At 69.7% G+C, this 55304-nt stretch carries 61 protein-coding genes (2 of these 61 cut by a window edge); 13 read left to right on the top strand and 48 right to left on the bottom strand.

Going from position 1 to position 55304, the window contains the following annotated elements:
* Window positions 1–1035: the 5' portion of a transcriptional regulator, XRE family protein gene (locus LNW73_RS35215; protein WP_250993261.1), read on the bottom strand. It extends 483 nt beyond the left edge of the window; the window shows 1035 of its 1518 coding nt (coding positions 1–1035); it begins with the start codon at window positions 1033–1035; its stop codon lies off the left edge, out of view.
* Window positions 1036–1293: 258 nt separating this feature from the next.
* On the opposite strand from LNW73_RS35215, the gene LNW73_RS35210 reads away from it, so the two are divergent.
* The 3 genes from LNW73_RS35210 (at window position 1294) to LNW73_RS35200 (ending at window position 3770) form a co-directional block, all read left to right on the top strand.
* The gene (locus tag LNW73_RS35210) at window positions 1294–2172 is read left to right on the top strand and encodes a helix-turn-helix domain-containing protein (RefSeq protein WP_250993260.1); all 879 of its coding nucleotides are present in this window, start codon (window positions 1294–1296) and stop codon (window positions 2170–2172) included.
* Entirely contained in the window at window positions 2169–2429 is a 261-nt protein-coding gene (locus LNW73_RS35205; RefSeq protein WP_250993259.1) for a DUF397 domain-containing protein, read from the top strand. The genes LNW73_RS35210 and LNW73_RS35205 overlap by 4 nt, the downstream gene beginning before the upstream one ends.
* Window positions 2430–3074: 645 nt before the next feature.
* Window positions 3075–3770 carry a hypothetical protein gene (locus LNW73_RS35200; RefSeq protein ID WP_250993258.1) on the top strand — a complete coding sequence of 232 codons (696 nt, stop codon included), beginning with the start codon at window positions 3075–3077 and terminating at the stop codon, window positions 3768–3770.
* A gap of 87 nt (window positions 3771–3857) precedes the next feature.
* On the opposite strand, the gene LNW73_RS35195 is transcribed toward LNW73_RS35200, so the two are convergent.
* The 7 genes from LNW73_RS35195 to LNW73_RS35165 form a co-directional block, all read right to left on the bottom strand.
* Entirely contained in the window at window positions 3858–4493 is a 636-nt protein-coding gene (locus LNW73_RS35195; protein ID WP_250993257.1) for a hypothetical protein, read from the bottom strand.
* A 261-nt stretch (window positions 4494–4754) separates the two neighbouring features.
* Window positions 4755–5318, bottom strand: coding sequence for a hypothetical protein (locus LNW73_RS35190; RefSeq protein WP_250993256.1), 564 nt, complete (start codon window positions 5316–5318; stop codon window positions 4755–4757).
* A 43-nt stretch (window positions 5319–5361) separates the two neighbouring features.
* Window positions 5362–6237 carry a hypothetical protein gene (locus LNW73_RS35185; RefSeq protein ID WP_250993255.1) on the bottom strand — a complete coding sequence of 292 codons (876 nt, stop codon included), beginning with the start codon at window positions 6235–6237 and terminating at the stop codon, window positions 5362–5364.
* 106 nt (window positions 6238–6343) lie between these two features.
* On the bottom strand, window positions 6344–6556 hold the full coding sequence (locus tag LNW73_RS35180) for a hypothetical protein (RefSeq protein WP_250993254.1): 213 nt from the start codon (window positions 6554–6556) through the stop codon (window positions 6344–6346).
* Between the two features lie 27 nt (window positions 6557–6583).
* Window positions 6584–7042 carry a hypothetical protein gene (locus LNW73_RS35175; protein WP_250993253.1) on the bottom strand — a complete coding sequence of 153 codons (459 nt, stop codon included), beginning with the start codon at window positions 7040–7042 and terminating at the stop codon, window positions 6584–6586.
* A gap of 71 nt (window positions 7043–7113) precedes the next feature.
* Window positions 7114–7536, bottom strand: coding sequence for a hypothetical protein (locus LNW73_RS35170; protein ID WP_250993252.1), 423 nt, complete (start codon window positions 7534–7536; stop codon window positions 7114–7116).
* Window positions 7537–7604: 68 nt separating this feature from the next.
* Window positions 7605–7820 (bottom strand): hypothetical protein, encoded by a 216-nt coding sequence (locus LNW73_RS35165; protein ID WP_250993251.1) that lies wholly within the window; start codon window positions 7818–7820, stop codon window positions 7605–7607.
* Window positions 7821–8327: 507 nt separating this feature from the next.
* Here LNW73_RS35165 and LNW73_RS35160 point away from each other — a divergent pair.
* The 3 genes from LNW73_RS35160 to LNW73_RS35150 all read left to right on the top strand — a co-directional run bounded on the left by LNW73_RS35160 (window position 8328) and on the right by LNW73_RS35150 (window position 11513).
* Window positions 8328–8852, top strand: coding sequence for a hypothetical protein (locus tag LNW73_RS35160; RefSeq protein WP_250993250.1), 525 nt, complete (start codon window positions 8328–8330; stop codon window positions 8850–8852).
* A 49-nt stretch (window positions 8853–8901) separates the two neighbouring features.
* Window positions 8902–10392 (top strand): hypothetical protein, encoded by a 1491-nt coding sequence (locus LNW73_RS35155; protein WP_250993249.1) that lies wholly within the window; start codon window positions 8902–8904, stop codon window positions 10390–10392.
* A 218-nt stretch (window positions 10393–10610) separates the two neighbouring features.
* Window positions 10611–11513: a hypothetical protein gene (locus tag LNW73_RS35150; RefSeq protein WP_250993248.1), complete on the top strand. Its 903-nt coding sequence runs from the start codon at window positions 10611–10613 to the stop codon at window positions 11511–11513.
* A gap of 226 nt (window positions 11514–11739) precedes the next feature.
* Here the strand turns inward: LNW73_RS35150 and LNW73_RS35145 are convergent, their stop codons facing one another.
* A complete protein-coding gene (locus tag LNW73_RS35145; protein WP_250993247.1) occupies window positions 11740–12054 on the bottom strand; it encodes a hypothetical protein in 315 nt (104 codons plus the stop codon).
* A gap of 497 nt (window positions 12055–12551) precedes the next feature.
* Between LNW73_RS35145 and LNW73_RS35140 the strand changes: the two genes are divergently transcribed.
* The gene (locus tag LNW73_RS35140) at window positions 12552–13199 is read left to right on the top strand and encodes a hypothetical protein (protein WP_250993246.1); all 648 of its coding nucleotides are present in this window, start codon (window positions 12552–12554) and stop codon (window positions 13197–13199) included.
* Here the strand turns inward: LNW73_RS35140 and LNW73_RS35135 are convergent.
* The 5 genes from LNW73_RS35135 to LNW73_RS35115 form a co-directional block, all read right to left on the bottom strand.
* A complete protein-coding gene (locus LNW73_RS35135) occupies window positions 13159–14538 on the bottom strand; it encodes a hypothetical protein (protein WP_250993245.1) in 1380 nt (459 codons plus the stop codon). The genes LNW73_RS35140 and LNW73_RS35135 overlap by 41 nt on opposite strands.
* Window positions 14535–15194: a hypothetical protein gene (locus LNW73_RS35130; RefSeq protein WP_250993244.1), complete on the bottom strand. Its 660-nt coding sequence runs from the start codon at window positions 15192–15194 to the stop codon at window positions 14535–14537. The genes LNW73_RS35135 and LNW73_RS35130 overlap by 4 nt, the downstream gene beginning before the upstream one ends.
* A 180-nt stretch (window positions 15195–15374) precedes the next feature.
* Window positions 15375–15962, bottom strand: a complete 588-nt coding sequence (locus tag LNW73_RS35125; protein ID WP_250993243.1) for a hypothetical protein — start codon at window positions 15960–15962, stop codon at window positions 15375–15377.
* Between the two features lie 147 nt (window positions 15963–16109).
* Window positions 16110–16766 (bottom strand): hypothetical protein, encoded by a 657-nt coding sequence (locus tag LNW73_RS35120; RefSeq protein ID WP_250993242.1) that lies wholly within the window; start codon window positions 16764–16766, stop codon window positions 16110–16112.
* Between the two features lie 136 nt (window positions 16767–16902).
* Window positions 16903–17451: a hypothetical protein gene (locus LNW73_RS35115; protein WP_250993241.1), complete on the bottom strand. Its 549-nt coding sequence runs from the start codon at window positions 17449–17451 to the stop codon at window positions 16903–16905.
* 342 nt (window positions 17452–17793) lie between these two features.
* Here LNW73_RS35115 and LNW73_RS35110 point away from each other — a divergent pair, with 342 nt between their 5' ends.
* From LNW73_RS35110 to LNW73_RS35085, 6 genes are all read left to right on the top strand, one after another.
* Window positions 17794–18528 (top strand): hypothetical protein, encoded by a 735-nt coding sequence (locus LNW73_RS35110; RefSeq protein ID WP_250993240.1) that lies wholly within the window; start codon window positions 17794–17796, stop codon window positions 18526–18528.
* A 29-nt stretch (window positions 18529–18557) separates the two neighbouring features.
* Window positions 18558–19259: a GNAT family N-acetyltransferase gene (locus tag LNW73_RS35105; protein ID WP_250993239.1), complete on the top strand. Its 702-nt coding sequence runs from the start codon at window positions 18558–18560 to the stop codon at window positions 19257–19259.
* 507 nt (window positions 19260–19766) lie between these two features.
* The gene (gene tap / locus LNW73_RS35100) at window positions 19767–22238 is read left to right on the top strand and encodes a telomere-associated protein Tap (RefSeq protein WP_250993238.1); all 2472 of its coding nucleotides are present in this window, start codon (window positions 19767–19769) and stop codon (window positions 22236–22238) included.
* An 8-nt stretch (window positions 22239–22246) separates the two neighbouring features.
* On the top strand, window positions 22247–22819 hold the full coding sequence (gene tpg, locus LNW73_RS35095; RefSeq protein ID WP_250993237.1) for a telomere-protecting terminal protein Tpg: 573 nt from the start codon (window positions 22247–22249) through the stop codon (window positions 22817–22819).
* Between the two features lie 40 nt (window positions 22820–22859).
* Complete coding sequence (locus LNW73_RS36550; RefSeq protein ID WP_250993236.1) at window positions 22860–23666, top strand: DEAD/DEAH box helicase family protein; 807 nt, start codon at window positions 22860–22862, stop codon at window positions 23664–23666.
* Window positions 23558–25228 carry a helicase associated domain-containing protein gene (locus tag LNW73_RS35085; RefSeq protein ID WP_308407824.1) on the top strand — a complete coding sequence of 557 codons (1671 nt, stop codon included), beginning with the start codon at window positions 23558–23560 and terminating at the stop codon, window positions 25226–25228. Before LNW73_RS36550 ends, LNW73_RS35085 begins: the two co-directional genes overlap by 109 nt.
* A 17-nt stretch (window positions 25229–25245) precedes the next feature.
* Here the strand turns inward: LNW73_RS35085 and LNW73_RS35080 are convergent, their stop codons facing one another.
* The 34 genes from LNW73_RS35080 to LNW73_RS34915 form a co-directional block, all read right to left on the bottom strand.
* On the bottom strand, window positions 25246–25824 hold the full coding sequence (locus tag LNW73_RS35080; RefSeq protein ID WP_250993235.1) for a hypothetical protein: 579 nt from the start codon (window positions 25822–25824) through the stop codon (window positions 25246–25248).
* A 310-nt stretch (window positions 25825–26134) separates the two neighbouring features.
* Window positions 26135–26548 (bottom strand): hypothetical protein, encoded by a 414-nt coding sequence (locus LNW73_RS35075; protein ID WP_250993234.1) that lies wholly within the window; start codon window positions 26546–26548, stop codon window positions 26135–26137.
* A gap of 370 nt (window positions 26549–26918) precedes the next feature.
* Window positions 26919–27608, bottom strand: coding sequence for a hypothetical protein (locus LNW73_RS35070; protein ID WP_250993233.1), 690 nt, complete (start codon window positions 27606–27608; stop codon window positions 26919–26921).
* Between the two features lie 155 nt (window positions 27609–27763).
* Window positions 27764–28522 carry an SGNH/GDSL hydrolase family protein gene (locus LNW73_RS35065; protein ID WP_250993232.1) on the bottom strand — a complete coding sequence of 253 codons (759 nt, stop codon included), beginning with the start codon at window positions 28520–28522 and terminating at the stop codon, window positions 27764–27766.
* A 190-nt stretch (window positions 28523–28712) separates the two neighbouring features.
* Entirely contained in the window at window positions 28713–32447 is a 3735-nt protein-coding gene (locus LNW73_RS35060; protein WP_250993231.1) for a LysM peptidoglycan-binding domain-containing protein, read from the bottom strand.
* A gap of 8 nt (window positions 32448–32455) precedes the next feature.
* Window positions 32456–32908: a TadE/TadG family type IV pilus assembly protein gene (locus LNW73_RS35055; protein ID WP_308407818.1), complete on the bottom strand. Its 453-nt coding sequence runs from the start codon at window positions 32906–32908 to the stop codon at window positions 32456–32458.
* A gap of 2 nt (window positions 32909–32910) precedes the next feature.
* Window positions 32911–33360 carry a TadE family protein gene (locus LNW73_RS35050; protein WP_250993229.1) on the bottom strand — a complete coding sequence of 150 codons (450 nt, stop codon included), beginning with the start codon at window positions 33358–33360 and terminating at the stop codon, window positions 32911–32913.
* Window positions 33357–33764 (bottom strand): TadE/TadG family type IV pilus assembly protein, encoded by a 408-nt coding sequence (locus LNW73_RS35045; protein ID WP_250993228.1) that lies wholly within the window; start codon window positions 33762–33764, stop codon window positions 33357–33359. Before LNW73_RS35045 ends, LNW73_RS35050 begins: the two co-directional genes overlap by 4 nt.
* 3 nt (window positions 33765–33767) lie before the next feature.
* On the bottom strand, window positions 33768–33998 hold the full coding sequence (locus LNW73_RS35040) for a hypothetical protein (RefSeq protein WP_250993227.1): 231 nt from the start codon (window positions 33996–33998) through the stop codon (window positions 33768–33770).
* Window positions 33999–34024: 26 nt separating this feature from the next.
* Entirely contained in the window at window positions 34025–34921 is an 897-nt protein-coding gene (locus LNW73_RS35035; protein WP_250993226.1) for a type II secretion system F family protein, read from the bottom strand.
* Window positions 34918–35811: a type II secretion system F family protein gene (locus LNW73_RS35030; RefSeq protein WP_250993225.1), complete on the bottom strand. Its 894-nt coding sequence runs from the start codon at window positions 35809–35811 to the stop codon at window positions 34918–34920. Before LNW73_RS35030 ends, LNW73_RS35035 begins: the two co-directional genes overlap by 4 nt.
* On the bottom strand, window positions 35811–37250 hold the full coding sequence (locus LNW73_RS35025; protein ID WP_250993224.1) for a CpaF family protein: 1440 nt from the start codon (window positions 37248–37250) through the stop codon (window positions 35811–35813). Before LNW73_RS35025 ends, LNW73_RS35030 begins: the two co-directional genes overlap by 1 nt.
* 79 nt (window positions 37251–37329) lie before the next feature.
* Entirely contained in the window at window positions 37330–38190 is an 861-nt protein-coding gene (locus LNW73_RS35020) for a hypothetical protein (protein WP_250993223.1), read from the bottom strand.
* 1 nt (window position 38191) lies between these two features.
* On the bottom strand, window positions 38192–38878 hold the full coding sequence (locus LNW73_RS35015; RefSeq protein ID WP_250993222.1) for an SAF domain-containing protein: 687 nt from the start codon (window positions 38876–38878) through the stop codon (window positions 38192–38194).
* Window positions 38879–38906: 28 nt separating this feature from the next.
* Window positions 38907–39920, bottom strand: coding sequence for a hypothetical protein (locus LNW73_RS35010; protein WP_250993356.1), 1014 nt, complete (start codon window positions 39918–39920; stop codon window positions 38907–38909).
* The gene (locus LNW73_RS35005; RefSeq protein WP_250993221.1) at window positions 39914–40450 is read right to left on the bottom strand and encodes a hypothetical protein; all 537 of its coding nucleotides are present in this window, start codon (window positions 40448–40450) and stop codon (window positions 39914–39916) included. The genes LNW73_RS35010 and LNW73_RS35005 overlap by 7 nt, the downstream gene beginning before the upstream one ends.
* 192 nt (window positions 40451–40642) lie before the next feature.
* Window positions 40643–41104 carry a helix-turn-helix domain-containing protein gene (locus tag LNW73_RS35000; RefSeq protein WP_250993220.1) on the bottom strand — a complete coding sequence of 154 codons (462 nt, stop codon included), beginning with the start codon at window positions 41102–41104 and terminating at the stop codon, window positions 40643–40645.
* 585 nt (window positions 41105–41689) lie between these two features.
* The gene (locus LNW73_RS34995) at window positions 41690–42046 is read right to left on the bottom strand and encodes a hypothetical protein (protein ID WP_250993219.1); all 357 of its coding nucleotides are present in this window, start codon (window positions 42044–42046) and stop codon (window positions 41690–41692) included.
* Window positions 42033–43088: a hypothetical protein gene (locus tag LNW73_RS34990; RefSeq protein ID WP_250993218.1), complete on the bottom strand. Its 1056-nt coding sequence runs from the start codon at window positions 43086–43088 to the stop codon at window positions 42033–42035. Before LNW73_RS34990 ends, LNW73_RS34995 begins: the two co-directional genes overlap by 14 nt.
* The gene (locus LNW73_RS34985; protein WP_250993217.1) at window positions 43085–43807 is read right to left on the bottom strand and encodes an HNH endonuclease family protein; all 723 of its coding nucleotides are present in this window, start codon (window positions 43805–43807) and stop codon (window positions 43085–43087) included. The genes LNW73_RS34990 and LNW73_RS34985 overlap by 4 nt, the downstream gene beginning before the upstream one ends.
* Window positions 43808–44005: 198 nt before the next feature.
* Complete coding sequence (locus LNW73_RS34980) at window positions 44006–44635, bottom strand: hypothetical protein (RefSeq protein ID WP_250993216.1); 630 nt, start codon at window positions 44633–44635, stop codon at window positions 44006–44008.
* 100 nt (window positions 44636–44735) lie between these two features.
* On the bottom strand, window positions 44736–45725 hold the full coding sequence (locus LNW73_RS34975) for a hypothetical protein (protein ID WP_250993215.1): 990 nt from the start codon (window positions 45723–45725) through the stop codon (window positions 44736–44738).
* Between the two features lie 98 nt (window positions 45726–45823).
* Window positions 45824–46339 (bottom strand): hypothetical protein, encoded by a 516-nt coding sequence (locus LNW73_RS34970; RefSeq protein ID WP_250993214.1) that lies wholly within the window; start codon window positions 46337–46339, stop codon window positions 45824–45826.
* Window positions 46336–47091 (bottom strand): hypothetical protein, encoded by a 756-nt coding sequence (locus LNW73_RS34965; RefSeq protein WP_250993213.1) that lies wholly within the window; start codon window positions 47089–47091, stop codon window positions 46336–46338. The genes LNW73_RS34970 and LNW73_RS34965 overlap by 4 nt, the downstream gene beginning before the upstream one ends.
* Window positions 47092–47180: 89 nt before the next feature.
* Window positions 47181–48317 (bottom strand): hypothetical protein, encoded by a 1137-nt coding sequence (locus LNW73_RS34960; RefSeq protein ID WP_250993212.1) that lies wholly within the window; start codon window positions 48315–48317, stop codon window positions 47181–47183.
* Window positions 48318–48495: 178 nt separating this feature from the next.
* Window positions 48496–48873 (bottom strand): hypothetical protein, encoded by a 378-nt coding sequence (locus LNW73_RS34955; RefSeq protein ID WP_250993211.1) that lies wholly within the window; start codon window positions 48871–48873, stop codon window positions 48496–48498.
* A gap of 87 nt (window positions 48874–48960) precedes the next feature.
* Window positions 48961–51027 (bottom strand): NAD-dependent DNA ligase LigA, encoded by a 2067-nt coding sequence (gene ligA, locus LNW73_RS34950; RefSeq protein ID WP_250993210.1) that lies wholly within the window; start codon window positions 51025–51027, stop codon window positions 48961–48963.
* 166 nt (window positions 51028–51193) lie between these two features.
* The gene (locus LNW73_RS34945) at window positions 51194–51499 is read right to left on the bottom strand and encodes a hypothetical protein (protein WP_250993209.1); all 306 of its coding nucleotides are present in this window, start codon (window positions 51497–51499) and stop codon (window positions 51194–51196) included.
* A gap of 169 nt (window positions 51500–51668) precedes the next feature.
* Window positions 51669–52280 carry a TetR family transcriptional regulator gene (locus LNW73_RS34940; protein ID WP_250993208.1) on the bottom strand — a complete coding sequence of 204 codons (612 nt, stop codon included), beginning with the start codon at window positions 52278–52280 and terminating at the stop codon, window positions 51669–51671.
* A gap of 48 nt (window positions 52281–52328) precedes the next feature.
* Window positions 52329–52748 carry a hypothetical protein gene (locus tag LNW73_RS34935; RefSeq protein WP_250993207.1) on the bottom strand — a complete coding sequence of 140 codons (420 nt, stop codon included), beginning with the start codon at window positions 52746–52748 and terminating at the stop codon, window positions 52329–52331.
* Window positions 52749–52837: 89 nt separating this feature from the next.
* Entirely contained in the window at window positions 52838–53605 is a 768-nt protein-coding gene (locus LNW73_RS34930) for a DUF262 domain-containing protein (RefSeq protein ID WP_250993206.1), read from the bottom strand.
* Entirely contained in the window at window positions 53602–54027 is a 426-nt protein-coding gene (locus tag LNW73_RS34925) for a hypothetical protein (RefSeq protein WP_250993205.1), read from the bottom strand. Before LNW73_RS34925 ends, LNW73_RS34930 begins: the two co-directional genes overlap by 4 nt.
* Window positions 54028–54091: 64 nt before the next feature.
* The gene (locus LNW73_RS34920; protein ID WP_250993204.1) at window positions 54092–54289 is read right to left on the bottom strand and encodes a hypothetical protein; all 198 of its coding nucleotides are present in this window, start codon (window positions 54287–54289) and stop codon (window positions 54092–54094) included.
* A 145-nt stretch (window positions 54290–54434) separates the two neighbouring features.
* On the bottom strand, window positions 54435–55304 hold the 3' portion of the coding sequence (locus LNW73_RS34915) for a Mom family adenine methylcarbamoylation protein (protein ID WP_250993203.1). Its footprint extends 48 nt past the window's final position; only the last 870 of its 918 coding nucleotides appear in the window; the start codon falls outside the window, past its right edge — the gene reads right to left on this strand; it ends in the stop codon at window positions 54435–54437.

Below are 55304 nucleotides of genomic sequence, written 5' to 3'. Positions count from 1 at the left end.
GACCTCCCGGCCCGGCTGGATTGCGAAGCGGTCTTCGATCTCACGCAGGTACCGCTGCTTGTGGGCCCAGAGAAGCCACCCCACTGAGGACTCGCCGTACTGCTCGCGTGTCCAGAAGACGGGGAGCTCCGAGGCATCGGCAAGGTGGCGGGTGATGTGCCGGTAGCAGAAGTAGGAGCCGATCCAGGCAGCGCCGACCGAGGTCAGACCCGGGATCGAAGAGCGGCTTGGTGCTGTCCGCGGCAGTTCGAGGTAGGCGTTAAGCGCGCCGTGCTCGGCGTGGAGCAGCTGGTCGTCGGCCAGGAGGGCGTCGTCGATGTTCGCGATGGCCCAGATGATCCCGTACGTCAGATCGTCGAGCTGATGAGCGTCGGGGATGACCAAAGTGAACTCGGCCCCGAGACCGACTCGGATCTGGTTTCGGGCAGTTAGAGCGTCGAGCACGAACACTTGGTGTCCTGCGTCGGCGGTCCGGGTACCTAAGACGAGTCCGCGCCGCACAGGGCGGAGGAACTCCTTGAGCTGGTCGGGCTCCGTGACTGGCAGCCGGACCGCGTTGTCGAGGGAGTCCGCGGCCTGGAGGTGGACTGCCAGCGAGGTCCCGTCGAACACGCGTCGCCCGTCGAGCTCCCAAGTGTCCCAGCCACTGCCGCCGGCCGTGGTGAGCGACAGACGGGACGTGGCCCACCGGGTCTCGATGCTCTGGGCCGCCCTGATTTGTTCCGGGCCTGCTGGCGTTGCCGCAGGGCGCAGAACGACTGGGGCGGGCCGGAAGAGGTCCTCTGCCGGAAAGCCGAAGAGATGCTCGAGCACGTAGCACGTGTCGGCGCGGGGGAGCCCGCGCCATGTTCCGGTGAACCAGCGGTCGAACGTACGCCGTGCAACAGTGACCGGCTTGGGCTTCCTCGACGGCTGGGCCCTTACGACGGAAGCTGCCGCCTTGTCGAAGTGGATCGCGAAGATCTCCCAAGTGGTCCACCGTCGCTGCTGGGCCAGAACGCGAAACAAGGTCGGGGCGGCCGTGCGTGCTGTCATGATGGCCTCCGTCCCTGTCCGTGAGGGTCAACTGGGCTTACTGCAACGGGTACTGTGGCTGATTCCACGACGGCAACCCTTCGAGGACCCCTCTCCCGCAGTGCTCGGGCATGCGCATATGCCACGCGGCGCCACGGGGGTACCACGCATTGTGACGCTCGCTAAGCATGCCGCTCTGCGAGGTCGGTGGCAATGTGACTGGTCAAATTGACTGAACAAAGCTTGTTCAGCGGGCCGACAGCCGCCACACTGGCGGCCATGGCGCAGTCGAAGAGCACAGTGCCCGCATCCGTGGCACGCCGAGAACTTGCGCAACTTCTGAAGGAGTTGCGAGCCGCATCGGGCCGCACCCTGGTCGAGGTCGCCTCGGTCGCTGGCGTGGACCGTGGCCACCTCAGCCGTGTCGAGCGGGCTACCCGCGGTGTCTCCGAGGAACTGCTCACCAGGCTTCTCGATGACTGCTACGCGACTCTCGTGTCGGGTTCCGAACGCGAGAAGATGTTCGATCTTCTGCACGCGGACTCCGCCGAAGAGGACCCGTACAGAAGGCATAGCGGCCTACTCAACCCCACGCAGTACGGCGGCTATCTCAAGTTCGAGGCCGGAGCCACGGGCCTTCGGGCCTACGAACTCGCCCTCCTTCCCGGCTTGGTGCAGACCGAGGAGTACGCCGAGGCGGTCATCCGGGCCATGCGACCTGATCTCACGGCGCGCGAGGTCAAGACATTGGTGACCATCCGAATGGAGCGCCAAGCGCGGCTGCTCGGTGCCGGCAAAGTCTTTCAGGCCGTCGTCGACGAGGCGGCCCTGAGGCGCCCGGTTGGGCCTCCCGCTCTGATGAAGCGGCAACTGGAGCGGCTGCTGGAAGTAGCCGAATTCAGCACCGTATCGCTGAGGCTTCTACCGCTGGAGACCGGGTGTCACGCAGGTCTGTACGGCCCGTTCATGATCATGGACTTTCCCGTGCCCAACCCGAGCGTGGTCTGGGTGGAGGGGCTGGCAGAGTCTTCGTACTTCTCGAAACGAGAGCATGTGGAAACCTATTGCGAGGCATTCAACAGCCTCTGGCAGCGGGCCATTCCGCTGGCAACCGCTCTCGACCGAGTCGAGAAAGTGATCAAGGAGCTACATCAGTGACCAGCACCACCCCGGCCGAGTCCACGCACTCCGAGAAGCCGATCGCGGCCGAGCTTGACCTCTCCTCCGTCGAGTGGAGGCGTACGTCCTTCACCGGCGGGAACAACAACTGCGCCGAGTTCGGCCGGGCAGGCGAGTTCATCGTCTGGCGCGACTCCAAGCGGCCGACGCAGGAGCCCTTGGTGTACACCAAGGCCGAGGTCGCGGCCCTTATCGACGGTGCACGGGCAGGCGAGCTCGACTACCTGCTTGCCTGACCTTGAACCAGACGGGAGCTGGCCCCATGGCAACTGGGGCCAGCTCCCGTGCTCTTTCTTCCCCTGCTAACGATCTCGGCACACGTCCAGCTCGACTGGGCTATGGGAGGTGGTGAGTCCCCAGACATCGCCGCAGGATCCGGGAGCCCGAGCTGGACATTGTGGCAGATTTCCGTGCCTTCGTCGTGAGAGGAAGGTACTTTGACCCCAGGGCCCCGGCTTCCGCGTTACCCCCGTACGCGGCGGTCGGGGCTGCTCCATGTCCCGGTCAGGGTGCCGAAGAACGGCCCAGTCCGCAAGGAGGACGTCCGGAGAGACGAGGCGATGGGTGCAGTCCCGCCGCCGGCCGCGGGGTGATGACCTGGCCGAGACGCTGTGATCTCGCCGTCGGCGGGTGCACGTACTCTCGGGCCCTTGTCCGCCCATCCAGCGGTTCTCCCTCGTCGACCGGTGGGTTCAATTGGGATGACGACACCGCCAGCCCCTGCCCGCCCAGGGGCGAAGCGGGCTCCCATCAGTCAAATCACGCAGCGCGAGGTCACACCACGACGGGTTCTGGCACCTCTATTCGGGATAGCCCACCTCTCGCTCGCAAGGAGTGATCTCCCGATGACCGCGTACTTTCCCCCTGCGGATACTTGCCCAATGGATCCGCATGTCACGGTCCTGGTGCTGCCGAGCGGCGCGGTTGATGTCGCCGGTCTGCCGTTGGACAGCCCCCGGGGTGGGCTCGACGACACGTGGGATGCAGTGAAGCGCAACGCGGCGCGTCTCCGCATGCCGGTGCGGGTCAGCGTGGCGCAGCCCGATGGGCTGGTGGAGGCCCATGCTGTTGCCCCCGATGGCACCGCGGTGATCGTCGACCGCCACCCGCTGAAGCGGCCGACCGACCCGGTCGATCCGCAGTGGATGGACGGGATGCCTGATCGTCATGAACTGCTGGCGCTGGTGCGTGCCGCTGACCGGGCGGCCCAGTGGCGGGGTGCCCGGGTGGCTGCGGAGCGGTTGGCTGCCCAGGTCCGCAACGAACTCGGAGACCGGCATCCGCACACCGTCCTGGCCGTCGAGCTGCAGGGCCACTTCGCTCTTCGTGCCCGAGACTGGGTCGGCGCAGCCAGGCTGTACACCTGGGCGGCCGGGGCGCGGTATCTGCTGGGAGCGCCGGCGTCCGACACTAGGACGGCGATGGACAACGCCGTCTCGTGCTGGACGCGTTCGCGGAGATACGACGGTGCCTTCACGGCCGGTCTGGATCTGGCCCATGTGCTGGTCCGCGCCGCGCCGGAGCCGCGTGGCCGGTTGGCTGCTGTCCTCAAGGGGCTGGACGGGGCGGCACGCTGAGAAGCTCGGCGTCGGCGTCCTCGACGCGAACCGCCCTCGGGCCGGACAACCATGGTTGTCCGGCCCGAGGGCGGTTCGCGTGTGTGTTCAGAAGAGGGAGCGGCCTTCGCGGAGCGCGTGGACGATCCGGTTGAGGGCGTCCGGGATGCGTCCCGATCCCGAGGCCGGGCGGTCCGAGCCGGGCACGGCGCTGGAGTACACGCGGGCCTTCTCCCCTCGGGTGCGGAAGACGTGGATCTGCTGCTGGTTGATGTCGACGCCGTAGACGCAGCGTGATTCGATGCGGTCCGGCGCGAGGTGGTTGACCCTCATGCCCATCTCGCCCGCACGCCGCTCGTACTCAGTGGCCTCGCGGTCGCCGGGGCGTCCCCAGCCCTCGAACATGAGCGCTGCGCCAGCCACGGGGGAGTCGGCGTACTCGCGGCGGTGAAGGTCGGCGGGGACTTGCGGCAGGTTCCTGGCGACGCTGGTGAGTGCGTCGGCGGGGTTGATGTCCCGGCTGTTCCATGCCCGAGCGGGGATCACGCGCAGTTCGATCGAGCGCGAAGAGTGATCTGCCAGGTGCACGGTGAACAGGCGGGCGGGCCGATCCCATCCTCGCCGTTCTCCCTCCCGCGCCTCGATGGCGTACAGCGCGGTGGCCATGGCGTCGGCCAGCTTGTCCTCGCACAGGCCCAGCGGCTTGTGCGGCATGAGGACGGTGCGCTTCTCCCAGATCTGCATGATGGCTCTCTTCCGTCGGCCCGAGACAGCGGGCGGGTGCGGCAGGCGTGGGCCGGGCTCTTACGCGATAGGTAGGGGCCCGACTTCCGCACTGGGGAGGGCCGGTTGATCACGGCCTCATCGTGATCTCAATCTACACTTAACTCATAGAGTTAAGCAATTCATTTGGAGGGTTGATCTGCTGTTCCGTGCGGCATCGGGGTGCGCTCTGCCGGGTCAGGGGTCGGTCCCTGGCCGGGCTCGACGGAGTGGGTCGGTTGCTCACGGCTGGTTGCGGAACCAGGCGAGAAAGCGCTCGGCGCGGGCCTGGTCGAGGAGCACGGTCAGCGCGCCGTCGTCGTCCAGGTCCTGGTTGACGCCCCCGGCCGGGGGCGTGGTCGTGGAGCCGGGCCAGCGGGCGATCAGGGAGAGCAGGGCCCCGGCGGCCGGCCCTGCGGCGGTGAGCTTGAGGATGATGGTCAGGGTCTCGTCGTCGATGTCGAGGTCGATGTCGATCGGGCCGTCGGGGACGGTGGAGCGCAGCCGGGCGAAGAGGTCCTGCTGGTCGGGGACCGCCGCGCCGAAGGCGTCGGCGTTCGCCTGGGCCTGCGCGGTGCGCTGGTAGAAGGTGTCGATCAGCTTCTGGGCGCTGGCGCGGAGAGCGTCCTCGGGGATCTCCTCCAGCGCGGAGACGGTGCGGTCTGCCGTGCCGGGCGGAGTGAGGGGGTGGAAGCCGATCTGGCGCTGTGCCCCTTCGCTGTCGAGGAGGGTGAGGATGGTCAAGTTGGCCACCGGGTGGAGGTAGATCGTCCACTGGTCGGGCAGGGCATTGGGGGGTGTGCTCATCGGATCCTCCGGGGTTGGGTGACGGGTGGGCGCGTGACGGCGGTCATAGGTCGGCGCGAAGGACCAGGCGCAGTGCGGACTGGATGGAGGCACGCTGTTCTGCGGTGACATGGCTGGCGAAGGCGAGGTGGACACGGACGGCGGCGGCATCGTCCTGCCAACGCGTCAGGGGCTCGGGCTCGGGCAGCAGCTGCTCCGCGGCCATGTCGACGGCCCACCGGGACAAATCCGGGGCTGCGCCGAGAAGTTGCCGCATCACGTCGTAGATCTGGCTGGCCTCGTCGTCGCCGAGGGATTGCCAGGTGCGACTGGCGGTGGTGCCCTCGGTGCTGGGGATGGTGTGGTCGCCGATGCCTTCGCCTACTCCGGACTGCGGGTCGAGGGCGTCGAGCAGCATTCCGTAGACGGTCGCGGCGGCGGTGCGCAGATCGGCCGAGCTGTACGCAGGGGCGGTCGTGTCCGGGGTGGCCGGGAGGGACCGGGGCGTGGGGGAGGCCGGTACGGCCGGGCTGATGGACTCGCTGGTGTCCTCGTCGAGCTCCTTGGCGTAGGCGCGGTCGGCGCAGTTGCCGCACAGGCCCTGCCAGCCTTCGCCGTCCTCGGTGGATTCCTCGCAGTCCTGTGCCGAGCAGAAGTAGTCGGCGTACGCGTCGGCCGGGATGAACCGCATGGCTGCGGTCGCGGTCGTCAGGGTGAGGATGCCGTGCTCCCCGATGAGGGCCTGCGCTGCGTAGGAGCGGCGGGCGCGGCGGACGGCGTGCCAGACGTCCAGGCCGGGCAGTTGTCCGTGCTCGGCGTCGACGGGCCGGGACCAGGTCTCGCTGGTGCGGGTTTGGACGATGTACTCGATGTCGATGTCGATCGCGGCGCGGAGATTGAGGGCGGGCGCGGCGCTGGGTGCGGGGGTGCTCGTGGGCATGGCGAAGCAGCTCTCTGCTGATCGGCTCGGGGCCGGAAGGAAGGGGGAAGCGGCGGTGCTGCGACTGCCGGGCGAAGCGGGAGCGCCACGCTCGCCCGGCGGCGGGTCAGATCAGTTCGATGCGGTCGCCGCCGTCGGTGAGGGTGAGCATCAGGCGGCGGTGGTGGTGCGGGGCGTCCCAGTCGATGGTGAGCTGGCGGACCTGCGGGTGAGGGTTCCAGCGGGTCACGGTGCCGGTGGTCCCGGCGGGCACCGGGTCGTGCTCGTCGGTGCAGACGATGACGGTGATGCGGTCACCTGGGGTGAACTCGGCTTCCACGGTGGCTCCTTCGGCCGGAGGGGCGGACTAGCGGTGTTCGGACTCGCCGTCGTTGTCGACCTCGACCAGGAGGAGGCGAGGCCGGTCGGCCTGGTGCTCGATGTGCACATAGGGGACGGACGGCTGGCCCTCCCAGTCCGCGCGCACTCTCACCAGGACACTGACGCCGAAGACGCGCAGTTCGTAGGTGTCGCTGGGCGCTGCGCCGGCGGGGTCCGGGTCCGCGTCGACCACCGTGACGACGGCGTCCCGGATGGTGTGTTCGGCGGTGCTCGAACGGCGGCTGCGTCCGGCCGGCATGGTGGCGACGAATGTGGCGACTGCCGCCAGGGCGAGCGCGGTTGCTATGGCCCCCTGAGTGGTGGTGCGGGGCTGGTAGAGCCAGGCGCTGGCCAGAGCGACGGCGGCGCTGGGGAAGCCATAGCGGGCAGTCCAGCGCCGCCACCGGGCAGAGGCCGGGCGGTCGGGCGGGCGAAGACGGTGCACGGGGAATCTCCGGTGGGTCTTGCCCTCGCGGGGTGGCGGGGGACGGGTGGTCGCGGCGCGGCTGCTGGGGGTCAGCGGAGTTTGAGGTGGGTGGCGAAGTGCCGGCCGACGTAGCCGTCGCGGAACCGGGCTCCGCCTCGCCAGGCGTCGGTGAGGAGGTTGTTCAGTGTCCGATCGCCGTCGTCGGCGTGGAGGCCGAGGTGCGGCCGGGTGACGCGCTTGGGAAGTCGGGCGAGGGGCCAGTTGCCGACCAGGTGTGGTGGGAAGCGCGGGCGGCCACGGCGGACCGGACCCCCATGCCGGCTGCCGTCGGCCAGGTACACGTCCCCGATGCTGGCGAAGCCGCCGCGCACATGGACGGTGACGTACGTCGCCTCGTCGTAGAGACAGGCGAGGACGGCCGCGATCGAGCCGACCGCCTCGCGGGCGCTCTCCTTGAGGGCGGCGCGCGCGTCGTCCATGGCGGTGACCGCGTCAGGGATGACCGTCTCCACGGCTTGACTCCTCGTTCTCGGTTTCGCGCGTCGGGACGGCCACTGACGCGGCCGGGGGTGCTGCGGTCCTACCGGTCGGCCAGGCGCTCCAGGGTCTTGTCCGCGTAGTCCCGAAGGTGGATCAGCGCGGCTTCGGGGGCGGGGTGCCGGGCGGCCAGGTCGTGCAGCTGGGAGCCGTACTGAGCGAGGTAGGCGACGTACTCGGCGAAGTCGAGCGAGACCGCGTGCTCCATGTCCTTCTCGATCACAACGTGGTCACTGGCGTACTGGTCGGCGGCGGGCATGCGGGCGCTCCAGGTTCTGGGGATGGTGGGGAACAGGTGCGGACCAGAGGCTGACTGCCCGGTCCGACATTCATAACCCTACACATAGTCATGGAGTTAAGCAATATCCTAAATTCACCGCACCTCGCCCCCATGCGTTGATTCGCGGCCCCGTCGGCGACCACGTCGTGCCGCACCCCAACGGTGCCGCCGCCAAGTCGCGCGACGCACCGCTGGGCCCAGCCGGCGGCACGTTGTGCGGCCTATCTCCCGTTTGGCCAGTGGCGCTGCGCTCGGTCGGTCGCGGCGGGCGCGCGCGGGCGCTGCGGTCGCAGTGTCCGGCCCGGCGCTGGCCGCCGACGTCGCTTCCCGGCGCGCAGGGCGGTCGTCGAGAGCAAGGGCGGAGCCGGGACATCGCGCATATTGCTTAACTCTATGAGTTCGCTTATGTTTGGGGAGGAGCAGCTCCCGAGTTGCACGCGCTCCTCCTGGCAATCACGCACTCACCACCCATGAGGTAGATCCGTCATGCCCGATGTACCCGAGTACACGCCCTACAGCATCTACGTGCTGGAGCCACACGCTGATTATGCGACCGCCGAGAACGGCTACATCCCGATCGGAGCCATTGCCGAGCGCGTCTACAGCAAGCCGTACAGCTCGCTGCGCGGATGTCAGCGGGACGACGAGCACATCCGCAATGACAGCGAGAAGCTGTACGAACTCACCTCCGACGAGGACTACCTGGAGGCGCTCGGAGGCCTCGACGACACCGAGCTGTATCTGGGCTGGGACTCCCGTACCCGCGAGAGCGTCGTCAAGACCGGCATGACTGAGCTGGACTACTGGCTGAGCATCCGCGTCGCTGACGAGAACACGCCAGCCACTGTCGAGGCGAACCCGCCTGAAACGCAAGACCTTGAGAACGCCGTGTTCGAGGACCGATTCTTCGCCGATCGCGCTTTCTCTCCGTCGCTGAAACTGGTCCTGGCCGATCTCATCCGTCGCGGCGATATCCCACGCGGCGACTTCCTGTTCCGGCACTGGTGGTGACCGGAACGGAACGAAGACCGACCCATGGAACCCACCTTGAAAGGCCCCGATGTCCCTCACTCTCCCGATCGTAGAACTCCGGACACTGCTGCACGACGCGCTCTCGGCCGCGCTCGCCACCGACGCCCTTACCCTCCCGGCTCCGCTGATGTACACCCCGGGCGTTCACCGCTCGGCCCTCTACTGCGACACCGCCGTCGTACGCGGCAACGTAGGAGAGGGAAAGACCTTCTGGGCCCGGGCGCTGACCGATCCGCAGCTGCGTGCGGTAGCAGCGCGGGAGTACCGCATGCCGAGACTGATGCGGACCGAGCCGGTCGTCGGCTACGACGCTCAGCCTGGCTCCGGCCAGCCGACTGCTAGGGAGTTGCGTGCCCTGACCGACCAGGGGGTTCAGCCGACCGCCCTGTGGAGCGCCGTAGCCCTGACCGCCCTGGGCGTCCCGGACCTCAGCACGCTGACCACCTGGACCGAACGCGTCGACTGGCTGATCCGCAACCCCGGGGCCATGGAGCGGTCCCTGGCCGAGATGGAAGGCGTGGCACGGACCACCGACACCGTCCGGCTCGTACTGTTCGACGCCTTGGACGAACTCCACCCCGAACGGGCCCGCGCCGAACACCTCGCCTCGGGCATGCTCGCGCTCGCCGTCGCCCTGTCCCGGCAAACCACCCGCCTCCGCGCGAAGATCTTCATTCGTCCCGACATGCTGGACGGCGCCCTCACCGGCGTCCCCCGATCCCAGCGGCCCACCCTCACCGGCCGTACCGCCGACTTGTCCTGGAGCCGCTCCGACTACCTCGGCCGCATGGAGAGGACCAGCTTGTACGGGCTGTTCTTCCACCTGCTCGGCAATCACGACAGCGCCGAGGCCGCCGCCTTCCGCGCGTCCTGGCCGACCTGGGAACAGGCCGAGGACGGCCGCTACCTCGCACCCATCGAGCTGTGCCACGACGTAAAGACGCAGGAGCAGGTCTTCGCCACCCTTGCGGGCCTCTTCATGGGCTCCAACGCCCGCAAGGGCTTCACCTACAACTATCTGTCCTGCTACCTCCAAGATGCTCGCGGGACCGTCACCCCGCGCCCGTTCCTCTCCGCCCTGGCCAGCGCACTCTTGCGGACCGCGTGGAATCACCCCGACCACGATCGCCCGCTACATCACGACGACCTCCGCCACGGCGTGGGGTGCGGCGCGCGGGCTGAGGAACTCCACCGGGCGCTGCCGTGGGTCCGGCTGGCCCTGGAACCCTTGGCGGGACAGCAGGTGCCCATCGAGGAGGAGGACGTCCTCGCCCTGTGGGAGCAGGCGGGGCTGGCCCACCGGCTCCAGGAGTCCGCCCGGGAGGCCCAGAACGGCACCGGCCGTGTCCGGACCGGCCCGCGCAACCCGGGCAGCTACCCGCACTTGGTGGAGGAGCTGATCAGTGCCGGGGTGATGAACCGCCGCAGCGGCGGTCAACTCGACATGCCGGACGTCTACCGGACCGCTCACCGCATGGGCCGCCGAGGAGGAGTCAAGCCCGTCGCCCCGGTCGTGTAGCGCCGACCCGCCACACCCCCGCGCCCCGGCGCGACCGGCCCCCGCCGTCGCACCGGGGCCGCACTGTTCCCCGCGCCGGCCTCCTGTACGCCCGGCCGCCGGCCAGCTCTGCTCTCTGCCGGGAGCCGACGCGCGCCCGCGGAGCGGTCACACACCCGGCAGTTCCGGCACCTCTAGTGGATGTACGGCCCCCTCACCCACTGGACGAAGGATCTTCCGTGATCGACACCCGCGTGCTCGAACCCGCTCCCGCCGACCGCACCTGGCTCGACGACGCCTCCGCGGCACTGCTCGCCTACGCCCAGCTCCCCGCGGGCGACGCGTTCGCCCGCAGGGCGGCGGCCAGGAGGCTGCTGGCCTCGCCCAACATCCGGCCCGTACTGCGCCGGGCGGCTTTCACCCCCTCCACGAGGGACGCGGTGCTGGAGATCGCCCGGGTCGACGTCGAGGACCACCTCGACCAGCCGTGGACCGAGAGGGCGGAGGCATGGATGGAACTGACGCAGTCCTCCTGGCAGGAGTCCGCCCAGTTCTGCGCCGACCTGGCCTGGAGCGGCCGTCAGACCGGCAGCAGCACCCTGACGCATCTGACGGCCGACCAGGCCCTGAGCTGCGCCCCGACGATCACCGCCCGTACCCGACTCCACCTGTACGGACTCGGCCTGCGCTACGACTTCCGCTGCGGGGCGCTGCGCGTCCTGTTCGCCCGCCGCGGCCACGTGGCGGATCTGGACCCCTTCAGCCGCTCCCTGCACGCCTTCGCATTGCTCGGCCAGTCCGACCCGGCCGCCACCGATCTGATCGACCCGCTCCTGGAGGAGTCCCAGAACCACCCCAAGATCGCACACACGCTCCTGCACGGCCTGTGGCTCGGCCACGACCTCCCTGACCAGCCCCACCTGATCCTCGCCCTCCTGGACCGGCCGGCCTTCGCGGACGCGGACACCGACGCCATCGCGCTCTTCCGCAAGGCCGCGGCGCTGCGCGGGCTGCGCCGGTTCGACGAGGCCCTGGCTGCCATCGCTCAGGCCATGGAAGTCCTGCCGGTGAACGCCGGCTCCGCCGTGCACAGCGACCTGGTCCGCGAACGGGCGCTGATCCTCAGTGCGCGTGACGCGTGAGCAGTCTGCGCCGCGCACCACCACGGCCCGCGACCCGGTGAACGCCGGTCCGCGGGCCGTCGCCGTCACCGGGGGACCGCGCGCCGCGTCAGGACGTCGACCAGGCTGCTACGGGGGTGCGCCGACGAAACTCGGGACACCACACCACCGGCGAAACTCGATCGGAAGCCCGACGAGAAGCCGGCACACCCCCGGCACCGAACTCAGTCGCTCGGTCTCGTAAAAGTCAGTCGTGTTCGACGTCGCTCTGACCGAGTTCACTCACCAGCTTGTCGTAGTAGGCATCGGCCTCATCGAAGGTGCTGCTCTCCTCGACTTCTCGTGAGGAGTCATCGGTGTAGATCACGGCCCACCGATCCTCACGGGAGGAGTCGGGTACGTCGTATTCCGCAAGCTGGATCTTGTTCGCTGGGTGGCCGTCGCGACCGAGTGCCGAGTGTTCGTAGATAACGCGTGCACTGTTGTCGAGCAGTTCGTCGACAGCCTTGGCGTACTCCGCGTCGACGCCGGTGGGGTCCCAGCTGGAGATGATGGTGCGCATGATCGGGGTCCTCTGGCGTGGGGCAGCACGAGCCAGCCCAGACAAATATGGGGGCGAGGCCAGCGGCGAAGAGCCGTATTACCCGCAGGTGCGGGCGAGGCCACAGGTGACGGCAGGTGCCGCCTACGCCCGCGGTTGCGGGCCAGAAGGGATTCCAGCGTAACCCGAGGTCGATCGCTGATCGCACGGCCCTCGGGTTTCACGGCTGCCTTTCTTGACCGAGCGACTGCGTTCAGTGAGAACGGTCACCGCCGAGCAGGCCGCCCGCGGCCACGGCCGGGCGGCCTGTGGCCCCGCGCGATACCGTGGAGGTGCGGGTGATCCCCGTCGGCCACCTCCGAGTGACCGTGCCAACAGCTGCCGGTGCCCCGGCCGGGCGGCGGGCAGAAACGGGTTCCACGTGCGTCTCGGTGTCGATCACCGTTGTGACCTTGACGCCCCTCGTGCGGGCGAGCAGAGGCCGGGATGCTCACCCTGTGCGGGGGCGAGAGGCCGTCATGCCGTCCGACACCAGACTCCTGAACTCCGTCGCCCACCAGGCCGGGCTCACCCATCAGCAGCTCCTCCAGGACTGCCGCGAATTCCAGCCGACCAGCGGCCTGCGCAACCACGTGGCGTGGGCCATGCACTACTACCCGCTGCTCAGGGACTTGTTGCGCCTGCCCGACCCGCGCGGGCGCCGGCTGCGCCCTGTCGGCATGGTCGCCGTCCGCACGCTGATGGGCCTGCCGCGTATCGGCACCCGGATGCTGCTGGACCCGGTCCAGGCCGCTGCCGCGTTCCCGCGCCTCCAGCTGCCCCCTGGGATGGCCCGCTTCACAGTGGCCGTCGTCTTCCGTCACCGCCGCGGACACGAGCTGCCGGACTACCTGTTCGACGCGGGCGCGCGCGGCGGCCCGTCGCGGCCGGTGACGTTCGACGCGGACATCGTCGTCCTGGTGCTCATCGACGACTCGGGGCTGGCTGAAGTCGCCCGCGTCCTCAACCGGGCCGACGCCACCCGGTACACCGCCGTCGACGTCGGCCGCGGCGGCGCGAGCAACTACAAGTTCGCCTTCAACAGGACTGTCCTTGAGCCCTTCGGCGTGGACATCACCACCGCCGTCAACGCCCAGCTCTCCCAGCTGCGTGACCGCCGGCCGTAGCCGGCCCCGGCCCTGCGGCCTCGAGCGCCGCGGGGTCGAGCACGTAGATGGCTTCGGAGGCGGACAGCGGAAGGTCGGGCCGGATCCGGGTCCGCGGCAACCACCGGCGCCGGTACTCGTAGGTCTCCCCGAGCACTGCCGCGTCCTTATAGACCGGGCCGATCTTGCGTCCGCTCGTGTCACGGATCCCGTAGCGAACGCGCGGCCGGACGTGGGCGCGCCGCCAGGTGCCGGTGGTGCGCTCGGCACCGGGCTCCCGGTGGACGGGGCGCGGGGCGGGGACGTCCGGCGGTGGGGTGTAGTCGAGGGTGTGGACCTGGTGGAAACCTCCGTCGCGTGCCTGCCAGGTCCGTGCGAGTTTCTTGATGGTGCGGTCCCGGCCGCGGCTGCTGGCCTCGTCGCGGCGCGGCAGGTCGGGTGGCGGGCTCCAGTTTTCGAAGGCGAGCAGTGCCGCGTACCCGTACAGCGCGCGTCCGGCCGGGTGGGCGCCGAACGGCACGGGCACCAGGGCGAAGGACGGCGTTCCGGTGCGCCGGTCGCAGGCCGCAGTGAGCAGCCAGCCCAGGCTGCTATCCAGACGGCCGTCCGCCAGGCCGGTCAGGATTCCTCCTATCACCACCGGTGCGTCGCCCAGCGGCCGCCCCGCGCCGACGGCCTCGACCAGGTCGGCGTCGTCGGCCACAGCGTCGAAGGGGACGCCGTCGTGCAACACGAACACCGAGTCGGCCGGCACGGTCAGCTCAGCCCGGGTCTCGGCGTCCAAGGGCGCGGTGGTCGCCGCGTCCTCGGCCAGCACGCCGGGGACGAAGTGCGGAACGGAGGTGTAGGCGGCGAGGCCGGCCGAGACGCGTTGCAGCCGGCTGTCCTGCAGGTGGGCCGGCACGGACAGACCTTGATGGGCCAGCAGCGTACTGGGCGGGGCCAGACGGCAGCGCACCCCTCCGACGTCGGAGGCCACCAGGTCCCGCATCACGCCCTGCCCCTGGTCCCACCGGCTGTCGTAGCCCGCGAACGCCTCGTCGCGGGCACGGGCGTCGGCAAAGGTGCGGCCGACCACGGCGACGACGTCCACGACACGGTCGAGGTTCGGCCCGCTGCCGGGAACGAGCGCGGTGACCGTCTGCTCCGACTCCGGGGCGTCGCGGGCAGGCGCCCATCCTCCGCACGCCTGCCGTACCGCCTGGACCGCGCCGCTGCGATGGATGAGCCGGCGCCAGGCCGTGTTCAGCGGCAGCTTGCGTCCGTGCGCGGCCAAGTCGCCGTACGGCATGCCGTAGAGGAACCGGTCGAGCGCGGCGTGACCCTTCGCGTCAGCGGCAGGAGCGCTCCGGCCATTCACGGACGCCGCCACTCGGTTCCCTCAAAGACCCGGTACACGAAGCGGCGGTTCACGGCCAGGCCGGACGCGATCTGGGAGACCATGCGCTCCTCCTGCATCCACGCCTTGGCGACACGGACCGCGTCGCCAAGCTCTGCGGTCAGGAGCAGGTCCCGGACCTGGTTGGCGCTGCGCCGCAGGTGTGCGCTGGCGATCCGCGCGGTGATGTTGTCACCGGTGATCACGTGGCCGTCGGCCATCGAGTCCAGCTGCTGGGCCATCGTGCGGAGGGCGTCGTCCCAGGTGTCGTGTTCGGCGAATCCCGGCACGCCGTTGTTGAACCAGGCCGCCGCCCACCGTGTGCCGTTCTGGCCGGAGGCGACGGCCGCCCTGTTGTTGTCGTCCCAGCCGGCCTTGGTCCCGGCGGCGCTGAAGACGGCTTCGGCGGGGCCCCGGTTGTAGGCGTACTCGGCCTCCAGGGACAGGGGGTAGAGGATCGCGGTCGGTTCGGCCGAGCGGGTCACGGTGATCGGGCCGGCGATGTGGTTGCGCACCTCGTAGGTCACGCCCTCCCACTCCTGCGTCATCGGCCGGCCGCGCAGGTCGCGCCAGAGCCCGGCCTCCTCCAGCTCGGGAATCGCGGCGACGGGCAGGACTTGGTCGAAGGGCAGGGCCATGACCACCTCACTTCCTGAAAGTGAGCATGAAGGTACACACACGCCCGCAGAGTGTCCACCTTCATGCTCACTTATGGGTGACGTGTCCCGGCGCGCGTGACGGTGCAAGCTAGCCACGACGTGCCCACCCACCGACGCTGCGCGTGAGCCGCGCGGCGGCGTGCGCCTCCGAACGGGCGACTACATCACGCTGATCAGTACGTGGTGGCCCGAGGGCAGACGCCCGCGGCCGTCGATCCCGAAGGGAATGCCGGGGCTGGTACGCAACGCACGCACGCCGGTGGACGCCATCGCGAGGGCGGCCTTCGGGTCGCCGTCGCTGTCGACGAGCAACTGGACGTGCACGCGGCGGGAGTCGTCGCGGACCTCCAGCCCGGTCAGCGCCACCGGCAGGGTGGACAGGTCCTCGGCCCACGGCAGGAGACCGCGCAGAAGTGCCGCAGTGGCGGCCGTGGAGGTGGTCCGGGCGGCCGGGGTGCGGTTGTTGAACGTCGGATGGGTGCCCGCGACGAGCAGTAACTCTCCGGGCAGATCGACGGTCAGGGTGTACGTGTAGGCGTCGGCGCCGAGGGCCGAGAGGACCGGTGCGGCGCCGGTCGCGGCGGCGAGGCGGTCCACGCTGCTGCGCTGGTCGGCCATCGTGACGCTCTCGGCGAAGGTGACCTGGGCGTCACGGCCGCAGAGCGTGAGCTGCAGGGGCTCCAGCGGACCGGCTCTGTCCAGCAGAGCGGCGACACCGCGCAGCAGATCGGGGAGGTCGGGGCGCATGGCGTCATTGTCCCCGCTCGGACAAGACCGCCGCCATACCTTCGCCGGGGTTCGCGCGCCGGGTCGGCGCACGTGGTGCGGCGGCATCATCCGGGCCCACCTCGCGGCGGCCCTCGGCCTGGCGCTTCCACGGGTGCGGGGCGGCCCTCACCGCTCCTCTTCCAGGTCGATGGAGGGGAGGTATGCGTAGCGGTCGTCCTGGTCCAGGTCGCGGACCTCTTCGGGAAGCGAGTCGAAGACGACGCCGGCCTCTCTCAGCTCTTCGGCGATGTGGTCGAGCGTGATCTCGCGGGTCAAGTCGTGCGGCCACCATGCGTGGATGAGGTCGTCGGGCAGGGCCGGGAGTCGGGCGCTGAGGTCGTCGAAGGTACGCACCGTCGTCCCTTCGGCGGTGATGGCTCGCTCCAGCGCGATGGAGTCGCCGGAGCGGAAGTTCAGCACGATGTGGGCGGCGTTGGGGAACAGCCGGCGCAGCAGCGCGGTGAACTCGGCCGCAGCGGCAGCCGCGTCTTCGTTCAGCCGCTCCCGCGCGGCGCGCACCCGGGCGTAGGCGGTGCCCGTCGACGGGACGTCGGCGTCGTTGGCTTCTTCGGGACTGTCGTCCTCGCCCTCCTGCTGCATCAGAGTGTGGGCGCGTTCGACCAGTTCATGCTGCCGCTCGGAGAGGTCGGCCCAGTCGCCGAACAGGGCGTCCACAGCGGTGCGCACCAGGCCCTCGACTTCCAGCGGGGTGAAGTGGGCGCTGATGCCGACGAGTTCGACGATGTCGGGTGTAGAGGAGTGGGTGACGGGGGCACGGGACATGTCTCGCTCCGGGTCTGGTTCGGTGAAGGGTTGGGTGACGGCGGGCGATCAGGGCGTCGCCGGTCGGCCGATGGCTGGCCGGGGCGGCCGGGATCGGCGAGGTCGGCCGGCCCTGCGGTGCAGCGGCCGGCGAGGGTCATCGGCGGGCGTAGGAGGCCAAGACGATGCTGAGGATTCCCTCCTCGCAGGCATCGGGGTCGGTGACCTCGTTGTCCTCGAAGAAGGAGCCCGCAGCGGAGAAGGCCGCTTTCAGCAGCGGTCCGGTGGCCTCGTACTCGAAGCCTTCACGCTCCGGGTCAAGGGCGAAGTCGAACGTGAAGCTCCACGAGCCGTATTCGGCGACCGGCGCGGTGGCGAGGTCGATTCCCTCGCCGATGATCAGGGCAGTCTCCCAAGTCGTCCAGTCCCTTGCGTAGCCGGGGTGGGCGAGCTTCGCGATGAACATGCGCGCCCGGAGCAGTGAGTGGAACTGGGACAAGCGGGTCGCCGGGGTCGCCGGTGCGCCGTCGGTGGTCTCGTAGAGGCTGTACATCGGGTAGTCGGGGTGTGCGTGGGAACCGTCGACCGTGAAAATCCGGCCCTGGTCTCGGACTTCCCAGCGGTGGCGCACCGCTCCGGACTGGTCGGTCCAGTCCGGGTGGGCGATGAGGGACTGGTGTTGGTCCCAGGTGAGGGGCAGCGGCATGCGGGTGTCCTCAGCGGTGGTGGGTGGATCGGCTGGTCATCGGTGCGGGCGCGGTGGCTCCGGCAGGCGGTCTATCCGCGGATCACGGAGCTGAGGCGGGGCACATCCGCCTAGCGCTACTTAAATCTATGAGTTCGACTCATGGTGAGTCAAGGATGCCGGACGATAGAGCGAGTTGCATAAGTCCATGAGTTTGGTTAACCTGGTGATGTTGGAAGGCGGGGAAGCGCCAACAACAGACGCCGCACCCCCGCCCCCTGATATCCAGACCCGCGCCGTTCACCGGCCAGCGGGCCGTCCCGAACACCTCTCCCTGTTCATCCCCGTCGAGGAGCTGACGACGTGAAGCGCACGCTGCGCCGCAATATCGAGCGCGCCATCAACCAGTCGTGGAACCCGCGCCGCTACGACACCCGAGGTCGGGTCACCGTCGTTCTGTCCTTCCCCGAGGACGCCTTTCCCGATGCCCCGCACTGGAGCCCCGGCCCGGACTTCGAGGCCACCGCAGGCCAGTACGCCTGGCTCAGGGACAACGCGGACGGCACCTCCACCGCCGTCGTGGCCGGGGTCGGCCCCAAGGAACGCCCCGCAGCCGACGGCGGTCCGTGGACGGAACCGGAGGTATGGACGGCCACCGCCCCAAGCGACTGCACCTTCATGGACAGCGGCGCCCTCTGGGACAAACCCCACCGCATCACCTGGCTGCTCGACGAGCCGGACGCAGTCATCCACCGAGAGCCGTACGCCGGACACCCCTCGGCCGCCGTTCACGACTACTGGGACGCGTTCGACAAGCGCTGGGGCTTCACTCCGCGCCGGATGAACCGGGGCCAGTACCCGTACGCCGACCGGCGCCGCTGGGTCGCGCTCCACGCAGAACCGGGCTGGGACAACCTCCCCAACGAACAGGAGCTGTTGAAGGCCGCCGTCCTCCTGGCCCGCACGTTCGGCGCGAAGGCCAAGGCGTACGGCTACGACCCGCAGCTGCGCACCACCCGCGACCCGATCGGCACGGCGACCAGCGACCCCTCGCTGATGAGCGTGGTCCGCCGCCTGAACCTCGCCACTCGCCACTGACCACCCGCCAGCCGACCGGAGTCCACGCCATGCCTCATCCCAGCGATCCCATCCGGCCAGCGCCCGACCGGCCGCCGTTCACCGTGCGCGAGGCGCGCCGCGCGGACACCCCCGCGTTCATGGCGGTCATCGACCTCGCAAACCCGCACCATCCCGACCCCTTCGGCATGGCCCGTGCCGTCCTGGCCTCACCGGCCGAACTCCCGCTCTCCCACCACCGGGACCTGTGCCTCCTGGCCGAGGACGAAAACGGCAACGTCGTGGGAGCCCTGCTCGGCGGGCCGCCCCGGTGGCTCTTCGAACACGCGGGGATCGACACCCGAGCCCTGGCCGACCGCCTGCTCGCTCGGCTCGGCATGATCCATGCCGTCGCCGTCCACCCCGAGCACCGCCGGGCGGGCATCGGCCGGACCCTGATCCGCCACGCCGAAGAGCGGTTCACACGGGCGGGATACGGCCTGGTGACGCTCAACCACGACCCCAACCACGACGAGTTCTACCGGGGACTGGGCTACACCGTCGACGACCAACTCCTGGTGCATCTACCGGACCGCCGGCTGATCGGCGTGACTACCGACGACACCCGCATGTCCTCCAAGCCGCTGCGCACACCGGTCCGCCTCGCCGACGTCCCCGGCGCCCCCAGCCGGATCATCACCGGCCTGCTTCCCGGCGCGACCCTGCCGCCGCGGGCGAAGTTCGACCGCACCCGGCAACGGCTGCGCTACTGATCCCGCCGCCCCGGCCCCGCCGTCCGTCCAGGCGGGCGGCCGGGCCGGGGCGGCATCTGGCAACCACCGAGCCCTGTTTGAGGAGAGCGCCGTGCGCCACCTTCACATCGCCGAGCGCTGCCAACACAGCGACACGAAGCGCATCCTGTGCGACCACCGCATCCCCTGGGCGAAGTACCGAGTGCGACAGGTGCCATGCGACCCGGAGTTCTGCGAGAACGCTCGCCGAGAGCAGGCGCAGGGCCGATGACCGCAGCACACACCGCACCTCACCCAGCCGCTCCGTCCTCTGCGCGGCGCGCGCACTCGCCTCTGCCGACGAAGACGAACCGGTCCGGATGACCCGATCGGATGGGTGCAGCGCGGCGCCGCTGCGGCGCCACTGTCTCTGTGATCAGGCGATATGCCGTACGAGGCCCGGCGCCCGCGGAATGTGGGCTCTGCAGAATGAAGAACTCCAGCCATATGTTTTGCGTTAGTATTGCGTTGATTTCAAGGGAGGGTGACATGACGGACCCCGGCTCGGCCGGCGACTCGCTGGCCCAGGCGCTCAGCCTCGGCCCTGTGCCGCCCATCCCCGACCCGGCCGAGCGCACCCGGCTGCGGGAGGCGTGGGGCTGGAGTAAGCAGCAGCTCGCCGATGAGATCGGTGTGAAGCGGGAGACGGTTTGGGCGTGGGAGAAGCCGAACGCTCCGGCCCCCCGCGGCGCGAAGGGGCAGGCGTACGCCCGGCTCCTGGACGGCATGCGCCGTCAGCTCGCCGCCGTCGGGGCTGCCGTCCCCGAGCCGCAACCACTTCCCCAGGCGCAACCGTCCCAGGGGGCGCTGCCGGGCCGCGCGGCGCAGGGGGTTCGGGCCGAGCAGATGCCGGCAACACCTGCGACGGCCGCCGTCCCCGACACGCAGCCACTTCAGGAGGTTCTGCCGGACGACGTGGTGGAAATGGAGGTCCCCGAACCGGCCCCGGCCCCCAGCGCCCCCACCGGCTTGGTCCCCTACGACGATCCGGACTCGGTGCGGCACCTCCCCGACGGAAGTACGCGTAGCTGCGCGCGCTGCGGACGGCCGACCAGCATCCTGGTCGACGGCGAACCCCGACACCTCTACACCTCCGTGTCCGCCGCGGTCGCGCCACCGTGCTGGATCACCGCAGTGCCTGCCGCCCTGCCCGCTGCCGCCCCCGCTGCGCCTGCCCCCGCCATGACGGAGCCTGCCCCCGCCCCGCTGCCCCGCGCCGAGCCTCCCGCGAGCGAGCAGGCACCGGCCACCTTCCGCCGGGCCAGTCCGCGCCTGGCCGACGCGACGTTCTCCGACGGCCCGCTGGCGGTGCTGGAGGCCGCCGACGGGCACCTGGTCGCGCACCTGGTGGACGGGCGCGTCATGAGCTGCCCCGTCAAGTCCATCCCGGCGCTGGCCGCCTGGACCCTCGACAAGACCCAGCTCGGCAGCTCGAAACTCCACCACCACGGCTTCGACGGCGACCCGCTGATCGTGCTGACCGCCGGCGCGGCGGAGTACCTGGGCCTGCCCCCGGCCCTCGAAGACCGGTCGGGCCTGCGCCTGGACGCCAAGCACAAGATCGTCAAGCAGATCACCCAGGCCGGGTGGGAACTGCCCTACCGCGGCTTCGGCCCGTGGCCGCGCGTCTTCCAACGGGTGGAGCGCGGACGCCGGTCCGTCCAGCTCGCCGTCCTGCCCTGGGACGCACTGGAGAAGCGGGCGTGGGGCGACACCGTGCAGCAGCCCGCCCCCGAGATCGCCCGGCGGCTCGGCCTGTACGCCGAACGCGTCATCACCCCCCGCGGCACCACCGGCGTCAGCAGCCTGGAGCTGATGGCCTCGGTGCGCCCCAAGACCCGGGCGGAGAAGGACGAGGAGACCGGCACCTGGCACTCCGCACCCGTCGCCGGATCACTGCAGGCCCCGGTCGACCCCGCTCCACCGGAGGCACCGGACGAACACCCCCTCATCCACGAGCTGTTCCCCGGCGGCCGGCCCCATTCCGAGGTCCTCGACGAAGAGGCGTGCCAGTGGGTACGCCCCTTCGACCTGATCACCCCAGAGGAAGCAGCCTTCTCCGACGTGGTCGCCCTGGACCTGATCACCGCGTTCCTGGCTGCCGCCAACAACGTGCGCGTCGGCCTCGGCCCCGCCCAGTACGTCGAGAACCCGCGGTTCGACAAGGACCTGCCCGGCTCGTGGTGGGTGGACCTGTCCCACGTCGAGGTCGACCCCCGTCTGCCCAATCCGTTCACCCCCAGCGGACTGCGCCCGACCGGCCCGGCCTGGTACGCCACGCCCACGGTCGCCTACGCCGTCGAGCTCAAGGCGCACGTCCAGCCGCTCAAGGCATGGGTCCGCCCGGACACCGGCCTGTACCTGACCCCTTGGTACGAGCGGCTGCGGGATGCCTACCTGGCCACGATGTCCGACCTCGGGGTGCACATCCCCGCGAAGGACGAAGTCCTCGACGAGCGCGCCTTCCTCCAGGAAATGGCCCGGCACAAGCAGGGCGATCCCGGCGCCGTCGCCCTGCTCGCGGCGATCAAACTGACTGCGAAGTCGGGCATCGGCAAGCTCCGCGAGGGTCCGCAGGGCGACTCCTACATCGACGGCGAGCCCTGGTCGGCGCTCAAGCGGGTGCTGTGGCGCCCCGACATTCGCGCCGCTGTGCTCTCCCGGGCCCGGGTCAACATGCACCGCAAGATGATGAAGATGGCCAAGCTCACCGGCCTGTACCCGCTGGCGATCATGATCGACTGTGTCGTCTACGCCTCCCCCGGGCCCTCGCCGCTCGCGATCCTTCCGCACACGGCCGACGGGAAGCCGGCCAAGGGCACCTTCGCCCTCGGCGTGAGCCCCGGCTCGGTCAAGCACCAGGGATCCGAGTCCATGGCCTGGGCCCTGGAGCAGCTGGAGCAGGGCATCAACATCGCCAACTACATCGGCGGCGGCTCCGCCATCGACGACGGAGAGTGACGGGCACCATGGGCAAGATCGAAGACTCGCTCGACGCGGCGTTCACCAACGCCGTCTCCAAGCCGATGCCCAAGTCCATCGGTGCCAGGGTCCGGTTCCTGCTGTCGAAGGAGAAGACCGACAACCCCGCCGAGGCCGCCCGGCTTCTCGGCGAGAAACTCGGCTGCCACCAGCGGACCGTCGAGCGCTACCGCGACGACCAGGTGAAGAAGCCCAAGCCGGACACCGCGGGGAAGATCGAGGACCTGACCCGCAAGTTGTGGCAGCCCAAAGTGAGGGCTGACCGGGCGAAGAAGGCGGCCACCAGCGCCGGCATTCGGGTCTCCCTGCGGGCTCGGTTCGGCTTCACCGCCGCTCCGGGCACGACCAACGACGCGCGCCAGCGCCGCATCACCCGCACGCTGCCCCCCGAGTACGCCGAGGCGCTGTTCAACGCCCGGCAGGCCGGTGCGAGCGAGGACGACCTCGGGCAGATCCTCGCCGACGGGCTGGCCGAGGTGTACTTCACCGACGGCGGCACCCGCGCCGCCGGACTGGCCGTCACCCTCGATGACCTGGACTACCTGACCCTCCAGTACTGACCCTCGTGCCAGCCCTCTCCCGCAGAAAGGCATGCTCACCGTGACCGCCACCGTTGCCGCGCCGCACCGTATGCGCCTGCGTCCGCACCAGGCCCGCGCCGTGCACTGCGCGACGACGGCGCTGCGCCACGGCACGCGCACCACCGTCGTCTCCGCCTGTGGCACGGGCAAGACGGCCATCGCGGCCCGCGTTGCCCAGAAGGTCGTGCGCCGCGGCCACCAGCTCGTGCTGCTGCCCACGCTGGAACTCCTCGCGCAGACCATCGCCGAATGGCGGGAAGCTGGGCACACCGGCCCGGTCATGGCTATGTGCTATCGGCGTCCCGTCGTGCCCGGAGAGCGCGTCCCGGCCAGTACCCACCCCGGCTACCTGGCCGCCTGGATCCAGGACAACCCCAATGGCACGGTCTTCGCCCTCTACCAGTCCCTCAACAAGATCCACAAAGCCCACCGGGACTACAAACTCGGGCCCTGGGCGCTGATCAGTGTGGACGAAGCCCACCGCACCAGCGGCTACATCGGCAAGGAATGGGCGGCCGTCCACGACGACGAACTCATCCCGGCCGGCCGCCGCGCCTACTACACCGCCACCCCCGGATCTGGTCGGCTGGCGATGGCGAGGACCCCGCTCTCGTCGCGTCCATGGCGGACACCCAGCTCTACGGCGAGACCTCGTTTCGCCTCCCGTTGGCCGAAGCCATCGACATGGAGCTCCTGGCCGACTACCGCGTCGTCGTCATGGAAGTCCACGAGACCGAACTGCGCACCCGCCTGGGCCTGCCCGACAGGACCGCCGAAGCAGAACTGCGCGCCGCAGCCCTCCAGGTCGCCGTGCTGCGCGCCATGAAGCAGCTCGACCTTCGTCGGGTCGTCACGTTCCACCACCGGGTGGCCGACGCCCACGATTTCGCCGACACCTTCCAAGCCACCGCCCGGCACCTGGCCTCGCTCGTCGATCCCGGAACCGCCTTCCCGGACCCGGAGCAGCTGTGGGCCCGCGGAATCGACGGCACCCAGTCCAGCGATCTGCGCCGCTCCCTGCTGAACATGTTCGACGGCCGGCCCTACGACGGCAGCACGCCCGTGGAACGGACCGTGATCGCCAACGCGAGGCTCCTGGGCGAGGGGGTGAACATCCCCTCCATCGACTGCGTCGTGTTCGCCGACACCAAGGACAGCATCGTCGACACGGTGCAGGCCATCGGCCGGGCCCTGCGGCAGCAGCCCGGCGCCGGGAAGAAGGCGACCATCCTCGTCCCCCTGTTCATCGCCCCGCACCAGGACGCGGACGACCTCCTGGACTCACCCGTCTACAAGCCGCTGTGGAAGGTCCTCCAGGCACTGAAGGCCCACGACGACCGGCTCGCCGACCGCCTGGCCGTACCGCAGACCAACACCGAGCGCACCGAATACGACACCGAGGACGACCAGCCAGAACCCGCGGAAGAACGCCTGCTGATGGACCGGGCCTTCCCCGACGACAAACTCGCGCTGGCACTGCGCCTGCGGGTCCTGAACCCCCGCGACGCGTCCTGGCAGCGCGGCCTGGCCGCCGCCGAGCGGTACTTCGCGGCCCGCGGCCACCTCGACGTCCCCCAGCTCTTCGACGACGAGACCGGGTTCGCGCTCGGCCGATGGATCAACTACGCCCGACAGATGTACGCCACCCACCGCCTGAGCCCCAAGCGGATCAAGGAACTCAACCAGCTCGGCATGATCTGGGACCTTCGCAAGCAGGCCGCCGAACGAGGCTTGACGCACGCCCGGCTCCACGTGCAGGAACACGGCCACCTTGCCGTCCACGCCGAGGAGATGATCGGCGACTACGCCTTCGGCCGCTGGCTGGTCAACCGCCGGCGCACCGCCCGCGACCGAGCCGCAAAGGACTTGGAACCCGACACCATCACGCTGGAGCTCGCCGCGCTGGACGAGTGGTGGAACCCCTCCTGGCCGATCGGCTGGCAGCGGGAGTACGTCACCGCCCGCCGCTACAGCGAAGCGGGAATCACCCTGGACGACGTCCCCCGCGACTTCGTCACCGACGACACCGAGCCGCTCGGCGAATGGCTCTACCAGCAGAGCATCGCCTTCGACCAACTCCACCCCGACCAGGTCCAGCTCCTGACCCAGATCGGCGTCACCGCCGTCGACGTCGTCGAACCCGAGGCTGCGCCGACCGGCCGGCAGCTGCGCCAGCAGCAGCAACTCGACCACGGCCTGGCCGCCGTCGCGGTGTTCCGTGCCCAGCATGGCGACGTGCCCATCCGGCAGCGCGACACAGTCCTCGTCGACGGTGAGGAGGTCAAGGTCGGGCAGTTCATCAACAACTTGCGCAAGCGCCTCGACCGGCTCACTCCCGAACAGATGCAGCAGGTGACCACCGCAGGGCTGGCCCCGGCAGGCAAGTGAGCCGTCGGCGCCGTGCGTCAGCCGTCGGCTGGCCCGGGCGAGCGGAGCTGACGCAGGAGGTCCTCCTGTTCGGCGGTGGACAGGCCCAGGGTGGGATCGTAGGAACCCGGCGCGGGCACGTCGATGATGACCGGTTCGAAGTCCCCGAGGTTGAGACCGACGCCGGGAAACGGCTCGTGCAGAGAGTGCTGCGGATCCAGGTCGATGATCATCGGGCGTGAGCTGCGGGCAGCTGATGCGCGCGCTGCTTCCGCTACGGCAAGCGGGAGTTCGAACGTGCTCACAGTCTTCCCGCGTCCTCCCGGCAGGGCGTGCCACCGGCTCCGGATCTGCGGACCGTCGGCGTCGTCCCACAGCGGCGGGCTGCTCGCGGGCACGGAGGAGAGAGATGCATCGGGAGTCTGGGGGGCGCTCAGAAGACGGACGGCTTCATCGCGGCCGGCCTTGTCGAGGACGGCGGGCAGGAGTCCCTGAGCGGCGGCGGCCTCGACGCGATGCAGCGCCTGCTGGTAACTGCAGCCGGTGGCGCGGCGCAGAGCCTTGGCGATCTGCTGGCGGTTACTGGAGTTGGTCTTCTTGCTGCGCGGCTGTGTCATGACGGTCTCCCTGGACATCCCCGGGCTGTTGGCGTCCCACCACGACAAGCGCCAAGGGGTGTACGGGTCGTCGACACCGGACCTGCGCTCACCTCCGCGCGGCAGCACGGTTCACCCTCGGTCGGAGGTGGGTCCGCACCGCGGTACGCACGGCGAGATGCGCGAGCAGGAGTCTACCGTCCCGCTCGTTGCCGAGGGGCGAATCCGCTGCTGCCCGGCCGAAGCCGCTGCAGTTGGCGGTTCACCGGGATTCCTCCCGGGCGATGCGCGGTACCCCTTTGGGTGTCCGGAGAGGTGAACGCGGCCTCGTTCAGGCGCAGTCTCGGATCAGCGCGAGCACCGCGTCACCGTAGGCGCGGGCTCGCTTCCAGACGGCGTGGTAGTCCTCTTGAGCCTTTGTGAATTGCTCGTCCAGGCTGGGCTGTACGCGCATCCCACCGCCGCGGCCGAGCCACAGGTTGAGCTTCCGGCTGTGTTCGGGATTCAGCCCCGCAATCGCCGGCACCGATGTCCCTCCTCCCAGATCATCACCATCCGGCTCGTACGCCTCGTAGAAGGAGTCGCGCGTCCGATGGCCGAGCAGGCTGGCCTGGAGCAGCCGTGCCTGATGGGCAACGTCCTGGACCGCAGGGTTGTCGGCCGGGCCGATGCGCGCTTCGGGGCCCTCCGGGGGATCGCCCGCCAGATCCCGGCGTAGGAGCGGTTGACCGAGTCCCTCCACCACTGCGGCGTCCTCTCCCCAGGCAGCACACGCCCGCGGGGAAGTCGCCGAGGGGGCTGGCCGCCGGCCGCCCGGCGGCGCACGACGAGACCGGCGGCCCTCAGCAGTGCCGCATCGTGTGCCTTGCTCAGCGTGACGGCGCCGTACATCGCCGCTTGGCCATCGCGGAATGCACGGCTTCGCAGATGGACATCGAGCTCGCGCTGGTAAGCCTTCCCATCGGTTTCACGCAGTGCGTTCAGCCCGGCAGGACGAATCTGCGATAGATGTTCTCTCGTCTCCTCCAGCCGCCGCTCGGCGCGGGCAGCCCGTGCGACCCGGTCGGCAAGGACGTCGCTCGTATCGCGCCAGGTGACACTGGACATGTGAGCTGCTACTCCTTCGGAGACGAGTCGGTGGGCGACTCATTGTGCCGGGCGCCGCGCGGCCTGTGCCAGGCCGCTTCGCTGCTGCGCGTCAGCCCGTCGAGTGATCCAGGCGTCCGGGAGGCGATCGCCCATCGCAGCCCGTTGTCCTCATCGTCGCCGAACAGGTCCTCACGGACGGACTCAGCCGCCTCCGGGGTGGGGTGTGCACTGACATGCAGGCGTCCGTCTGGGCCGATGGCCACCAGGACGTGCAGGCGCACTGAGTCGGCCTCCCGGGCCAGGGCGTGGCGCATTTCCATGATCCCGCCGGGTCCGGCGCCCAAGCGGTCGACGACGGCGGCGTACGACTCGGCCACGCCCAGCTCCAGGTAGCGCTTGGCCACCGCGGTCTCGCCGACCTGAAGCCGGACGGCCAGTTCCGCCAGCCGGCCGCCGTCCGTCCACGCGGCCGTCAGGACAGCGTCGTCCTCCACGCTCCAGTAGCTGGTTCCGGACTCTGCGAGCCGGACACGCAGCACCCCTTCCCAGTCGTAGGAACCGGCGAGCCGTTCACGTAGCGATGCCTCGGCGTCCGCGCGACGCACGTTGTCCTCGGCGGGCAGCATCCGGGCCAACGCAGCCCGAATCGCGCCTGGTGTGCGTGCATGCGTCAACGCGATGTCCTCGACCACCAGGCCGTCACGCAGCTCGTCCACTATCTGCTGGTACTCGGCGGCACTCCACCGCTCACCGCTTCGCTCGCCCACTGCGTCCCCCCGGGTTGTCTCTGCGGGACCATGATGGCCGCCGCCACTGACAGTTGGTTGGTGAACGACCGTGGATACCGCTGCTGGGCGGCCCGGTCCAGCCGCTATTCGACCAGGCGCTCCACGATGCGGTGCCGGCTCAGGAACGACTCGAGTTGGCGCAGCACCAGGGCGTCGCCGAGGTCGGACAGGTGCACTCCGTCGCTCCACAGTCGGGAATCCACGCTTCCCGCAGGGCCGGCAGCCAGGAGGCGCGCTGCCCGCGTGAAGTCGTCCCACACATCCAGCACGAGCACCCCGGCGCAGGCGGCCTCACGGGCGGCGATGCGGTTGTACCGCATCAGCTCCCGGTTCATCGCGGCGACGGTCGGAGAGTCGGCCACCGGGCCGAAGGGCGTCTCGGACAGGCAGATGACCGTGGATGAGCAGCTGGTGAGATGGGTGAAGGCGGCCGTGTAGTTGCCCGTGAATTCTTCGATGTCGACGGCCTCGGAGGTCCGGTTCTGGAACGTCCTCCACACATCGTTCAGCCCGCAGCTGAGGACGGCGAGGTCGTAGTGGCGGTTCGCCGCCTGAGCGGCGATGCGAAGCACGTCCCGACTGGTCGCGCCGCCGGCTGCCTGGTTGTCGAACACGATGCTGACGTCGGGCCAGGCGGCCTGTAGGGCGAGCTGCAGCCGGTAGGGGTACCCGCGGTGGCGCCAGGACTCGACGATGACACCGGTGCCCACCGGCGGGAGGTTGGATTGGTCGGTCATCCGAGTGTTGACGGCTTCCCAGTGCTCCATGATCGAGGTGCCGAACCAGCCGACGGTCAGCGATCGTCGGCCGGACCCCTCGGACGCGGAACCGGTGGTGTCCATGGTGGCGTCTCCGTCGCTTCGTGCCTCGTCGAGGGGATAAGGCGAGCACCAGCTCGTCCAGCCCGTAGACCGGTGCCAAGGGCGGCCCGACCGCCACCAAGTGCACCACGCTGACGCGCCGTGGCACGGCCCGCTCGTACCGAAAAACGGGGCAACTCCCGGCACGGGCGGGCCGACGCGGGCCCGTGCGTCAGGCGGATGCGATGCGGTTCGCGTCCATCAGGGCGTTGATCAGGGCCACCGTCTCGGGAGCGGAGTCGCTCCCGCTCTCGACCGCGATGCGTGTCAACTGGTGGGCGGTGCGCTCCAGCCCTTGGCGGTCACCGGTCTCGCTGTAAATGGTGAACAGATCCCGGTAGAGCAGTTCGCTCTGCTGGTCGCAGACCAGGCCCCGGGACGCTGCTCCGAGGGCGGCACGGTAGTCACGCACGGCCAAGCGCCGGGTGGCGAGTTCATGGGCGACGTCCACGGTCGCGGAGATCATCTCCTGGATGTCGTACTCGGCCCAGCTGTACTTGGACTGGTCGATGTCGCTGAACGGCCGGCCGCGCACGAGGGCCAGCGCGCTGGCCAGGGCGATGTCGGAGTCGGTCCCGCTGCTGTGCATCCCCTCTTGGTAGAACCGTTGGAACTGCCGCCAGTCGCTGGTGACGTCCTTGTTGAAGGCGTACACGCCCTCGCTGATGACAGGCAGGTAGGCGCCCTGCGGGTCGTTGTCCGACAGGAGATGGTCCCGGCCGAGCCAGGCTCTCAGCTTGCTGACGTTGGTGTTCCGGGTGTCGGCGCGCACCCGCTGGCCGGGCCAGATGGCCTCGTCGAGTTCGTGCCTGGTCTTGCCCGGGTGCAGTGCGAGCCACGCGGCGATCTCGGTGAGACCGTTGCGCCTGTTGCTCTCGACCTTGCCGAGCGTGCCGATGACGTCGACCGGCCCCAGGACGCGGATCTGGGGGGCGGCGGGCGGGTCGGGCTGGGTGTTGAGGGCGGCCAGCACGCTGGAGGTCACCGCGGTGACTCGCGGCGCCGGACGGGTCCCCGTCGAGGGTTCCGGCCCCGAGGCCGATCCCGATGTCGGCTCGCTCATGGCCGAGGCGCCCAGCGCCGCGGGGGACAGTGCTGATGCCTCTTCGTCGACAACGGCTTCGTCGGCGAGCCCGTCGAGGTCCTCCGCTTCAACCACTCCGTCCTCCTCGGACTCGGGCTCGGATGCCAGGCGCTCCCGCTCGTGGAGGACTGCCTGGAGCGTCTTGTCGAACAGCTCCTGGGGAACCGGCTCCGCCTGCGGCGCCGTGTCCGGGGCCGTCTCTCCGTCGTCGGGGTGTTCCTCGTCGTCGTTGTAGGCGCTGTCGTCATCTGTCGCCGGGGTGCCGGTGACCGAGGGGGCCAGGGCGCTGAACGTCGGAAGGGACGTTGCGAGGGAGGATGCGGTGGTCCCGACGGAGACCTGCACGGCGGATGGTGCCGGGGCCGCCTCAACAGGCTGCTCATCGACGGGCACATCCCACTCGTCCTGGTGGCTGTCGTCGCCAGTTGCGTCCCCGGAGGGGTCCTGGGCCAGTGCGGAGTCTCCGGCCGGCGGAAGCGGGCTGGGCCCGTTGGGGGCGGGCGTGCCGTCGGGCGCATGTGTCCAGGCGGGCGCGGGTACGTCGTCCGTCCGAGCCGCGGTGGTCAGCAGCTGGACCAGCGGGAGGTAGGCGTCCTCGTCCAGGCGCTGCAAGGTGACCTTGAGGTCCAGGCCGGGCAGTTGCACAGGCGCGCCCGGTGCCACCGGCAGGGTCCAGGCGCCGGGTATCGCGAGCTCGTCCCCGGCCTGGGTGATGACGGCCACCGCGGTCCGCGGCCGGGAGGACAGCAGGTCGGCCAGGCTGTCGGCTTCATCGCCCGCCGGCGCGATGGGCGAGATCAGGATCTTGGGAACCCAGGTGTCGCCGCCGTCGTCGGCCAACCGGGCGTAGTCCAGGCTGTCGAAGTCACCGGCGTCCAGCGCTCCGCGTTGAAGCGCGTCGTGCGCCCGCAGTTCCGGCAGGGCCTGAGCCAGGTCGGCCTGGTGGCCGATGCGGACGGGGAAGACGTCGGCGAGTTCCTCGCCCAGGCCGGCCAGGATGACGGTGGTGTCGTCGGACAGGCCGGAGGAGGCGAGCTCGATGGCCATGCCGAGCATGACGGCGCGGATGTCGGCGGTGGTGCCGGCGAGGCGCAGCATGCCCACCGACTCGAGGTTCACCAGGACCGGTTCTTCGTCCTCGGTTTCACCGAGGCTGACCAGCGCCGGGTAGGGGGGAGTGACGTCGCGGGCTTCGTCGTCGTTCAGAAGCGTGACGCCGCGGGCGGGGCACCACCAGCGGTCCGGATGTTCTTCCATCTCGGTGAACGGGGCGATCTGCGGGGTCGGCGCGGACAGGTGGAGCTCCAGGCCGCGGGGGGTGACGCGGATGGCGTCCAGCTGGGGCAGGCCCTGGCCGGACTTGGCGCAGTTCGAGGCGAGCGTGCGCAGTGCGCGGTCGATCAGGTCGAGGCCGTCGGTGTCGGAGGCGGCCCGCAGTTGCTTTTCCAGGTCGGCTGTCACGGTGGCCGGCTTGGGCATCGGGATGCGGCGGCGCGCTCGCCGCCGGCGCTGCTGCAGGGCGCGCCGTCCCCCGAGAACGGCGAGGACCGCTGCGGCGAACAGGCTGGTCGCGGCGATCGCGGTCACGACGAGGGAGGAGTCGCTGGACTCGTCGGCCGCGGTGGCCTGCGCCGACGGCTGGTCCTGATGCGGCTGGTGCTGGGAGGGAGCGGAGCTCGGCGCTGCGGCCGGAGGGGTGGCGGCCGCGGACGCTTCGGGGGTCGCGGTCGCCTGCGGGGCCTTGGTGCCTCCGCCTGACTCTGGGGTCTTGCTCTTCTCGCCGCTCGCGCCGGAGCCCGTACTCGGTGTCTGCGCGGTCGCACCGGCATCCGGGCTGGACTGTCCGTCCTGGGTGCCCTGGCCGGTATGGCTGTTGGGCGGTCCAGATTCATCCGCCGAGCCGCTGTCGCCGGGACGTTCGTCGGACTGCGGCGGGGCGGACACATGCGGGAGGTCCAGCTCCCACCCGGGATAGATCTTGTTTGGATCGGTCAGGCTGCGCCCGTCCGCCTGTGCCTTGCCCTCATTCAGCTGGGCGATCTTCGGGTAGTCGGCGGCGTTGCCGAGTTCCTTCTCGGCGATGGAGGAGAGCGTCTCGCCGGGCCGGACCCGATGTTCTCGGTCGGTGGGGTTCCAGTCCTTGGGCATGGCCAGTTTCCAGCCCGGCTGGAGCGCGCTGCGGGTGGAGAACTTCGTCCCGTCGACCATGGTCTTGCCGTCGTTGGCGCTCGCGATCTCCCGCCAGCGGGAGGCGTCCCCGAGTTCCTTCAGCGCGATCTTCGACAGGCTGTCGCGGGCCTCGACGGTGTACGTCCCCGCGCGCTGCTCGGCGGTTTGCGTCGAGGTGGTGGCCGCGCTGGAGGCCTGGACGGTCGCTGAGGCGGTGACAGTCGTCGGCGCGTGGGTGATCGGTGCGGCCGAGGCAGGTGAAGCCAGGGCCGTCCCGGCGGGCAGCAGTACCAGAATGCTGCTGACCAGGACGCCGGCCATGCGCTGCTGCAGGCCGAGGGCCGGCAGGCGCAGGGTGGGCCGGCCCCGCAGCTGGGCGGGGATCTCCACCAGGGTGGACAGCGCGAAGGTGGCCCAGCTGATCCAGCCGATCGCCATGATCACGGCGAAGAACGGCGCGCCCAGGTCGTGGCTGGTCAGCAGTGAGGTGATCTCCCCGAGCGAGACGCCGTCGGGCAGCAGAACGCCGGTGAGGATCCACAGGAGCACGGGCAGGCCCGCGAGGAGGGCGAGGAGCGTCACCAAGCTGGCCAGGCCGCGGACGACATCGACCGCCCGGGGTCGCCGGGCGGTGTGGGGGCGAGTCGGTGTCATGGCGCGGTTCATCCCTCCGGAGCACCGATACCGTGCAGGAGCTCAGCGCTGGCGTGACCCTCGACGGGAAGCGAGGACTGGCCGATGACCTGCAAGAAAATCGTCTTGTGCTGAATGGTGACGTGGACGTTGATGGTCTTGCCGTCAGCGGCAACCGTGACCGTACCGCGGACCCCTGCTGCGTTGAGGTACTGGTAGGCGGCCCGCTGCGCTGCTGCGGGGTCGAGCACGACGCCGCTGCCGGAGATCGCCTTGCCCGGGTCGATGGCCTGGCCGCCGGCGCGTGCGGCTTCGGCGGCCAGGCCGTCCGCCCGCTCGACGTCCCGGAGTTTCCCGCCGAGGTCGAAGCACAGTCCGAGCATGACGAACAGCGGAATGATCATCAGCAGCCACCACATCGACAGCGAGCCGCGGTCGTCGCGCAGTGGTGCGAAGGACGGATTCGGGGTGGTCCTGGTCATCCTCATCGCTGCCTGTACCTGTCGATCACGGAGGTGAAGCTGGAGTTGACCGTCTTGGAGCCGAGCCCGAAACCGAGGTCGTTCAGGGGGACGGTGCAGCTGACGCGCACCGTGACCGCGCCGTACCCGCCAAGGGGCGCGCCGAAGCCGCTGGTGTCCACGCTGACGCTGGTGCGGGAGCACTTGAGCTTCTGGTCCTCCAGGGCGACCGCGGCAGCCGCGCGGGCATTGGACCGCGCTTCTCCGGGGGTACGCGCGATGGACGCCTCCCGCGCGGCGGCCTGGGCGGAGGAGTCCACGGCGCTTCCGGCCGTGACGATGCGCCCCGCGACGAATGCGATCATCAGAAAGAGGATCGCGGCGGGAACCCACATCACGAACTCGATCGCGACGCTGCCCCGGTCCTCCTCCGGGCGGGTAGCCCGGCGCCGTCGCCGCCAGCTCCTGGTCACGGGTTGGTCCACCTCTCTACAGGGCCGGTGGCGCGCTCGGTGATGGTGATGTTGAGACCGATCAACGACGGCGCCTTGGCGGTCACGGTGAACACGACCCGGTTCGCGTCCGAACCGGACGCGCTCGCCCGGGGATTACGCAGGGTGCCGCCGACGCGGTCGAAGACCGAGTTGGCCCGGGCGAGACCGTCGCCGGTGTTGTCGCCGTAGCCGCGGGCGCCGGCGACCGCCTCGCGGGCGGCCGTGGTGGCCGCCTGCTTGGCGAAGTAAATGTTGCAGGTGTCGACGACCATGAGGATCAGCAGCAGGGCGGCGGGAAAGCAGATCAGCATCTGCAAGGATGCGTCGCCGTCGTCCTCCCGCCACCTCTGCTGGATACGACGGGCGAGTGCCCGAAGGACCATTGCCTACAGGCCCTTCATGTCGTCGAGCTTGGACTGGCCCAGGGTCTTGAAGGCGGCTATCGCGAGGCCGGCGAAGACCACGATCCCGACGATCCACATGATCGTCGAGATGTTGTTGTCGCCCCGGTCGCCCTCGTCCTTCGCGTCGGTGAACCGCTGCTCAACGGCGGCCAGGACGTGCGCGATCGCGGTGTATGCCGTGACCGCCATGCGCAGAGCGGGAGAAGTGTTCATCGTGATGTGCTCCTTGTGAGTGCGGTTCAGACCAGGAAAATGCGGACTACGGAAGGGAAGCCAAAGAAGACCAGCAAGACCATCGACAGCAGCGTCACCGGAACAATCAAGGACTCCGATGCTGCGTTCGCACGGGCTTGTTCGGCAGCGGCCTGCTCATCAGCCAGGCTCTCCGCGCGGCTGCGCAGGGTGCTGTAGATCGCTGCTCCGTCGGTGCCGGCGCTCGAGACGATGTCGGCGATGTCGCCGGCCGCAGGTACGTCGAGCTCGTCCGCAATGGAGCGCAGTGCGTCCCATGCGGGCGCGCGGTCCAGGCGGGCCCGTACCAGGGCTGCCTGGATGCGGCGGAAGGCCCACCCGTTGCCGACCTCGGCGGGACGCTCCAGAGTGTCCTGGGCGCCGGAACTGGAGATCCGCTCCATCGCGGCGAGCTCCATGTACGCCATGATCGCCTGCGCTGCCTCCGCGCGTGCCCGCACAGCCCTCTTGGACAGCTGGGCGTCGGGGAGGAACCACAGAGCCACACCCACCAGCAGGCCGACCAGTCCGGTCAGGACGAACGGCAGCTCGATACCCGCCAGCGCCACGACCAGGGAAAAGAACGACGGCAGCAGCAGGCCGACCACGAAGTACAGGGCCTTGCTGCCGAAGAACTCCCCGACACTGTCGCCGACCAGGTTGAGGTTTTTGACCGGCACAGTGACGCCGGGCCAGTCCCGGACGCGCTCCGCGACGCTGTCACCGACCCGCTCGATCAGCGGCCGCTGATCGTCACGGCGGCGCACCGGGGCGTGAGGCTTGCCGTGCAGGCGCTCCAGGGCGGGGCCGAGTGCCGGCCCCGAGGGAAGCAGTTCGCGCACGAGGAAGAAGATGCCCAGGCCGATGCCGGCTCCGGCCAGCAGGGCCACGGTGAGTTGATTCATCGCGCTACCTCCGCGAGCACCGCGTCGGCGTCCGAGCCGGCGGCGCGCTCGTCGTACTCCATGAAGCCGGGCAGGGGCTTGTCCATGCCGAGCCGGTTCATCCACCAGAACAGGGCAACGACGGCCGCCATCAAGATGACCAGGACGAGCATCCCCAGCGGCGTGCCGTACGGCTCGATGTAGGCCCGGTTGAAGGAGAATCCGACGATCACGACCAGCGTGATCGCGCTGATCCAGCGGGTGGTGGTGCGGTGCTTGGCCCGGTCGGCCTCCACATCGCGGCGGCGGCGGACCACGTTCGCGGTGCGCGCTCCGAGGTCGGACAGCACGTCGGCCAGACCCGGACCGCGGTCCTTCATGCGCAGTAGCAGCGCTGCGGCCACGAGGTCGGCGCGCGGGTCGCCGATGGCCCGGGCGAACGCGGTCAGCGCGTCGGCCGCAGGGATCCGCGACTGCAGGCGCACCGCGAGGTCGGCCACCTCACGCTCGATCTGCCGGGGTGCGGTGCGCACCGACACCGCGATCGCCTCCTCGATGCCGGTTCCCGTGCGCACCAGGTCCGACAGACGCTTGGTCCACTGGGCAAGCGCGTCCAGGCGCTCGATCTGCTCGTTGGCGGCCTTGTTGGGGTTGAGCAGCCAGGGCAGGAAGAACACCGCCGCGGCAACCAGCACCGCGGAGGGCAGCCAGCCGCTGACCAGCCAGGTCAGCATCCCGGCGACGGCCGCGCCGCTGATCTGCAGCTGCCGCATCCTCTTGGTCTTCGGCGGCAGCTCGCGCTTGACCTTGACCGGGCGGTCGGACTCCTCGGTGCCGCGGATGCCCAGGACGAGCAGTACGATCCCGCCCATCAGGAACAGCGCGGCGAATCCGGCGATCAACAGACCCATCAGGCCACCGCCGCCCTCTTCATCTCCAGCGGATCAGTCCAACTGCCGTCCTGCTGGCGCAGCCAGGCAGGATCGAATCCGGCACGCACCAGGTCACCCAGGCACGCCGGGTTCACCCCGGTCGGCACCGCGCGAGGGTCGGGCGAGTCCAGCCGGGGCGCGTAGATCTTGTTGGTGGAGGGCAGGCCCGTTTCACTGGCTTCTCCCGTGACCTCCAGGATCTGCTCGACGAAGCGGACCTTCTTACCGCCCAGCCGGGTCTCGTCGATCATCTTGACGTGGACGACGAAGTCCAGCGCCGCACCGGCGATCAGGTACGCCAGCTCCTGCGTCATCCCGTCACCGTGCTGGATGCACAGCTGCGCGATGCGCGCGAAGACCCCTTCGGCCTTGCGGGAGTGGATGGTGCACAGCGAGCCGCCCTCACCGGCGGACATCGCCTGGAGCATGGGGACGATCTCGCGCGAGCGGACCTCCCCGACGATCATGCGGCGCAGCATCATGCGCAGCGAGGGAGCGATCATGTCGGCGATCTCGATCTCGCCGATCTCACGGCCGTCGACGCGCTCTCCGTTGCCCTCACGGGACTCCATCGGCACGACCTGCTTGAGGTGACCGACCTCGTGCAGGAACAGCTCGTACTCGGTCTCCAGCGTGCCCACCCGCTCCTGCGGGTCGATCTCGCGGGCCAGCGCGATGATCATCGTGGTCTTGCCGACACCCTGGGTGCCGGAGATCATGATGTTCTTCTCCGCCGCCATGGCGGCCTTCAGGAAGTGCATCATCCCGGCGTCGATGGTGCCGTAGCGGACCAGGTCCTCCAGGGTCACCGAGCGGATCCGCTGCTTTCGGATCGTCACGTACGGGCGCGGGGTGACCTCGGTCATCGCCTGCAGACGTGAGGTGTCCGACAGGCGCAGGGCCAGCGTCGGCGATGCCTTGGACAGGCTGCGTTCGCCGGCCCCGTGGCGCCGGGCGAGCATCTGGAGGAACTCGACCAGTTCCTCATCGCTCTCCGCGATGGGGTCGACCTGGCGGCGGGGGCTGTCGGTGTAGTCGATCCACACGTCGTCGCACCCATTGATCAGGATGTTCTCGACGGTCGGGTCATCCAGGTACGGCTGGAGGCGGCCGTGCGCGAACTGGGCGTTGAACACCGCCTGGGCAAGGCTCGTCTCGTCCGACTCGGCCGGGGAGACCTGTCGGGCCGCAGCGAAATCCGCCGCCCAACGGGCCACCAGCTCGTTGATGATCTCCCAGCCGCGCTGCTCGGAGTCGTCCGCGGGCATGTCCCGCTTGGTGCTCTCCTTGTACGCCTGGAACTCCGGCGCCATCTGCCGGCTGAGTTCCTCGCGCAGGCTGGCGACCGTCTCCCAGTCCCACAGGGACCGGCGGTCGACGACACGGCCGTTCACCGCGGCCGCCGGGGCGGGAGACACGGTCGAAGTCGTGGCGGGGTACCCCTGGCCGGGGATCTGCTGAGGCAGAGGTGAGAACTGGCCGTTGGGGAACAAGGGCCTACCGCGCTGCTCCATTGACGGCTCCCTTCATTCGGTCGAGAACGGTCTGCGGGCGCAGCACGGGGGCGTGGAGTCGCTGCTGCTCCTGGACGGCCAGGGACCGCAGCCGCTCGGACATGGCGCGCGCGTCCCTCAGCAGTGGCGAGCGGCCGAACGAACGGCCGCCGTCACCGCCATGGGAGAGCACCTGGGCAGCCTTCGGGTCGTGGGGGAGCGTGGCGAAGACCGGCAACTGCAGCTGCTCGGCGATATCCCGCTGACGGAAGGGCCCGTCCTCGATCACGACCAGGCCGAGCCGGCCGCTGTCGCGGCCATGGACCTCGAGCGCGGCGCGCAGCGCATCGACCCGGGGCTTGGCGGCGCTGGCGGACCGCAGGGTGCAGCGGACCACGACCGCGACGATGTCCGCCGAGCGAGCCAGGGCACTGGCCGTTCCGGTGGCTCCCGAGCGGCCGAGATCCACGATCACGTCGTGTCCGGGCTCCTGGTTCTGCAACTGCTCGAAGAGCACCCCGAGCCGTTGCCAGGTCTGGCTCAGCCCAGCCGCCTGGGCGGGGTTGCTCAGTCCGGGCAGCAGCAGCCGGTCGGCGATGGCGTCGTTCTCGGACAGGACGATCAGCTGCTGCCAGAATTCCTGGTCGAGCTGGTGCCGCCGGTGCGCGACCTCGAGGTTGTGCAGGCCGTAGTCGCCCAGTACCCGCGACTCGAGGTAACCGGCGGCGATCGAGCCGCCGTCGGGGTCGCACTCGGCCAGGATCGCGCGCCGGCCTTCGGGCAGCGGCCAGGTGAGCAGGGCCGCGAGCGCGGTCGCCGTCACTCCGGGCCCGCCGCTGGCGCCGGCGAAGGCGATGACAGCCATGTCAGTTCCCCGTCGGCACGACGACGAGGGACGCCTCGCCGTTCGCGGACCACTTGGCGAGGGTGCTGCCGTCCAGGGCGTTGACAGCCAGGTCGACAACCCGGTCGCCGCTGTTGTCCGGCTTGCCGACCTCGATCACCACGGCCTGCACCGGGGTGTCCTTGCCGCTGCTGGCGCTGCCGTCACTCGACCCGTTGTTCTTCGGCGTGTGGACGACGTTGACCGTCTGGCCGGGGCTCAGGACGCTGGAGGGGATCTGCGCGGGGGCCAGCGAGACGCCCACCAGCTGCTGCCCCTGCTTGATCAGGGGCTGGTCGGTGACCGACTGCGTCGTGAGCAGACTTCCCTTGGTGAGCCCTACGGTCGTGCGCTTGCCGATCATCTTCTTCAGCTGGCTGGCGGGGACGGGAGCCAGCACGGGATCGGTGGCGATGCGGGCCTCGACCAGGTCGTCGGAGGTCAACTGGGCGCCCATCGGCACGTCGTGGGCCACGGCGACCACCGGCTGACGGTCGCCGGTGGCCAGGTATAGCCACGCGTTCGCGCCGACGCCCACGGCGATCAGCGCGACGGCCATGGCGATGAAGCCGGGCCGGCGGCGGCGTACGACGGGCTGCCGGACGATCGACTTGGGAGTGGGATTGTGCTGGTCGGTGGTTTCGGGGGCGGGCCCCGTTGTGGTGCTCATCGTGGTCTTTCCTTACGTGTGCGGGCGATCACGGCTTGGCGACGACCTGGGCTTCGCCGATGGCCAGTTGCACGCCGCCGGAGGCGCGGGTGGTGGTGATGTCGCCTTGCTGTCCGCCGCCCGCCCAGTGCACGGTCCAGGTGGTGACGGCGCTGACGGAGAAGGCGTTGCCTGACTTGCCGCCGGAGGTCTTGGTGTAGCGGTAGCCGCAGTCGGGCGAGGTGTTGCCGCCGTAGGACTCCTTGTAGGGAGTGCCGGCGCTTGTGCACGTCACTCCGCCGCCGTCGCCCATGCTGTAGACGATCTTCTTCACGTTCGCGGTGGCGGTGACCGTGAGGCCGGCCGCCGACGCGCTCGCGCTGACGGGACCCCAGGTGCGGTCCGTCTTGACGTTCCAGATCCATACGGGCATGCCGACGATGCCGGTCTTCCCGGCTCCTGGAGCGGTCCCGATCTGCGGTCCGAGCAGGCGCATCTTCTTGATGGCCTCCCGCGCGAGTTCCTCCGGGGAGGGGCCGCCGCCGAAGCCCGGGGGCGGGTTCAGGCTCCAGATAGTGCCGCCGGCCAGCTCACGGCCGATGCCGGGGCAGATGACGTTGTATGCCTTGCCCTTAGCTCGGTCGGCGGCGTCGGCCGGGGCGCCATTGCCCCACTGCCACTCCTCGGCGTTCGCGGCGGGCTGAGGGTTCAGGACGTCCCAGTAGCACTCGTCCTGGAAGTTGAACCAGCCCACGCCCGCTTCGTAGCAGGGCACTTCGCCGTATTCCTGTCCGTTGGGCTTCTTCCAGTGGATGACGCACTTCGCCGAGCCCCCGCCGCCGCCTCCACCGCTGCCGGGGTCGCCCCCGCCACCGCCAGTGCCGCCGTTGCCCCCGCCGCCTCCTCCTCCGACGTGGATGTCGCAGTCGGGGACGAAATCGGGGCAGGTCACTCCGCCGCCGCCTCCACCGTCCGCGCTGGCGCTACCGACAGGCACGGCGAGCGCGATCATCAGGACGAGGAGCGCGCCGAGCGGCGACCACGCCCGTCTGCGGCTCAGCACTTGCTGTTCTTGTCGATGGTGCCGTCAACGATCATCCACTTGCCGCTGCCGAAGAAGGCCTTCGACGTCTGCACATGCCGGCGGTTGGTCCCGTCGAGTTCCGACTTCTTGCCGGTCTTGGAGTTCTCCGGGATGAACTTGCTGCTGTCGACGCAGTCCACGATGGTCGCGGTCTTGGGGGAGGTGCCGAGAGACAGGTCGGTGACCTTGGGAGACAGGATCGGGGCACCCTTCACCACCAGGTCGTTCTGCTGGTAGTACAAGGCGGCCAGCTTGACCTTCGTCAGCGCCTTGTCGGCGGCGTAGTCACCCAGCTTCGAGCCGTCGAAGGACCCGCTGTTGTAGATCTTGGTCTGCTCCGCCCACATGCCCCGGTATGCCGCCAGGACCTGTTCCTTCGCCGTGGCACTGGCATCGGGCGAGGGTGAGGCCGAGGTCGTCGAGGGGGATGGGGATTCCTTCGCCTTGGGCGTTCCGCCGTCCGATCCGCAGGCGGCCAGGACGGCCACCGCGGACACGGCTATCGCCACAGCGATGCCGGACCGGCGTATCTCAGCTCCGAATGAATGTGCCACTGGCATATCCCCCTTATGTGAGTGGTGATCAGAAAGCCATCGACGGCGCGGATTTGATGCAAGACATGACAACCCGGCCTTGTCCGCCCAAGCGGAATCAAAGGGGTGAGGAGCCTAAGCCGCCGATGGCGCGACAGTCACCTGGATTTAGCGCCGGCGAGGCGACGGAAGCGCGACGCGCTGCTCGTCCAGGGCGCGGCGCAGCTGCTCCACGGAGACCTTGAGCAGTTCGGCCGCCAGGTGCTCCTTGGACTCGTCGAGCGCGGAGAGGCCCCGTTCGATCCTGGACCACCGGGCCTGGGCGACACCCAGCCGGCGAGCCAGCGCGCGCTGGCTCCAGCCGGCCAACAGGCGGAGTCGCTCCACGTCGGCCGACATGCCGCTCGGCAGAAGCGCGCCCGGCGGAACCCGCAGGCTGGCGGCCAGCGCGAGGACCGTGGCCAACTGCGGTTTGCGTTTGTCCTGTTCGTACAGGCAGATGTGAGGGCCGGCCACTCTCGCCCCGAGTGCTCGGGCCTTCTGGGCGAGCTCGTCCTGGGACATCGAGGCCGCGGCACGGTGTTGGCGCAGCGCCGTGGCGCTGAAGCCTGCTACTCCGCGACTGGCCACCGTGCTCCGTCTCGCCTCGGACTTCGAGGCCGCGCACCACTCGGCGCCCCTCCGCAGCGGTCGTGTCGCCGCTGGGCGGGATGATAGCGGGAGCGGTGATCAGGCGGAATGTCGTGGCCGATTCAAGTGCAACCTGACCCCGGCCTCGGGAGTCTTCGTAGGCGGACGTGTCACCTGGTTCAGGCAGGGGCAAATAGGGACCGAACCGCACAAGCCCCCCCTCCCCGTTTCCCACGTGCGTGCATACGGGATCGCGCCCCGTGACTGAATCTGACCGGTAACTTATACGAATCTTGCACGGGCTTTTCAGGGCGTCAAGATCTATTCTGAGGATGATCTTGTGATTCGCACCTATATGCCCGTTCTGTTCTGATGTAGCGCTGACCTGGACTTCCGTACCAGGAACGGCCAGTTGGGCCTCCGGCGTCCGGTCCGACCAACTCGCTGAAGACAGGTCAAGACCAGTGCGGCCGACGAAGACCGGCCCGCCGACCAGCAACCGGATGCCTCCGACCGCCACGGCGTCAGGTCGCTCACGAAGCTGCCCGGCATCCGGGCAGCACCGGGAACCCACTGTGGCGCACATCACGAGCGCTCCCTGCTGCCGGCAGTCCGTTCAGTCGTCGATGCACGAGCCCCGAGGCGGGCTGGCACGGCGTGGCGAATCAGGCCGAGCGACGCCATGAAGGCGACGAACAGGCGGTAGACCGCGACCACTCCGGACACGACCCCGCCCAGGACGCTGAGCACCAGGACCGGCCGGGCGCACCAGGTGGGGAGGTAGGGAGCCGTCACCGCGGTTCCCAGCAGGCTGACGGTCAACACCGCCCACAGCGCGCCCCGGGCCGCGGAACGCATGGCCAGGCGAGCCCGCGAAACGGCGAGCGGGTCACGAGTCCGGCTCCTGACCCCCGGCGCCGACCTTCCCTCAACGAACTTCATTGGAGTCTCCCTTCATCAGCAGCGATACCCGATCGGAGGTGCGCACGAGTACGTCCCGGGCATGGCGCAGTCCAGCCGTCAGCTCGCCCAGCCCGTCGGCGATCTCATCCAGCACTCCGGCCGGCGCGGCCTGGGCGACGAGCCGGGCACGGCGACCGCCCCGGTAGACGCTCTCCGGCTCCAGGGCCGTCTCTCGTCGGTCCTCCGCGCCCAAGCCGACCAACCGGTCCTCCAGCAAGTCCTGCTCGTGCAGGGCGATGACTGCTGCCTGGCCCAGCCGCTCATAAGCCAGCTCGTACCCATCCACGATCTCGAGTCCGGTGCCGTCCTCGTCAGCGGCCAGGACCAGTCCGACGGCATCCCACAAGAAGCGGTGTCCTACCGAGACCGCACGCCGGAGCTCCTCCACCTCCGACACCGCGGCGGCTGCCGCCCCGGCGACCGCCTGCTGCGCCGCCAGAAGCCGATGGACATGCGCGGCGTGCGGCGCTGCGCCGTCCAGGACTCGCACCTGCCTCCGGGTGGCGGCCGAAGCCGCCGCTGGCAGGCCCCAGCCCACAGCTACGCCGATCGCGCCAGCACCCAGCAGGGCGGTGCCAGCCGGCAACAGGGCGCCGAGAGCCGGCCCGAGCAGCAGCACCGCTGCCACGACCACGGCCAGGCGGCCCAGGCTGATGGCGGCGGGCAGCTCCATCCCCCCGATCTGCTGCACGACGGGCGCCGGCCGACGCCCCCACACCCTCCGAGCGAGTACCCGACGCCACCCGCCGCCCTGGTCCGGTGAGAAAACGCCGATCTCTGCAGGGCACGCGTCCTCAAGCCGCAGCTCGCCTTGCAGCGGATACCCCCAGCGAATCCATCCCCAGGGCATGCGCTCCAGCGTCTGAACCGGCCCGACTGGCGCGTTGAACCCGGCACGACCACCACGGGTATCCGACGCCGCGGCCAGGAGGCGCACCGCCTTCTCCGTCTCGCTGCGCCACCGGTCCTCGTCCCCGCCGTACGGGAGCAGCTGGGCCGCTATCGGCGCCTCGCCGCTCACTTCCCCGTCCCCTCGCCCGGAAGGGCCGGACCGGGGCAGCTGTTCAGGACACGGCGCAGCGCGTCCTTCTCCGGCGGGGTCACCCAGAGCTGGTACTTGGCCTTCACTTCGATCTGCCGGACGGCATAACCGCATCGGATCGGCTTGTTCGGCGGGAGCCATGTCGCCGCGTCGGCGTCGCTCTTCGCGCCGTTCGTCGGACCGTCCACGGCAACCAGGTTCTCGGGATCGTTCGCCAAGTTGAGCCGCTGAGCAGCGGTGAGCTGCTGAGCGCCGGTCTGCCAGGCGAGACTCAGCGGCACGATGTGGTCGATCTGGACCGCCAGCGAGGTCTTGACCCCGCGCTTGAAGGAGATCGTCCCGCCGGTGTACGGGTCGTGCAGCACACCGGTAAGCACCGTGCACCCGTCCTTGCGCACGACGTGGGTCAGATCTCGGGCGAGGACATCGTCGCGTGTCGGGCAAGAATTCCGGGCCAGCGCGACGGTGCCCTCATCGCTCCACGCTGTCCCGAACTCCTCGCGGCTGTAGCCGGTCTTGGGGGCTCGGCCCTTGACGGGCAGGTTGTCGAGCTCGTCGAGTGCGGCCTTGGCTGCGACAGATGGCCCGGAGCCGGCCGCCCCCGTGTGGGGTGCGCTCGTCCCCACGGGGTTGCAGGCGGCCAGCGCCAGGGCCGCGAAGGCGGCGCCGGCGGCCGCGGTACGGAGTTGGTGGGACATGGTGGTGGTGCTCCTTCATCGTCGGGAGTGCCCGTCATCCCATAGAGGTGCCAAGAGGCCTGTTCGTGTGACCGCCAGATCCCACCGATGCTGAAGTCGCCTGCCGGACGCCGTACGACTGTCAGTGCTCATGGAGCGTTTCGTCGTCTCGGCGAAGGGCCCGGCGGCTGCGATGTCCCCGCCCGCCGGCGGACACGGCTATTCCAGGCTCCCTGGAAGATCCGGTGCGGGAGGGGTGAAGAGGTGCGCATGTCGTACCCCGGCCTTGCGCAGTTCGTCTGCCACGATGCGCAGTGCGGTACGGGCCATGTGGGGGAACATCCCGCCCTTGCAGTCCATCCACACGCAGGGGACAGCGGCGTCGACGGCAGCGTAGTTGGGGCTGTAGAAGTCATCGTCGGCAGTGTCGTAGTCGGCGTCCTCCTCTGAGAGTTCGCGGCCGTCTTCGAGTACGTAGGTCAGGCGGAGTTCCGCAGCGTTGAGTGCCTCGACCGCGTGGGCCGGGTCGTCCGACTTGACGGCGATCGTCCAGTGCTGGGTGAACGGGTCGCCGTTGCCCCCAAGCATGGGTAGCGCGCCCGGGTCCACCGTGATGCCTCCCGGCTCGCTCTCCGTGACCACGGCCCGACGCATCCAGTACGCGCTCTGGTCGGTCTCCAGACACGCCTCGGCCACGCGCCAGAGCATCTGTGGGCCCGAGCCGCGAACTGCTTCCTCGAACAGCTCGCGGGCGCGGTCCCATTCCCACGTTTCCAGGGCCTGGCATCCGAGCCTGAAGGCACCCTCGGCGGGGTGATCAGCAGACGGCGCAATGGGTTCGGTGTCCATGGCGACAGCACTATCACCGGGTACTGACATCCAGTGGTCCGGTCAGCGACAGTGCCGTCACGGCGAGGACGCCTGTGGCGGTGTCCGGCGCATTCCCAGGTCAGTCGACGGTGCCGCTGAAGGTGATGCGCGAGCCGTCCCGGTCGGTGGCCTCGACGGTGACCGGACCCGGGACCGCGGTGGCCGGGAGACTGAAGCGGAGCGTCGCGGTGGCCGAGCGCGACGGGGCGACCGGCGCATCGGAGTAGTCGAGGCCCGGTGTCAGGGCCGCAGCCTCGGTGAGGGATGTGCCGGTCATCACCCGCAGGGTGATACCCAGACCCGCCCGCGGCTGGGCCTGGTTGTTGGCGACGGTGAGCTCAGCCGAAGCCGACCGCCTACCGTCCTTGGCCGGCCCGGCCGTGATCGGAGAGATCCGCACCCGGTTCTGCGACCAGGTGCCCAGGTCCTGGACGGCGCCCGTGGAGGCGTTCGTGCCACCGGGCGCGCCCGAGCTGTCATCGGTGGTGGCGCTGCCCGGGAGCTTGCCCTCGAAGAAGAGGTCATCGGCCTGGGCCATCCCGTCCTGCGTGGCCTCGGCGGTGACGGTGACCAGCTGCCCGGCGGCCTGCGGCGGGACTGCCACACCGATCTCGGCGGTGACGGTGCCCTGCGGCGCCGCCTTGACCGCTTCCTCCCGGGTGGGCAGTCCGGTGAGGGTACTGTCCTTGACGGCGACCGCGCTACGGCCGAGGGCGCCGTATCGGACCGTGAGCACGGTGTCGGGCAGTCGAGCGATCTGCCCGCTGGTGTTGGTGAACCGTGCCTGGGTCCGTAGCACGGTCCACCCGGCCGGAACGTCGCCGGCCGATGTCCCTGCGGCGGCCTGCTGGAACGGCTGCAGTGTCAGGTTCCAGCCCTGTTGGGCGACGGGTGAGGTGCTTCCCAACGCGGTGATCCCCGCGGGGAGCCCCGACGGTGTGGCGCTGGCGGCCGGGTGGTCCGACTTCGGGCCGGCCGTCGGAGTGGTCGGATCGGACTGAGCGCACCCCGCCGCCAGGATCGCCAACGCCACTACGGCAGCGGCCTTGAGCGCTCGTGTGCTTCGCATGGCTAGTCCCCTCAGTCAGCGGCGCGGGATCGCGCTCCTGATCCGGGATCATGCCAAAACACTTTCGTAGCCCGCTCCGGCGGCTCAGCGGACCGGCGTCAAATGTGCTGTATCGAGGGGAAACGCGTGCCGGGCACGCTGCCGCTGGAGGCGGAGGGAAGGGCGTGGGCAACGTAACAGCAGACGATGGCCCCGCTGTGAAAGGTGATGCGCAGCCCGTAGGGGATCGAGCCGCCCAGCGCGCTCAGCGGCTCTACCCAGCGGACGTAAGGATCCTGGCGCGCGGTCAACACGCTGATGAGATACCGCTCGACCGCGGTCATTGCCGTCCGACCCCTGCCGGGCAGGGCGGCGGCGCGAAGCTGGGGCGGCGGGGGACCCTGCTCGTCGCTGCGGCCGTCCGGCGGCCGGGCGGCGATGATCTGGAGGTAGACCACGGCACCGGCCGGCAGGGCCAGCCTCAGCCCGTAGCGGCTGGAGGTGTAGCCCGCTTCCGCGAAGGTGGCTGTGCTGGCCGGATCGCTTCCTGCTGCTGTGAGCAGGTCGCGGAGGACAACCTCGAACCGGGCGGCGGTCCAGGGACGGGGTTCCTCGGAACCTGTCGCGGTGCTCACCGTCCCACCCAGCCCGTGGTGCATCGCGCAGCGTGCTCGGTGACCATGCCCGCCAGGGCAGGAAGGGTGTCGTCGTGTTCGACGTCGCACAGGCGCCTGCCGCACGTGGTGTGGATGAGTTCGAGGTCGGTCTTGACGGGATCGTCGGAACAGCGCAGCGGGTAGTCGTCCCACACGACGGTGGAAGGCCGAGCTGCGGGTTCGGTACTGGTCATCGGCGTCTTCTCCTGGAGCCGGGCGGAGAGGGGAGTCGGCTGAGCGGGGGCTGCTTCACCTGCGGTAGTGCTGCTCGTAGCCCGCGAGGGCGGTGAGCACCGTGAGGCCCAGGACCTCGTCCCCTCGCCGTCCAGCCACTCGTGGACGACGGTGCCTGCGGGCGCGGCGGTCAGACGCGCGATGATCTCGGCCACGCTGATCTGCGGTGTGCCGTCGGCGTCGCACCCGGACTCGTAGGTACCGACGCCCGGGAAGTGGGCCACGAACTGGCCATCGTGGGGGCCTTCCGGGTCCTGCCACAGTTTGAAGGCAGCGCTGGGGGCGCGCTGTAGGAGAGTGACCAAGAGGTCGTTGGCCTGGCTGAGCGCGGTCTCATCCACGCGGTAGCGCTGGCCGAGGGCCAGCGACGCCGGATCGTCCCCCTTGCCGCCCAGAACAAGCTCCATCCCTTCCTCGTCGATGGCCTCCAGGACGGCGGCGCGGTCGTCCTCACCGACGGAGTAGACGCACAGCTGCAACGATGAGCGGTCGGACATGGTGGTTCCTCCGACTGGTAGTGCGCCGTAAGGCGGTGGGCGGTGCTGCGGGCCGCCGGTGCCGAGCGGCACCGGCGGCGGTTGGGGGCTCAGGCGGCGAGCGTGGTGGCCCGGCGGTCGGGGTTCTTCAGCCCGCGCCTGCGCAGCGGGTCGTGGCGCTGCTCGTCCACGGAGACCACGGTGGTGATCGGGTCCTGGTCCTCGGGCAGCAGATCCAGGCGGACCCAGTAGGGCATCACCCAGCGGGTGGTCAGGCCCTGCCGGGCCTTGCCGATCCGGAACCGGCGGAAGTGGCCGCACCGCTGGTGCGGTGCCTGCTCGATGCCGGACGGGATTCCGTCGCCCTCCAGGATGCGGCCCGCCGAGCGACGTGCTGCGTGCAAGGCCGGTCCGATACGCCAGCCCACCTCGACGAAGAACGGGTCGCGGTTCTTGTTGACGGCCCGCCGCTTCTTCTTCGAGGGCTTGACGACGGGCGGTTCGGCGAGGTCGCGGTTGTCGCAGCACAGGTAGACCAGGATGCTCAAGGCCGGGCGCAGCAGCTCTTCGAACAGCTCATACGCTGCGCACTTGTCCCGGGCGCGGGTCCAGTGGGCCTCGGCCCGTGCGGCCGCGAAGTCAACGGCCTGCCCCACGGTGAACTTGGCCAGCCCGGTGGGAATGTTCATCCGGATGTGCGTCTGGCCGCGCACCTCACCGGTCTCGTCGTCCAGGAGGTCGATCACGAAGAGCAGACCCAGCCCCTCGATCTCCTCGTCGGTGTACGTCTGCTGCTCGGGCACCTGGTTGAAGCCGAAGAGGTAGAACCCGCGCACCAGGCCCTCCGACCCCTGGTATCGGATCGGCCAGGGATCGGGCAGGACGATCAACGGGTTGATATGGGGGAGTTGGCTGAAGATGTTGCCGGGCAACGTGTCGGAGGTCGAGCGGTACAACTCCGAGGCCAGGTGCTGGTTGAGGTCGTAGGTGACCCGGCCGCGCCGGGCCCACATGCGGAAGATCCCGACGTGGCTGGCGACGTCGATCAGGTCCGCCTGCTCGGTGAGTGTCAGGCCGGGCGGAGGGGTGTACCGCAAGGTCACCGGTCGCCCGGTGGAGAGCTGGTCGAGCTTGGGGGCCAGCCACAGGTGGTTGCGGCGCAGCGCGCTTTCACGTTCCTTCAGCTCCTGGACGAAGACCTCGCTGACGTCGTGGCTCTTCAGTGCGCGTGCGTGTCGCCTGTTCATCACGGCCATCCCTATGACTGCGGGCCCGATGGGCCGGGGGTGTTCCTGGCCGACCGCCGAAGGGCCCGTCCGCGAGGAACCTGGGGGCCGGTGCGCAGCGGCCGTCGGGCCGCTGGTGCGTCAGCATCCCGCACCGGCGATGCCTTCACGATAACCCAACTCATGGACTTAAGCAATCTCAGGGCGTGACGGGGATCGGGACGAGGAAGAACTCCTGCCCGTCGGCCGCAGCGATTCGGATCGGTCGGTCCGGCAGTGCACCGAATACGGCCTCCACCACTGCCTCCGGCGCGCTCGCGGTGCTCAGCGCGGGGCCCAGAGCGGATCGGATGGCGGCAACGGTCTCTACGGACAGCGGCTTCTTCAACGCCGCCCCCTTCGCCTCCGCCGCGCAGTCCGCGAGCTGCTCCTCGGAAGCGCCGACATCCAGGCCGCGACGGCGGGCGATGGCGGCGACGGTCGTCGCGAGCGCCGCACGGTTGTGCCAGCGGCAGAGGAGGCCGGAGGTGCCCGGCGGGTGCAGGTGGCGGGCAGTGCCGATCGAAGTCTTCTTCATCGCGTTCGTTCTCCGTAGTCGGATCAGCCGTCGGGCGGGATGGGCGGCGGGGGCCGGGCCGGGTGCGGCCCGGCCCCCGCCGGTAGGTCACAGGAAGGCGCTGACCTTCTCGGCGAACTCCTCCGAGGTGATGATGGGCGTACCCAGGGCCTCGGCCTTCTTCCTCTTCGATCCGGCCTTGTCCCCGGCGACGACCAGGCTGGTGGCCCGCGAGACACTGGAGCCCGCCTTGCCGCCGGCTCGCTCGATCAGCTCGTTCATGGCCCCCCGGGCCAGTTCTGCGAGCGACCCGGTCATGCTGCCCGTCACCACGACGGTCATCCCCGCCAGCGGCAGCTCCAGCGCGTCGCCGCCTGCGGACTGCGGACCTGCTGAGGATGCGGTCGCCGCGGGCTCGGCGAGATTGACGCCCGCCGCCACGAGCTTGGCGATCACGGGCTCCAGCTCGGCGAGTTCCTCGATCATCAGGGCGGCCTTCACCGAGCCGATCCCCTCCACCTCCCGCAGCTCCGCGTTGGATGCCGCCTGGACGGCCGCCAAAACTCCGAAGTGCCGGGCGATCCGGCGGGACATGCTCCGTCCGGTGCCTCGTACGCCCAGGGCGCAGAAGACGCGGTTGAGGGGCTGCTGCCTCGCCGCCGTGATCCGGTCCAGGATCGTGGCGGCAGTCTTCTCGCTCCCGGTGGCAACGGCGAGCTGCTCGTGCGTGAGGGTGAACAGGTCGGCAATGTCCTCCACGGACTTGCGGGCGACCAGCTGGGCGATGATCTGCGGCCCCAGGCCCTTGATGTCGAGCTGATCCCGTCCGGCCGCGTACTCGATCGAACGTGCCAGGTCGCATGCGCGCCCCTTCAGGCAGCGCCACCGCTCCTGGGCGGTGTCGATCTCCCCACCACAGCCCACGCATCGGGAAGGCAGCTCGATCGGCTTCTCCGCCCCGGTGCGGATGGACACCACCGGGGCCAGCACCTGCGGAATCACGTCGCCGGCGCGGCGCACCACCACGGCATCCCCGACCAGCAGCCCGAGACGCTTGATCATCCCCGGACTATGGAGCGTCGCGAACGTCACCGTGACCCCTCCGATCTCCACCGGCTCCAGCTCCGCGCGGGGGGCGAGGTTGCCCGTCCGGCCGGTGGCCCAGGTGACCTCCTTGAGCCGCGTGGTCCTCTCCTCGGCGGGCAACTTGAAAGCGATGGAGCCGTGAGGTGCCCGCGAACTGGCACCAGCCGCCGCCTCGTCGAGCGAGTGATCGGCCCTGATGACGATGCCGTCGATCCCCATGGGCAGGTCCGGCCGCTGCTCGGCGACCTTCTCGATGTAGGCGCGCACGTCCTTCAGGAGCGGCGACGTCAGCGTGCCGACCGGAGTGTCGTCCACCGTCTGGACCCCGAGACCGCGCAGCGACTTCATCAGGTCGGAGTGGGTCAACCGTTCCCGGACCAGCCGCCCGGCCTCACCGTTGTCGGCCGTCAGCAGGCCGTAGCCGTAGAAGGAGAGCGGGATGCTGTAGGCGCGCCCGGTCGCCCTGAGCGATCCCGAGGCGGCGTTGCGGGGGTTGGAGAACGGCGATTCGCCGTACGCGGTCCGGATGGCGTTGGCCTCCTCAAACCGCGAGCGCAGCAGCACGACTTCGCCGCGCACCTCCACGGTAATGGGCGCGGCGAGGGTGTCCGGGAGTCCGTCGATGCTGCCGATGGCGTGGGAAACATCGCCGCCGGAGGTGCCGTTGTCGCGTGTGGCGATCCGTACGAGCTTGCCGTCGCGGTAGTGCGCGGCGATTGCCATTCCGTCGATCTTCAGGCTGGCATGGAAGCCGCGCGGGGCACATCCGATCCGTTTGGCCAGGCCCTGGCCCCAGCGGGTGAGTTCGTCGTAGTCGAAGACGTTGTTCAGGCCGAGCATGGGGGTGGCGTGGCGGACCTCGCCGCCGTCCAGCGCCCCGGCGGCGACCTTGCCGGTGGGCGAATCGGCGAACCGGTGCTCTGGGTGCCGCTCTTCGTAGTCGGCGATGTCCCGCATGAGCTGGTCGAAGGTCTCGTCGTCCAGCGCCGAGGTGCCGTCGCGGTAGTAGGCGGCGGCAGCGTCGATCGCCTTCTCCACGGCCTGGAGGTAGGCGGCATGGTCGTACAGGGCAGGGGTGGCGATGGGCATGGTCTGTGATCCTTCTGAGATTGGTCATGTCCGCTTCGTCGGCGAAGCGGTGCTGGACCGGGCGTCCCGGGCGGCGGGAGCAGCCAAGGGCCCGGTGTGGCCATGGGAGGAAAGAGCGCCGCATCGAAGTTGCGGGCACTCTCAAACCATAACCGAAGTCATGAACTTAAGCAACATGCCTGGGATGGGTTCGCCTCTGGGATTGCTTCTGGCCGGCGGCGGCGAGCGAACCCAGGACGACGACTTGATGCTCGGCCAGGACCTGCGCGTACGAGCCGGTGTCGCGGACGTAGCGGTTGATCTCGGGGTCGTCGATCTCGTGTGCGGTCCAGCAGAGCATGTGGTTCCGCCCCGAGGTGCGGTCGTCGCTGCACAGCTTGCGGGCATCGCCCTCGCTGACCCGCCACAGCACGCGCCGGTGCGTGCTGGTGGTGTTCTTGGACGCGATGAACACGACTACGTCTGTCGGCATGTTGGTGGCTCCGCATCTGAGAGAGGGGCGCCGGCCAGGAGTGAGCCGGCCCCGCCTGCGGCTGTGCGGTCGAACTGCGGGGCGGACCGCGGGCTGCCCCGCGATCCGCCCTGTACGTCGGGGAGAGCCGGTGTTGTCGGCACTCGGTCGGCCGCTGGATGGGACGGGGCTATGCGGTTGCCCCGGTGACGGCGGTGTGGACCATCTCCGCCGCGCTGGCGCGGACCGCCCCGCCCTCCAGTGACCACGCTGTCAGTTCGTCTTCGTGGGCGGCCGTCGCGGCGAGCATCAAGACCAGCGGGGCCACCGCCAGAGCAACCGCCTGCGCTCCGGCGGCGGGGCGGGCGGCGGAGGCGGTGCGCTCCAGTTCCGCCTGGAGGCCGCTCAGGAACTGGATGCGCAGCGCGGTGAACCGCTGATCGCCCTCGGCGGCCTTCATGTCGATCACGCGCAGCACCGCCCGGTGCCGTTCGTACAGGGCAAAGAACGCGTGGACCAGCCCATGCGCAGAGTCCCCGTCGGTCTCCGTCGGCGGCGAGCTGATGGAACCCGCGATGGCGACGGCCTCCGCCAGGGTCAGGACGGCCTCGTCGAGGTCGGAGAAGTACTGGTAGAAGGTCGCGGGCGAGGTCCGTGCCCGGCGGGCGACATCCGCGACCGTCGACCCCCGGTATCCGGTGACACCGAGCTCGGTGGCGAGGCTCTTGAGCAGCTTGAGCCGGGTTTGGCGGCCACGTTCGCCAACCTGTCGTCCGTCCGTGGACAGGACCGTGTTCGTCATCGTCTCTCCGCTTGTCGTCGGTGTCGGTCGCCGGGCGATGGGCGCTGTTCACGGGGTCCGGTGCTGTGCGGCCCGCAGCGAGGCGATGAGCTTCTCCCGCCCGGGCCAGGGGGACGCGAAGAATGCCTCGGTGTTGGACTTGAGCTGCGCCTTGAGCTGGTCGGTCAGGCTCTCCGTCCAGATTTGCGCCGCGTCGGCGAGCCAGTCGATGGCGGGGCCGGAGTTCGCCACCTCGTTCGCGTACCCGCTTTTGAGGAAGGCGGCGTGCACGCGCACCCGGCGGGTGACGGGCAGCGGGTACGTGCGGCCGTTGTCCAAGGACACCTCCGTCGTCATGAAGGCGGTCCGCTTGGTCGCGGTGACCGTCCCTTCGGCGATGTGGTCCTGGACGGGATGGTCGCCGTACACCTTGAAGCTCACGGGATATCCCGGGGCGACGGCGGACGCGAGGGCGGTTATGTACGACATGGCGCTCCTGGAAGCGAAGGGATCGGATCGGCGGAGCATCCTGCCCGCGTGATCACTACTATACGCATACTCATAGATTTAAGCAATCTCTAGAGATCGCCTTCGGCCTCTGGGTGAACAGGGCACGGGCCGAACTCGCCGTTTTTGTCCCGGGGGTGGACGTGCCGGCGGCCGGAGAGCGTGCAGGCGGTGGCGGGGTCCTGGTCGCAGAATTCGATGCACGTGCAGTCCTGGATCTCGTCCGCCGTGCTGTCGCTCTCTTCCTCAGGGACGCCGGCGGCGCTGCGTGCCCGGTTCATGTCGTCTCGACTCTGCGGGGTCCCGCCGCCGTTGACCAGGACAAACGCGGCTGCCTCATCGGCGATGCTGGCGGCGGTTCGGAACTCGGCCACCTGGAACTGCGCGCGCCGGTCGAACTTGAGCTGTCCTGCCTCGGTGAGTCCGCAGTGGCGGACGTACGGACCGTCGCTCGTCGCTTCGGTCTCGGCCACGAGCGCGGGATCGAACCAGGAGGACGGGACGGCGAATTGGCTGTCGAACCACCCCTTTGCCGTGAGGATGCGCTGCTTGCCGTCGACGGCGGCCCAGATCGCCGCCCCCGTCTCGTAGACGTCTTCGGTCGCTGCCGCCCAGGCGGGGTTACCGCGGTCGCTGAGGATGACCACGCCTGCGGGCAGGCCGGTCAGCCAGGAACGGACCAGGGCGATGTGCTGGTCCACCGTCCAGACAGCTCCCCGCTGATAGGGCGGGTCGAGATCGAGTTGTCCGTCGTCAACGCTGCGGACCAGTGTGCTTGCGGGGCGTGCGCTCGGTGCGAGGCTGGTGTGCTGGATGGGGGCCAGCGTCTGCCGGGTCATGACCGTTTGCTCCCGTGGTGGTCGAGCACGCCGGTGGCGGCGTCGTAGGTGACGCCGTGGAAGTCCAGGCCAGCGACGTTGCGGTGCCGGTTCTCGTCGAAGTTCTTGTAGGGCAGGCGCTGCCCGCGGTCCAGCAGAAGCGACGCGAACTCGCCGTCGACGCTCTCGGGGTACACCCGCTTGTCCGGCACGAGCTCCGCCACGTTCCAGACGGTCCGGGCCTCGTAGCGTTTCACCGTGCCGGAGACGCCGTTGTAGACCGTGAGGTGCACCTCGCCGGCCCGGAGGTAGACGTGCCAGGTGGACCTGTCGCTGGTGTACCCGTAGACGAGGGTGCGATCCGGGCCGCTGACCTCGGCGGCGCTGAGCGTAGGCGGTTGCTCCTGCGCTGCGCGCAGCCTGGTGAACTCGGTGAAATCCATGATGGGGGACTCCTGTCAGTCGGGCCGGGGAAGTGGAAGTGCTGGGCTGGGTGAGCGGCGTTGGTCAGCGCAGCCGGAAGGGGTCGGGGAGTTCGGTGGCCGCTGTGCCCTCTTCGGCTGCGAAGGCGTCGGCGGCGCCATCGAGACCATAGGTCTGGAACCCGGCGCGCTTCAACGCCGTAGCCAGGATGGCCAGGGCCTCGTCCTCCGAGCCCGCCTCGATGTTCGCGATCACGCTCAGCCGAGCGTTCCAGATGGGCATCCGATCTCCATGCTCTGCTGTTCGGACGCGGACGACGCGCGGCTTCTCCCGGCCCCTACGTTCGAGGCGCGGGCGGGGGAGTCGGCTGGCACGAGGTCGTGGGATCGAGCCAGGCAACGCCGTCACCATAACCCGAGTCATAGACTTACGCAACATGCTTGGGGTATGGCAACGCACCCAGGGCGATGACGGTGCGCGACCGTTCGGCGCGGGTGCGACCAACGGGCAGGACATACCGATGGGTCCCCGGGTGACGCCAGCGCCGAGCCCCGACCTGCTCCAACGCGGCACGCAACCATGCGCGCCGGTCGGCTCCCGCAGGGCGCTCCGAGGCACCCAGCGCCAGGATGCGCCGCTCGAACCCGTTGGCGCCGCAGTCGCCGGCGACGAATTTCGAGATCGACCGAGCCGGGAGAATCTGCCCGTCCGGCAGCACGGTCACTGTCCTCGCCGTGCTGCGGCCCGTGTAGGTCGCCGAAAGAGCTTGATAGATGATCCCGAGATGCCCCCGGGGCGAGCCAGCCGTGCGCCCGTCCGGCAGGGTCCGAAGGCGTGCGACGGGGTCCGCGTAGGTGACGACACCGCGTACGCCCCGGTCCGCAGCCAGACGCAGCGCGCCCGCGACCGCGAAGCTCTCCCCGTTACTGGCCACCGAGGGCGACAAGCACACCCGAGACATCTCCAGGGCTTCCGTGTATGGCTCCAACAGGGGGAGAACTTTGGTAAGAGCCCGGCGGCTCATCGGGACGCCGAGAACGACAACACCGACCAGCGGCCCACCGCCGACCGCCTGGTCGTCATCACCCGGAGCGGCCTCAAGGTCCACCAGCCCGTACCGGTGTACCGCCGGCGGCCACCCCGACAGGTAGTGGTTCGCCTGGATGTACGCCCGGGCAGGCACCTCGGCCAGCTCGACCACCTCGTAGCGACGCCGGTCGAACCCGCCCTGCGACGTGTGACGCCAGCTCGGCACTCGGCCGCTCCACCGCTGCGCCCAACCGTCGCCACGGCCGGC

Origin of the sequence: Streptomyces sp. RKAG337 (assembly GCF_023701715.1) — a bacterium.
In the GTDB taxonomy this organism is placed as follows: domain Bacteria; phylum Actinomycetota; class Actinomycetes; order Streptomycetales; family Streptomycetaceae; genus Actinacidiphila.
This window is presented reverse-complemented; position numbering and strand designations above follow the sequence as displayed.

Bases quoted from the DNA above. Each gene is read 5' to 3' on its own strand.
- LNW73_RS35085 (WP_308407824.1), top strand. From the start codon at position 23,558: ATGGAAGTCCACGAGACCGAACTGCGCACCCGCCTGGGCCTGCCCGAC.
- LNW73_RS35020 (WP_250993223.1), bottom strand. From the start codon at position 38,190: ATGGCTGTCATCGCCTTCGCCGGCGCCAGCGGCGGGCCCGGAGTGACG.
- LNW73_RS35155 (WP_250993249.1), top strand. From the start codon at position 8,902: ATGTCCCTCACTCTCCCGATCGTAGAACTCCGGACACTGCTGCACGAC.
- LNW73_RS35030 (WP_250993225.1), bottom strand. From the start codon at position 35,811: ATGGGTCTGTTGATCGCCGGATTCGCCGCGCTGTTCCTGATGGGCGGG.
- LNW73_RS35105 (WP_250993239.1), top strand. From the start codon at position 18,558: ATGCCTCATCCCAGCGATCCCATCCGGCCAGCGCCCGACCGGCCGCCG.
- LNW73_RS35120 (WP_250993242.1), bottom strand. From the start codon at position 16,766: ATGTCCCGTGCCCCCGTCACCCACTCCTCTACACCCGACATCGTCGAA.
- LNW73_RS35200 (WP_250993258.1), top strand. From the start codon at position 3,075: ATGGATCCGCATGTCACGGTCCTGGTGCTGCCGAGCGGCGCGGTTGAT.
- LNW73_RS34925 (WP_250993205.1), bottom strand. From the start codon at position 54,027: ATGGATTTCACCGAGTTCACCAGGCTGCGCGCAGCGCAGGAGCAACCG.
- LNW73_RS35210 (WP_250993260.1), top strand. From the start codon at position 1,294: ATGGCGCAGTCGAAGAGCACAGTGCCCGCATCCGTGGCACGCCGAGAA.
- LNW73_RS35165 (WP_250993251.1), bottom strand. From the start codon at position 7,820: ATGCCCGCCGCCGACCAGTACGCCAGTGACCACGTTGTGATCGAGAAG.
- LNW73_RS34975 (WP_250993215.1), bottom strand. From the start codon at position 45,725: ATGCGAAGCACACGAGCGCTCAAGGCCGCTGCCGTAGTGGCGTTGGCG.
- LNW73_RS35190 (WP_250993256.1), bottom strand. From the start codon at position 5,318: ATGAGCACACCCCCCAATGCCCTGCCCGACCAGTGGACGATCTACCTC.
- LNW73_RS35040 (WP_250993227.1), bottom strand. From the start codon at position 33,998: ATGAACACTTCTCCCGCTCTGCGCATGGCGGTCACGGCATACACCGCG.
- LNW73_RS35015 (WP_250993222.1), bottom strand. From the start codon at position 38,878: ATGAGCACCACAACGGGGCCCGCCCCCGAAACCACCGACCAGCACAAT.
- LNW73_RS34930 (WP_250993206.1), bottom strand. From the start codon at position 53,605: ATGACCCGGCAGACGCTGGCCCCCATCCAGCACACCAGCCTCGCACCG.
- LNW73_RS34980 (WP_250993216.1), bottom strand. From the start codon at position 44,635: ATGGACACCGAACCCATTGCGCCGTCTGCTGATCACCCCGCCGAGGGT.
- LNW73_RS35185 (WP_250993255.1), bottom strand. From the start codon at position 6,237: ATGCCCACGAGCACCCCCGCACCCAGCGCCGCGCCCGCCCTCAATCTC.
- LNW73_RS34965 (WP_250993213.1), bottom strand. From the start codon at position 47,091: ATGTCCGACCGCTCATCGTTGCAGCTGTGCGTCTACTCCGTCGGTGAG.
- LNW73_RS35195 (WP_250993257.1), bottom strand. From the start codon at position 4,493: ATGCAGATCTGGGAGAAGCGCACCGTCCTCATGCCGCACAAGCCGCTG.
- tpg (WP_250993237.1), top strand. From the start codon at position 22,247: ATGGGCAAGATCGAAGACTCGCTCGACGCGGCGTTCACCAACGCCGTC.
- LNW73_RS34985 (WP_250993217.1), bottom strand. From the start codon at position 43,807: ATGTCCCACCAACTCCGTACCGCGGCCGCCGGCGCCGCCTTCGCGGCC.
- LNW73_RS35130 (WP_250993244.1), bottom strand. From the start codon at position 15,194: ATGGCCCTGCCCTTCGACCAAGTCCTGCCCGTCGCCGCGATTCCCGAG.
- LNW73_RS34945 (WP_250993209.1), bottom strand. From the start codon at position 51,499: ATGCCGACAGACGTAGTCGTGTTCATCGCGTCCAAGAACACCACCAGC.
- LNW73_RS34920 (WP_250993204.1), bottom strand. From the start codon at position 54,289: ATGCCCATCTGGAACGCTCGGCTGAGCGTGATCGCGAACATCGAGGCG.
- LNW73_RS35080 (WP_250993235.1), bottom strand. From the start codon at position 25,824: ATGACACAGCCGCGCAGCAAGAAGACCAACTCCAGTAACCGCCAGCAG.
- tap (WP_250993238.1), top strand. From the start codon at position 19,767: ATGACGGACCCCGGCTCGGCCGGCGACTCGCTGGCCCAGGCGCTCAGC.
- LNW73_RS34995 (WP_250993219.1), bottom strand. From the start codon at position 42,046: ATGAAGTTCGTTGAGGGAAGGTCGGCGCCGGGGGTCAGGAGCCGGACT.
- LNW73_RS35065 (WP_250993232.1), bottom strand. From the start codon at position 28,522: ATGGACACCACCGGTTCCGCGTCCGAGGGGTCCGGCCGACGATCGCTG.
- LNW73_RS34940 (WP_250993208.1), bottom strand. From the start codon at position 52,280: ATGACGAACACGGTCCTGTCCACGGACGGACGACAGGTTGGCGAACGT.
- LNW73_RS35115 (WP_250993241.1), bottom strand. From the start codon at position 17,451: ATGCCGCTGCCCCTCACCTGGGACCAACACCAGTCCCTCATCGCCCAC.
- LNW73_RS34935 (WP_250993207.1), bottom strand. From the start codon at position 52,748: ATGTCGTACATAACCGCCCTCGCGTCCGCCGTCGCCCCGGGATATCCC.
- LNW73_RS35125 (WP_250993243.1), bottom strand. From the start codon at position 15,962: ATGCGCCCCGACCTCCCCGATCTGCTGCGCGGTGTCGCCGCTCTGCTG.
- LNW73_RS35160 (WP_250993250.1), top strand. From the start codon at position 8,328: ATGCCCGATGTACCCGAGTACACGCCCTACAGCATCTACGTGCTGGAG.
- LNW73_RS35035 (WP_250993226.1), bottom strand. From the start codon at position 34,921: ATGAATCAACTCACCGTGGCCCTGCTGGCCGGAGCCGGCATCGGCCTG.
- ligA (WP_250993210.1), bottom strand. From the start codon at position 51,027: ATGCCCATCGCCACCCCTGCCCTGTACGACCATGCCGCCTACCTCCAG.
- LNW73_RS35145 (WP_250993247.1), bottom strand. From the start codon at position 12,054: ATGCGCACCATCATCTCCAGCTGGGACCCCACCGGCGTCGACGCGGAG.
- LNW73_RS35140 (WP_250993246.1), top strand. From the start codon at position 12,552: ATGCCGTCCGACACCAGACTCCTGAACTCCGTCGCCCACCAGGCCGGG.
- LNW73_RS35045 (WP_250993228.1), bottom strand. From the start codon at position 33,764: ATGGTCCTTCGGGCACTCGCCCGTCGTATCCAGCAGAGGTGGCGGGAG.
- LNW73_RS34955 (WP_250993211.1), bottom strand. From the start codon at position 48,873: ATGAAGAAGACTTCGATCGGCACTGCCCGCCACCTGCACCCGCCGGGC.
- LNW73_RS35060 (WP_250993231.1), bottom strand. From the start codon at position 32,447: ATGACACCGACTCGCCCCCACACCGCCCGGCGACCCCGGGCGGTCGAT.
- LNW73_RS35055 (WP_308407818.1), bottom strand. From the start codon at position 32,908: ATGACCAGGACCACCCCGAATCCGTCCTTCGCACCACTGCGCGACGAC.
- LNW73_RS34960 (WP_250993212.1), bottom strand. From the start codon at position 48,317: ATGAACAGGCGACACGCACGCGCACTGAAGAGCCACGACGTCAGCGAG.